This is a genomic window from Bradyrhizobium sp. SZCCHNRI2009 (assembly GCF_032485115.1).
GTDB lineage: Bacteria > Pseudomonadota > Alphaproteobacteria > Rhizobiales > Xanthobacteraceae > Bradyrhizobium.
The window spans coordinates 57,672-115,342 of sequence record NZ_JAUEUH010000003.1 but is presented as its reverse complement, the minus strand read 5'-3'; the positions used below and the strand labels follow the sequence as shown (position 1 = coordinate 115,342).

Annotated in this window: 41 protein-coding genes and 1 pseudogene (2 of these 42 cut by a window edge); 19 read left to right on the top strand and 23 right to left on the bottom strand. The window is 65.6% G+C overall.

From position 1 onward, the window contains the following. Positions 1–47 (bottom strand): annotated as a pseudogene (locus QX041_RS12435) (methyl-accepting chemotaxis protein); its annotated part reaches 127 nt to the left of the window's first position; the annotation flags it as partial. Positions 48–159: 112 nt separating this feature from the next. Between QX041_RS12435 and QX041_RS12430 the strand changes: the two are divergent. Together QX041_RS12430 and QX041_RS12425 are read left to right on the top strand one after the other, a co-directional pair. After that, positions 160–573, top strand: coding sequence for a DUF1801 domain-containing protein (locus QX041_RS12430; protein ID WP_315751436.1), 414 nt, complete (start codon positions 160–162; stop codon positions 571–573). A gap of 547 nt (positions 574–1,120) precedes the next feature. Next, complete coding sequence (locus tag QX041_RS12425) at positions 1,121–2,137, top strand: hypothetical protein (protein ID WP_315751438.1); 1,017 nt, start codon at positions 1,121–1,123, stop codon at positions 2,135–2,137. Between the two features lie 1,247 nt (positions 2,138–3,384). On the opposite strand, the gene QX041_RS12420 is transcribed toward QX041_RS12425, so the two are convergent. Next, on the bottom strand, positions 3,385–4,947 hold the full coding sequence (locus QX041_RS12420) for an AMP-binding protein (protein ID WP_316165530.1): 1,563 nt from the start codon (positions 4,945–4,947) through the stop codon (positions 3,385–3,387). A gap of 154 nt (positions 4,948–5,101) precedes the next feature. Between QX041_RS12420 and QX041_RS12415 the strand changes: the two genes are divergently transcribed. The 4 genes from QX041_RS12415 (at position 5,102) to QX041_RS12400 (ending at position 7,918) form a co-directional block, all read left to right on the top strand. Beyond that, positions 5,102–5,731: a hypothetical protein gene (locus QX041_RS12415; protein ID WP_316165529.1), complete on the top strand. Its 630-nt coding sequence runs from the start codon at positions 5,102–5,104 to the stop codon at positions 5,729–5,731. Between the two features lie 57 nt (positions 5,732–5,788). Continuing rightward, entirely contained in the window at positions 5,789–6,760 is a 972-nt protein-coding gene (locus QX041_RS12410; protein WP_316165528.1) for a nitronate monooxygenase, read from the top strand. 82 nt (positions 6,761–6,842) lie between these two features. After that, a complete protein-coding gene (locus tag QX041_RS12405; protein ID WP_316165527.1) occupies positions 6,843–7,109 on the top strand; it encodes a hypothetical protein in 267 nt (88 codons plus the stop codon). A gap of 182 nt (positions 7,110–7,291) precedes the next feature. Next, positions 7,292–7,918 carry a hypothetical protein gene (locus QX041_RS12400; protein ID WP_315716458.1) on the top strand — a complete coding sequence of 209 codons (627 nt, stop codon included), beginning with the start codon at positions 7,292–7,294 and terminating at the stop codon, positions 7,916–7,918. A 94-nt stretch (positions 7,919–8,012) separates the two neighbouring features. On the opposite strand, the gene QX041_RS12395 is transcribed toward QX041_RS12400, so the two are convergent. Beyond that, positions 8,013–8,492: a hypothetical protein gene (locus QX041_RS12395; protein ID WP_316165805.1), complete on the bottom strand. Its 480-nt coding sequence runs from the start codon at positions 8,490–8,492 to the stop codon at positions 8,013–8,015. A 126-nt stretch (positions 8,493–8,618) separates the two neighbouring features. Then, positions 8,619–9,470, bottom strand: a complete 852-nt coding sequence (locus QX041_RS12390) for an NAD-dependent epimerase/dehydratase family protein (protein ID WP_316165526.1) — start codon at positions 9,468–9,470, stop codon at positions 8,619–8,621. 189 nt (positions 9,471–9,659) lie between these two features. Between QX041_RS12390 and QX041_RS12385 the strand changes: the two genes are divergently transcribed. The 5 genes from QX041_RS12385 to QX041_RS12365 all read left to right on the top strand — a co-directional run bounded on the left by QX041_RS12385 (position 9,660) and on the right by QX041_RS12365 (position 14,876). Beyond that, the gene (locus QX041_RS12385) at positions 9,660–11,699 is read left to right on the top strand and encodes an NAD(+) synthase (RefSeq protein ID WP_315716272.1); all 2,040 of its coding nucleotides are present in this window, start codon (positions 9,660–9,662) and stop codon (positions 11,697–11,699) included. A 94-nt stretch (positions 11,700–11,793) separates the two neighbouring features. After that, positions 11,794–12,483 carry a substrate-binding domain-containing protein gene (locus tag QX041_RS12380; protein WP_316165525.1) on the top strand — a complete coding sequence of 230 codons (690 nt, stop codon included), beginning with the start codon at positions 11,794–11,796 and terminating at the stop codon, positions 12,481–12,483. 100 nt (positions 12,484–12,583) lie between these two features. After that, positions 12,584–13,816: an MFS transporter gene (locus QX041_RS12375; protein WP_316165524.1), complete on the top strand. Its 1,233-nt coding sequence runs from the start codon at positions 12,584–12,586 to the stop codon at positions 13,814–13,816. A gap of 126 nt (positions 13,817–13,942) precedes the next feature. Further along, positions 13,943–14,164 (top strand): hypothetical protein, encoded by a 222-nt coding sequence (locus QX041_RS12370; RefSeq protein ID WP_315716269.1) that lies wholly within the window; start codon positions 13,943–13,945, stop codon positions 14,162–14,164. A gap of 85 nt (positions 14,165–14,249) precedes the next feature. Continuing rightward, positions 14,250–14,876: a hypothetical protein gene (locus QX041_RS12365; RefSeq protein ID WP_316165522.1), complete on the top strand. Its 627-nt coding sequence runs from the start codon at positions 14,250–14,252 to the stop codon at positions 14,874–14,876. A gap of 114 nt (positions 14,877–14,990) precedes the next feature. Here QX041_RS12365 and QX041_RS12360 read toward each other — a convergent pair whose 3' ends face one another. Next, positions 14,991–15,233, bottom strand: a complete 243-nt coding sequence (locus tag QX041_RS12360) for a hypothetical protein (protein ID WP_315716267.1) — start codon at positions 15,231–15,233, stop codon at positions 14,991–14,993. A 1,273-nt stretch (positions 15,234–16,506) separates the two neighbouring features. On the opposite strand from QX041_RS12360, the gene QX041_RS12355 reads away from it, so the two are divergent. From QX041_RS12355 to QX041_RS12330, 6 genes are all read left to right on the top strand, one after another. Continuing rightward, the gene (locus QX041_RS12355; RefSeq protein ID WP_316165521.1) at positions 16,507–19,023 is read left to right on the top strand and encodes a M64 family metallopeptidase; all 2,517 of its coding nucleotides are present in this window, start codon (positions 16,507–16,509) and stop codon (positions 19,021–19,023) included. After that, complete coding sequence (locus QX041_RS12350; protein ID WP_316165520.1) at positions 19,016–22,522, top strand: DUF6603 domain-containing protein; 3,507 nt, start codon at positions 19,016–19,018, stop codon at positions 22,520–22,522. Before QX041_RS12355 ends, QX041_RS12350 begins: the two co-directional genes overlap by 8 nt. Before the next feature lie 51 nt (positions 22,523–22,573). After that, positions 22,574–25,870, top strand: coding sequence for a hypothetical protein (locus tag QX041_RS12345; RefSeq protein WP_316165519.1), 3,297 nt, complete (start codon positions 22,574–22,576; stop codon positions 25,868–25,870). Positions 25,871–25,907: 37 nt separating this feature from the next. Further along, the gene (locus tag QX041_RS12340) at positions 25,908–31,577 is read left to right on the top strand and encodes a hypothetical protein (protein WP_316165518.1); all 5,670 of its coding nucleotides are present in this window, start codon (positions 25,908–25,910) and stop codon (positions 31,575–31,577) included. After that, positions 31,570–33,453, top strand: coding sequence for a hypothetical protein (locus tag QX041_RS12335; protein WP_316165517.1), 1,884 nt, complete (start codon positions 31,570–31,572; stop codon positions 33,451–33,453). The genes QX041_RS12340 and QX041_RS12335 overlap by 8 nt, the downstream gene beginning before the upstream one ends. A gap of 866 nt (positions 33,454–34,319) precedes the next feature. Next, positions 34,320–37,424 (top strand): DEAD/DEAH box helicase, encoded by a 3,105-nt coding sequence (locus QX041_RS12330; RefSeq protein ID WP_316165515.1) that lies wholly within the window; start codon positions 34,320–34,322, stop codon positions 37,422–37,424. Between the two features lie 296 nt (positions 37,425–37,720). On the opposite strand, the gene QX041_RS12325 is transcribed toward QX041_RS12330, so the two are convergent. From QX041_RS12325 to QX041_RS12240, 18 genes are all read right to left on the bottom strand, one after another. Continuing rightward, on the bottom strand, positions 37,721–38,218 hold the full coding sequence (locus tag QX041_RS12325) for a 2Fe-2S iron-sulfur cluster binding domain-containing protein (protein ID WP_316165514.1): 498 nt from the start codon (positions 38,216–38,218) through the stop codon (positions 37,721–37,723). A gap of 21 nt (positions 38,219–38,239) precedes the next feature. Then, positions 38,240–38,770 (bottom strand): luciferase family protein, encoded by a 531-nt coding sequence (locus QX041_RS12320; RefSeq protein ID WP_316165513.1) that lies wholly within the window; start codon positions 38,768–38,770, stop codon positions 38,240–38,242. Positions 38,771–38,777: 7 nt separating this feature from the next. Then, entirely contained in the window at positions 38,778–39,767 is a 990-nt protein-coding gene (locus QX041_RS12315) for a 2Fe-2S iron-sulfur cluster binding domain-containing protein (RefSeq protein WP_316165511.1), read from the bottom strand. Between the two features lie 57 nt (positions 39,768–39,824). Beyond that, a complete protein-coding gene (locus tag QX041_RS12310; RefSeq protein WP_316165510.1) occupies positions 39,825–40,850 on the bottom strand; it encodes a toluene hydroxylase in 1,026 nt (341 codons plus the stop codon). Between the two features lie 21 nt (positions 40,851–40,871). Then, entirely contained in the window at positions 40,872–41,171 is a 300-nt protein-coding gene (locus QX041_RS12305) for an MmoB/DmpM family protein (protein ID WP_315716254.1), read from the bottom strand. A 9-nt stretch (positions 41,172–41,180) separates the two neighbouring features. Beyond that, positions 41,181–41,561: a Rieske 2Fe-2S domain-containing protein gene (locus QX041_RS12300; protein WP_316165509.1), complete on the bottom strand. Its 381-nt coding sequence runs from the start codon at positions 41,559–41,561 to the stop codon at positions 41,181–41,183. Continuing rightward, positions 41,554–41,799 (bottom strand): toluene-4-monooxygenase system B family protein, encoded by a 246-nt coding sequence (locus QX041_RS12295; protein WP_315716251.1) that lies wholly within the window; start codon positions 41,797–41,799, stop codon positions 41,554–41,556. The genes QX041_RS12300 and QX041_RS12295 overlap by 8 nt, the downstream gene beginning before the upstream one ends. 90 nt (positions 41,800–41,889) lie before the next feature. Beyond that, a complete protein-coding gene (locus QX041_RS12290) occupies positions 41,890–43,374 on the bottom strand; it encodes an aromatic/alkene/methane monooxygenase hydroxylase/oxygenase subunit alpha (protein WP_316165508.1) in 1,485 nt (494 codons plus the stop codon). A gap of 457 nt (positions 43,375–43,831) precedes the next feature. Continuing rightward, the gene (locus QX041_RS12285) at positions 43,832–44,155 is read right to left on the bottom strand and encodes a 2Fe-2S iron-sulfur cluster-binding protein (protein ID WP_316165506.1); all 324 of its coding nucleotides are present in this window, start codon (positions 44,153–44,155) and stop codon (positions 43,832–43,834) included. Positions 44,156–44,171: 16 nt separating this feature from the next. Further along, entirely contained in the window at positions 44,172–44,933 is a 762-nt protein-coding gene (locus QX041_RS12280; protein ID WP_315826582.1) for an SDR family NAD(P)-dependent oxidoreductase, read from the bottom strand. After that, entirely contained in the window at positions 44,930–45,544 is a 615-nt protein-coding gene (locus tag QX041_RS12275; protein WP_315826583.1) for an HD domain-containing protein, read from the bottom strand. The genes QX041_RS12280 and QX041_RS12275 overlap by 4 nt, the downstream gene beginning before the upstream one ends. Then, positions 45,544–46,989, bottom strand: a complete 1,446-nt coding sequence (locus tag QX041_RS12270; protein ID WP_316165504.1) for an aldehyde dehydrogenase family protein — start codon at positions 46,987–46,989, stop codon at positions 45,544–45,546. Before QX041_RS12270 ends, QX041_RS12275 begins: the two co-directional genes overlap by 1 nt. A 16-nt stretch (positions 46,990–47,005) precedes the next feature. After that, positions 47,006–47,608, bottom strand: a complete 603-nt coding sequence (locus QX041_RS12265; protein WP_316165503.1) for an HD domain-containing protein — start codon at positions 47,606–47,608, stop codon at positions 47,006–47,008. 54 nt (positions 47,609–47,662) lie between these two features. Beyond that, the gene (locus tag QX041_RS12260) at positions 47,663–49,471 is read right to left on the bottom strand and encodes a PEP-utilizing enzyme (protein WP_316165501.1); all 1,809 of its coding nucleotides are present in this window, start codon (positions 49,469–49,471) and stop codon (positions 47,663–47,665) included. Positions 49,472–49,514: 43 nt separating this feature from the next. Continuing rightward, positions 49,515–50,594, bottom strand: a complete 1,080-nt coding sequence (locus QX041_RS12255) for a PEP/pyruvate-binding domain-containing protein (protein ID WP_316165499.1) — start codon at positions 50,592–50,594, stop codon at positions 49,515–49,517. An 82-nt stretch (positions 50,595–50,676) separates the two neighbouring features. After that, entirely contained in the window at positions 50,677–51,933 is a 1,257-nt protein-coding gene (locus QX041_RS12250; RefSeq protein ID WP_316165498.1) for a cytochrome P450, read from the bottom strand. Positions 51,934–52,130: 197 nt separating this feature from the next. Further along, positions 52,131–53,630 carry a bacterial transcriptional activator domain-containing protein gene (locus QX041_RS12245; protein WP_316165496.1) on the bottom strand — a complete coding sequence of 500 codons (1,500 nt, stop codon included), beginning with the start codon at positions 53,628–53,630 and terminating at the stop codon, positions 52,131–52,133. A gap of 300 nt (positions 53,631–53,930) precedes the next feature. Beyond that, positions 53,931–55,634 (bottom strand): hypothetical protein, encoded by a 1,704-nt coding sequence (locus QX041_RS12240; RefSeq protein ID WP_316165495.1) that lies wholly within the window; start codon positions 55,632–55,634, stop codon positions 53,931–53,933. A 119-nt stretch (positions 55,635–55,753) separates the two neighbouring features. Between QX041_RS12240 and QX041_RS12235 the strand changes: the two genes are divergently transcribed. Next, positions 55,754–56,980, top strand: a complete 1,227-nt coding sequence (locus QX041_RS12235) for a phosphatase PAP2 family protein (protein ID WP_316165493.1) — start codon at positions 55,754–55,756, stop codon at positions 56,978–56,980. A gap of 17 nt (positions 56,981–56,997) precedes the next feature. Continuing rightward, a protein-coding gene (locus QX041_RS12230) for a S8 family serine peptidase (RefSeq protein WP_316165492.1) crosses the window boundary here: on the top strand, positions 56,998–57,671 show its 5' end (the start). 1,444 nt of this gene lie beyond the right edge of the window; only the first 674 of its 2,118 coding nucleotides appear in the window; it begins with the start codon at positions 56,998–57,000; the stop codon falls past the right edge of the window.

The window sequence follows — 57,671 nt, the reverse complement described above, 5'->3', positions numbered from 1 at the left end:
ACCTCGGTGATGTTGGACGACACCTCGTTGGTGCACTGTGCCGCTTGGCCGTGGAGTTATCAATATTGCTATAAACTTGAGCAGGCCAAGATGGTCGTATAACTACGACGCGGACTACACGCAGGTGAAACGACAAGCAGGTGGATGGGAATAAGCGTCATGGCGAAACCAACGAAGGCTACGAGCGTCGGCGAGGGGAACCAGTCTCCGTCGGAGCTGATCGACGCCCGGATCAAGGAGCTCGGGGATTGGCGCGGCGTCACGCTCAGCTACGTCCGCGATCTCATCAAACGGGCCGATCCCGATATCGTCGAAGAGTGGAAGTGGCGTGGCGTTCCCGTATGGTCGCATGCCGGCATCGTCTGCACCGGCGAGACCTACAAGGCCGCGGTGAAGCTGACCTTCGCCAAGGGTGCATCGCTGCCGGACCCTTCCGGCCTGTTCAACGCCAGCCTCGACGGCAATACCCGCCGGGCGATCGACCTCCATGAGGGCGACGAGATCGATGAGACTGCGTTCATGGCGCTGATCCGCGCCGCGGTGGCGCTGAACATGACGAAGGGGAAGCGGTAGGGCTGGTGCATCGCTCCGCGCAGTCAGTATCAACGATCCAGGTCGCTGCTCACTCACCACGTCGTCGCGAGCGCAGCGAAGCAATCCAGGGCCAAGTCGAATCATCTGTCTGGAAGGCCTGGATCGCCTCGTCGTTTCGGGGGCTCGCGCCGGCGGTGTGCCGGTCGCCGACAACCTTTCGCAAGGATGACCCGTGTGCATCGAGGTGGGAGGAGGCGGCGGCCATGGTTGCGCTCTGCCGAGAAACACGCTAGTTCGGCGCATCCCAACTTCAACGCAGGAGGCGACGATGTTCAGACTCACGCGCTTCCCGGGCTCGCTGCGCGATCATTGACGCGGCCGACCGGGATGATTGTCCCGGCCATGATTTGACCCTTTCGCATCTCATCGAAAAGCCCGCGGCCCTCGTGGCCTGCGCTTGAACCGTCGTGTCATGACATCAAATCTCTTGCTGACTCCCAGCCGGGAGCCGGAGCGTTCCGACCTGCGCGAACGCCGGCTGCGGCGCTATTCGTCTCGTCTGCAATCCCGCGTGCGCGCATGCGCGATGCGACATCCTCATCTCGCCGACCTCGCGTTGAGCTTTCCGGCGCTGCTGTTCGCGCTGGCAGTGCCGCGCCCGGATGTCGATCCGGAGCGGGCGATCGCGTGCGTGATCGCGGGGCGTCCGCTGGCCGAGGCGGCGGCCGCGGCCGGTCTGCCGCTCTGGCTGCGCAAGCTGCCACCGGAGGCGTTCGTCCGTCCGATCCCACCATTGCCAGACGGCGAGCTGTTCCGGCGGCAGATCGGCAACCATTTGCCGCGCTCGCCGAAGCTGATGCCGACCTGGCTGCAGCTCGTGGCGGAGATGGCGGCGCTGGCGCATGAGCCGGCCGCGGTGTGGATCGCCCGTGAGTATCTGCGGGCGCCGCTGGTGCTGAAGCGCGACCGCATGCATCTGCTCGGTCTGTGGATCTGGTTCTCGGGGCAGCCCGCCGGCTTCGGCCGCGAGCTCGTCGAAAGGCCGTGGACGCCAGCCATGAAGCTCGATGCCGCAATGACGGCTGCCCTCGCTTGGCGAGGGAAAGTCTCGCTGCATCTCAATCTCGGTCAACGGCCAATCCGCGACATGTGGCTCCATCCCGGTCGCGTCGGGGACTATGAGTTTCGGCCGCTGGATGACATCCCGGATCTGGTCGACGAAGCGATGACTATGCGCAATTGTGTCCGCACCTATGGCTCCGACATCGCCCACAATCGCTCTCGGCTGTGGAGCGTCCGGCACCTGGGCGAACGCGTCGCGACGCTGGAGGTCGCCGTCCGTTTTCCTGATCCGTTGTTGGGCATCGTCCAGCTCAAGGGACGGGGGAATGCTGACGTCGCCCGCGAGCTCTGGTGGATCGCGCGGCGCTGGCTGCACCTGCACGATCTGTCGCAGATCGAGACCGGTCGAATGAAATGGCGCCAGGCCCCTGTGGATCTCACCACATGGCGAATGCTGTGGCGGCCGTATTGGCTCGCCAAGCGCCGCATCCCGGACTGGTTGCCGCTCGCACCGTCGCGCGCTGCGTTCGCGGCGTTGTGAGATGGTTGTCGTGTCTGGACGCTCGTCCGACAAAATCAATGTCGTCCCGGCGAACGCCGGGACCCATAACCCAGGGCCATATTCGAGGCACGCGCATTGATGCATCCGGGCTCGCCACGTCCTGGGGTCTCGGTCCTGGGTCGCGCGAACGCGACGATGCCTGCACATCGTCCGGCTTCGCTTGTTCGGCACGACAGCGGGTCGGAGTGCAGACCGGCTTTTCGTTGGGCCCTCTGTCGCGCGTCGCCTGGGATTCGTTGTGCCGCAGCGAGGTTGATTTGGCCGACGAGCAGGCTTGCTTCCCCATCGATACTTTCCGGCGCAGGTCGGGCGTCCGCAGCGGCGCGCGCAAAGACGAAATTCGCTCGCGCGATCAAGCTGATTTGGGCTGTCCAGATGCGGAGCGAAAAATATTCGACTTTGCATTTTCAGAAATCCATGGTCTCTTCTCCGCATCCCGCTTCACTGACGAGGGGCGCTTCGCGAACGTCACGATGCGTTGGGGTGGGATGCGGTGGCCGCGATGGGGCGCAGCATGCTTTGGGCATGCCGACGTACGCCACGTCGCGGACGGTGAAGTCGCAGGGTCCTGGCCTCCCGACGCTGAGGTCCGCGCAACGCGTGAAACGCGTTGTCGCCACGGTGGCAAACAAGCCGGTCACCGAGGAGACTGCGTATAAATCGTAAAGCCATCGCGCAGGGAAGGCCGGGTCTATCCGGCCGAACCTGTGGTTCTGCCGCGTGCTTTTTTGCTGCACGCGGACCGCAGGCCTCGGTCGAGGCCTGGCCTTCCCTGCACCCTCCGTGAGTTGGAGGGGAACGACACCAGCAAGACTCGGACGCAGATGCGCCGCGAGGCAGCAATGTCATGTCTGCAATGGGGGCAGCGCATTCAGTGTTGTTTGGATACAGCGGATCGCGTGGCGAGTATCGCGCCACACAAAGGCTGTCGTCCCGGCGAACGCCGGGACCCATGATCATAAGACGATGGTCGAGGCACGCGGGTCGCTACGTCAGCGCTTACGACGCTGCCCTGTGGTTATGGATCCCGGGTCGCGCTTCGCTTGCCCGGGACGACAGCGGAGCGCGGCGGCTACGGGCGAGAGCTTCCATCGGCATTGCAAAGCCGCGAGTCTGGATTGCCGTCGTTGCGAGCGGAGCGAAGCAATCCAGGGCCTCATCCGCGGCCCTGGATTGCTTCGGCGCAAGAGCAATGACGGTGGCGATCGAGGGAGCTGATGATGCCGCTACCCCACCATCCGCCCGCGGCCCTCCCAGAACCGTGCGCGCAGCACCTTCTTGTCGACCTTGCCGACGCCGGTCATCGGCAGCTCCTTGACGAACGAGATGCTCTTGGGCGCATGGGCCGAGCCCTTGCGCGCCTTCACGAGCTCGATCAGCTCGGCAGCGTCGATCTGCGCGCCGGCGCGGGGCACCACGATCGCGGTGACAGCCTCGCCCCATTTGTCGTCGGGCACGCCGACCACCGCGCACATCGCCACGTCGGCATGTTGCGTCAGCACGTCCTCGATCTCGCGCGGGAAGATGTTGAAGCCGCCGGAGACGATCATGTCCTTCTTGCGGTCGAGGATGTACATGTAGCCGCGCTCGTCGCGGCGGGCGATGTCGCCGGTGTGCAGCCAGCCGTTCTTCAAGGTCTCGACGGTGATGTCCGGCCGCTGCCAATATTCCGCCATCACATGCGGCGCGCGCACGCAGATTTCGCCGGCCTCGCCCAGCGCGACCTCCTGATCATGGTCATCGAGGATCTTGACCTCGCAGGCCGCGATCGGGAAGCCGCAGGACAGGAACAGCTCCGGCTGCTTCGGATCATGATCGGCCTTCCGCAGCACCGAGACGGGATAGCATTCGGTCTGGCCATAGAGCTGCGAGAACACCGGGCCGATGCGCTCGATGCCTTCGACCAGCCGTGTCGGCGACATCGCCGAGGCGCCGTACAGCACGAGCTCGAGCGAGGAGAGATCTGTCTTAGCTAACGCGGGATGATCGAGCAGCACGTAGATCATCGTCGGCACGAACAGCGTGAAGTTGATGTGCTCGCGCGCGATGGTCGCGAGCACGGCCTCCGGATCGAAGCTCTTCAGCATGTGCACGGTGCCGCCGCGCATCAGGGTCGGCAGCACCTTGGTGCCGGCGACATGGCTGATCGGGGCGACCGTCAGATAGCGGGCGCGCTCCGGGATCTCGAAATCGGCGAGGATCGCGGTGGCGAAGCCGCCATATTCCCGGTGATGGCGCAGCGCGCCCTTCGACTTTCCGGTGGTGCCGCCGGTGTAGTTCAAGGTCGCGATGTCCTCGGGCGTGGCGAAGTTGCGCGCGCTGGCGTGGCCTGACTGCTCGATCGCGGCGAGGAGATCGACGCCATAGCCGGCTGCGCCCAGCGTGAACACGTGGCGCAGGCCGCCCGAGCGCGCGGCCAGTTCGCCGCCGCGGTCGTGGAACGCGGCGGCATCGATCACCAGCACCTGCGATTCGGAATCGGCGAGCTGGAACAGCTGATCGTCGAGCGAGCCCAGCGGATGCAGCCAGGTGATGGCGAGCCGCGACAGCTGCGCCGCCGTGCCGGCGCACCAGGCATCGGCGCGGTTCGCGCTGAGGAACGCGACGCGTGTTCCCGGCGGCAGGCCGAGCCGCATGAACACGTTCTGCATGCGGCCGATCAGGTCGATCGCGCCCTGATAGGTCAGCGATCCGTCCGGCCAGCTGAAGGCGGTGCGCGACGGATGACGCGACAGCGTGAGCAGGGTCTGTTCGCAGACGACCGGAAACGAATGAAGCTGTAGGCTCATGGACGATCCTCCCGAGATGCCGCGATCGTTATGGCGTCGCGGGGCTTGTTGCCGACGCTATCAGAAAGCCCATCGCGCTCAAGGCGCGCTTGTCGTCCTCGGAACATCGCTGCGCGCGCCGCGTTGCCCGGCCGAACAATAGCGGAGCAAGGCCATGCGCACCTCGACAGCTTTTTTTGCGGGAGCCGGAACGGTCGCCATCGCCGTCGCGGCCGGTCTCGGCGGCGGGCTCATGATCGCGGAGGGCATGCATCCGAGTTCGCAGGCGTTCGAGCAGGCCAAGCTCGCGCGTTCCGTGCCGGAGACGCCGTCGCCAAGTCCGACGACCACCTCGTATCTTGCGGCAACGCAGGCGGCCGCGACCACGCCGATCAAGGTGGCGCCCGCAGCAGCGGAGACGGGGCCGGCGACGCCGGTATCGCCCAATCCCTCGCCCCCGCCGCAGGCTGCTGTGCCGGACGCGACGGCTGTGCCCGCCGCCTCTTCGGCGCCGGCCAGCACGCAGGCCGGTACCGCCGAGGACGTTCAGGAGAAGGGACAGGACAAGGCCGCAGCGAAGGCCGAGGACGCGGATCTCAAGGCGCGCGGGGCGGAGCGCAAGCGCGTCGCGGAGCAGCGCCGCACCGAGCGGCACCGGCAATATGTCGAGCGCCGGCGCCAGCGCCGCGAGCAGGATCTGCGCGCGGTCGAGCAGGCCGCGCGTGAGGATACGACGCCGCGCGCCTATGCGGCGCAGCCGGTCGGCATGGAGGGGCCGCGCTTCAGCTTCTTCGGCGACGATTGATCGCACGCGGCGGCGCCGTTATCCCTGAGCCCAACAAGGATCAGGGAGGGACGCGCCGTGCAGGACACTCGATGGGACGGGCTGCGGGCGCGGCTGCGCCTGCCGCTGATCGCAGCGCCGATGTTCCTGGTGTCGGGAATCGAGCTGGTGAGCACGGCCTGCACCAACGGCGTGATCGGCGCGTTCCCGACGGTCAATTGTCGAACCCCCGACGAGCTCGACGCCTGGCTGCTCCAGATTGCCGATCGGCTTGCGCGCAGCAGCGATGCGAGCGGCGCTGCGGCTGCGCCGGTCTGCCCGAATCTGATCGTGCATCAATCAAACGCGCGGCTGCAGGACGATCTCGCGGTGCTGTTGCGGCGCCGCCCGGAGATCGTGATTACCTCGGTCGGCTCGCCGGCAAAGGTTGTTGCGCCCTTGCATGATGCGGGTGCGCTGGTGTTCGCTGACGTCGCCTCGATCCGTCATGCAGAGCGCGCGGTCGAGGCCGGCGCAGATGGCCTGGTGCTGCTCACGGCCGGGGCGGGCGGCCAGACCGGCTGGCTCAATCCATTCGCCTTCGTGCGCGCGGTCAGGGCGTTCTTCGCCGGGCCGATCGTGCTCGCCGGCGGCATCAGCGACGGCGTGGCGTTGCGGGCGGCCGAGGTGCTCGGCTGCGATCTCGCCTACATGGGCACGAAGTTCATCGCCACGCGCGAAAGCCTGGCCGATGACCGGTACAAGTCGATGCTGGTCGACAGCTCGGCCGACGACGTGCTGCTCACCTCGGCCTTCACCGGCCTGCCGACCAGCATGCTCCGGCCGTCGATCGTCGCGGCCGGGCTCGATCCCGAAGCCTTGCCGGCGCGCGGCGCGATCGAGATCGGCAGTGACATCGACATCGCTGCGCGCGAGGCGCGGCCGAAACGCTGGCGCGACATCTGGAGCGGCGGGCACGCGACCTCGGGGGTCACCGACATCCCGTCGGTCGCCGTGCTGGTGGCGCGTACGGCTGATGAGTACGGCGGCGCGGGCGGTCTCCGGCCATGAGAAAACGTGATGTGTGTCCTTAAGGCACCATTAACCATCGGGTCCCACAATCCGCGGAGCTTGAACTTGGCGGAATCGTGCGATGGGCATCGGGCTACGGCAGGACAAAGAGCGGGTGACGCTCGAGGAGATCCGGATCCGCGTCGGGCATGCTCTGCAGCGGCATCCGCTATGCCGCAACGTCCAGTTCGACATCATGAGCGTTCCCCGCACCGCCCGCGGCGGGAACTGGACCATCAGCTTGCATTCGGTGGAACCGGCCGCGCTTTGGGAAGCCTCCGACATCGTTGCCGACGTCCAGGCCGCGTACGATCTGCTGATGCCGGCCGAGCTGTCTTCGGCGGCGTGAAAAAAAATGTCCGTCATGTTCACAGGGCAGAATGGTGGCCTCTGTGTTTCTGTGGCATCGTAAAGCCTTAATTAACTCCCACTTTTCGGTAAAGTGCGGCTTTCCGCCGGGATACGGAGAATTGCGTGACGAAGTCGATCGCTTTTGTCGCTTTGCTGGGCGTGCTGATTGCAGGCGCGGCCGTGACGAGCGTCCTGATGCAGGACAGCGTGCCTTCGGCCGGTGCGATGATGCCGCCGGTGGTGGCGAAGAGCCCGCTCTCCAATCGTGAAGCCAAGGGCGACCGCCTGGCGATGGTCACACTTGCGACCCCCGAGGTGCAGCAGCCGAGTGCCCCGTCGAAGGCGACGCTGCGTCAGGCCTATGCCTATGCGCCGTCCGAGCCGGAGATGGCAAAGGCGTCGGCTGCCGCGGTCGTCGCTGCCGAGCCGATGGTGCCGAAGTCCAAGATTCTCGCCAGGAGCGAGCCGGCCCCGGCGCCGCTGAAGCCGGAGGTGCAAAAGGCCTATTCGTTGCTGTCGGACGGCCAGATCGCAGGCATCAAGGAACGGCTGCGGCTCTCGTCGAGCCAGGAATATTATTGGCCGGCGGTCGAGACGGCGCTGCGCGCCGTCGCCCGCAAGATCCACGCCGGACGCCAGGGCGCGGCGAAGCCGGGCGCGGTGGCGCTCGATCCGGATTCGGATGAGGTGCAACAGCTGAAGTCGGCCGCGATGCCGCTGCTGTGGCAGTTGCGCGAGGATCAGAAGGACGAAGTGCGGCGGCTTGCGCGCACCATCGGCCTCGACAAGGTCGCAGCCGCGATCTGATCGGGGCGATCCTCCCGGCGTGAACATCAAGCTGGAGTGAACATCAAGGAAGGCCGCGCATTGCGCGGCCTTCTTGCTTTCGAGAGGCGCTTTTTCACCTCGCCGGGGGATTGGCCTCCGGATGCCCGCCGCTCTCGGGGCCGGCTCCCGTCGACGACGACGCGGGCGCGGTACGCAGGTCCGGGCCGGGCCGTGCCGGCTGGGTCATGGTCGGGGCTTCCGGCGGGGTGATCGCGGCGCCGGCGCCGACCGTGGTGCCGCGGTCGGTGTTGGTCGGCGCTGACGGCACTGGCGTCGGCTTGTCGCCGCCGGCGAAGCGCGTCGCGCCGCCGCTCTGATAGCCGGCAACCAGCAGGCCGGCGACCACCAGCGCGAGCACGAACAGGCCGCCGAGCTCGGGCAGGGCACCTGACGGGACCACGCCGCGGCCTCGGCCGTCTCCCTCGAGCGCCACCGCCGCGATCTCTCGGTTGTGCCGCGAGCGCAGGAAGGCCAGGAACGCGCCGGCGGCGATGATGATCGCGGCCGCGAGCGTGAAGAACATCAGCCAGCCGATGGGTTGATCGCCTTGCATGTCGAACATCCTTTGATCCGTGAGGGCTGCGCGACGTGCAGCCGCGTCAAATCCGCATGACAATCTCTGTTCGTTGCAATCGTCAGTGGCGTGAAAGGTTTCCCGCCCGGCGGCGGAAATCTCGCGTCAGCGCCCTTCGCCGGCGGCCCATAGCGCCTCGAGCCCGGCGCGATAGGTCGGGTAGGCGAAGCCGACGCCGAGCTCCTGCCTGGCGCGGATATTCCGGATGCGCCGGTTGCTGGCATAGAAGCTGCGCGCCATCGGCGACAGCTCGGCGCGGTCGAACGGAAGTTCCGGCGGCGGGGCGATGCCCATCAACGCAGCGGCATAGGCGATGACGTCCTGCGGCGGCGCAGGCTCGTCGTCGACGATGTTCCAGGCGCCGCCTGACCCGCGCTGGATCGCGCCCATGATCGCGCTGGCCGCGTCATCGACATGGATACGGTTGAACACCTGTCCCGGCTTGACGATGCGCCGCGCCCGCCCGGCCCGCAGCTCGACCAGCGCGTTGCGGCCCGGCCCGTAGATGCCGCCGAGCCGGAGCACCGCGAGCCGGTCACCGATCCGCGCGCGCCAGTCCTGCTCGACGCGGACCCGGGCCTGCACCCGGTCGTGCTCGGGTGCCAGCGGCGTGTCCTCATCGATCCAGCCGCCCTGATGGTCGCCATAGACGCCGACGGTCGAGAGATAGACCACGTGCCGCGCGCGCCCCGCCGTGATGGCGTCGCCGAATGCGGCCAGCACTGGGTCGTCGCCTCCTCCAGGCGGCACCGAGATCAGCACGACGTCGGCCTGCGCCGCCTTCGCCAGCGTCGCGGCCGCGGGGGCCGTGCCGTCGAACAGGTCGATGTCATCATGCGCCAGTCGCGCGCGCTTGTCGGCGCTGCGGACCGTGCCGCCGATGCGGGCGAACGCGCCACGGTGCAGCTCGACGAAGCGCTGGGCGGTGTAGCCGAAGCCGATGACGAAGAGGTTCATGGATGCCGTTCACCTGGACTTGCGCGAAGGAGCGAGCCTTCGAGTTACCCGGCACCGGGTGGCCCGCGCAATTCAAATGACGCGCGCGGAGTCACCCTGCGGACTGGGCGGTGCTGACCTGCCGCGCTTGTTATGGCTCCCGTCATGGTCCATGTCGTATGATCAGGCGACAGGAGATGGACTGCCACGATGAATTTCCATTCGATCTACCGCCACGGCTTTGCCCGCGTCGCTGCCTGCGTCACCGCCTCGAGCGTCGCCAACCCGACCGCCAATGCGGCGGCGATCCTGGCCGCGGCGCGCGCCTGCCATGACCAGGGCGCGGCGGTCGCGGTGTTTCCGGAGCTCTGTCTGTCCGGCTACGCGATCGAGGACCTCGTCAAGCAGGACCCGCTGCTCGACGCCGTCCAGCGCGGGCTGCTCACCCTCGTCGAAGCCTCGCACGACCTGATGCCCGTCCTGATCGTCGGTGCGCCGCTGCGCTTTGCGCACCGTGTCTACAATTGCGCCGTCGTGATCCACCGCGGCGAGGTGCTCGGCGTCATTCCCAAGAGCTACCTGCCGACCTATCGCGAATTCTACGAAGGCCGCCACTTCGCCTCCGGCGCCGGCATCCGCGGCGAGATGATCGAGGTCGCCGAGACCATGGCGCCGTTCGGCACCGACCTTCTGTTCGCCGCCGCGGATGTCGCCGGCCTCGTCATCGGCGTCGAGATCTGCGAGGACATGTGGATCCCGGTGACGCCGGCGTCCGAGCTCGCGCTCGCCGGCGCCACCGTGCTCGCCAATCTCTCGGGCAGCCCGATCACGGTCGGCCGCGCCGAGTCCCGCTCACTGTTGTGCCGCTCGACCTCGGCGCGCTGCCTCGCGGCCTATGTCTATGCGGCGGCGGGCGTCGGCGAATCCACCACGGATCTCGCCTGGGACGGCCAGACCTCGATCTTCGAGAATGGCGTGCTGCTCGCCGAGAGCGAGCGCTTCCGCCAGACCGGACAGACCATCTTCGCCGACGTCGATCTCGATCTGCTGCGCCAGGAGCGGGCGCTGATGGGCACGTTCGACGACAATGCGCGCGCGCAAGGCGCCGGCATGCACTGGCGCCGCATTGGCTTCGAGCTGCAGCCGGCCGAGGGCGACATCGGCTTCATGCGCAGCATCGAGCGCTTTCCGTTCGTGCCGAGCGATGCCGCGCGGCTCGATCAGGACTGCTACGAGGCCTACAACATCCAGGTCGCCGGCCTGACGCAGCGGCTGCGCGCAACCGGCACCAAGCGCATCGTGATCGGCGTCTCCGGCGGGCTCGATTCCACGCATGCGCTGATCGTCGCGGCGAAGGCGATCGACCTGCTCGGCCTTCCCCGCACCAACATCCTGGCCTACACGATGCCCGGCTTCGCCACGGGCGCGCAGAGCAAGTCCTACGCGCATGCGCTGATGTCGTCGCTTCAAGTCAGCGCCGCCGAACTCGACATCCGCCCCGCGGCGACGCAGATGCTGAAGGACATCGGCCATCCCTTCGGCCGCGGCGAACAGGTCTACGACGTCACCTTCGAGAACGTGCAGGCCGGGCTGCGCACCGACTATCTGTTCCGCCTCGCCAACGACCGCGGCGGCCTCGTGCTCGGCACCGGCGATCTCTCCGAGCTGGCGCTGGGCTGGTGCACCTATGGCGTCGGCGATCAGATGGCGCACTACAACGTCAATGCCGGCGTGCCGAAGACCCTGATCCAGCATCTCATCCGCTGGGTCATCGCCTCGCATCAGTTCTCGGCCGATGTCGACCGCACGCTCGAGGCGGTGCTGTCGGCCGAGATCTCGCCGGAGCTGGTCCCGGTGAAGGAGGGCGAGACGCCGCAGAGCACCCAGGCCACGATCGGCCCCTATGAGCTGCAGGACTTCAATTTGTTCTACACGCTGCGCTACGGCATGCGCCCGTCGAAGATCGCCTTCATGGCGCATCACGCCTGGAAGAATGTCGGCGACGGCGCCTGGCCGCCGCATTTCCCTGCCGACAAGCGCCACGCCTATACGCTTCCCGAGATCAGGAAGTGGCTGGAGGTGTTCCTCAAGCGCTTCTTCGCCTTCAGCCAGTTCAAGCGCTCGGCGATGCCGAACGGCCCGAAGGTGGTGGCCGGCGGCGCCCTGTCGCCGCGCGGCGACTGGCGCGCCCCGTCCGACGGCAACGCCACCGCGTGGCTGGAGGACCTGGAGCGCAACGTGCCGAAGTGACGACCATCTTGCTCCGCCGCCGCGCTTGCCATATCCGAGACGTGCGCGTCCGCCTTTGCGGCGCCGTCATCGACATCGTTGAACGGAGCAAATCATGAGCGTGACCGCCGCCGGCATTTCCTCGATGGCGACGAGGCAGATCCTCGCTGAGCTCGCCGCCGCCTATGAGGAGGCGACCGGCGAGGTGATCACGATCGAATCCGTCGGCGGCGTCGATGCCGCCAAGCGCATCCGCGCCGGCGAAGCGTTCGACTTCGCCGTGCTCGCCTCCGATGCGCTGCAGAAGCTTGAAAGCGACGGTCATCTCGTTCCCGGCAGCATCATCGAAATCGCGGAATCGCCGATGGCGATGGCGGTGCGCGCCGGCAGCCCCAAGCCCGATCCGCTCGACGAGGCCGCCGTGCGCAGGGCGATGGAGAACGCCAGGGCGATCGGCATCTCCACCGGCCCGAGCGGCACGTATGTGCAGAAGCTCGCCCGCGACTGGGGCCTGGAGAGCGAGGGCACTTCGCGCCTGGTCCAGGCCAAGCCCGGCATTCCCGTCGCCAGGCTGCTCGCCGACGGCGAGGTCGAGGTCGGCTTCCAGCAGCTCAGCGAAATGCTCGGCGCGCCCGGCATCGACATCGTCGGCCTGCTGCCGGACGCGCTGCAGCCGGGCACGGTGTTCGCTGCCGCCTTGTGCAAGGCCGGCGCGCACGCCGAGGCCGCGCGCGCCTTCATCGAATATCTGGTCTCGGAGGAGACCGCCGAAACCAAGCGCCAGCACGGCATGACGCCGGTGTGAGGCGCCGGCCCCACAGCCCGCGAAAAAATCCGATCGCCGCGTGTCGTCTCGGCCTTGTCCCGATCGTCTTCCAACCGAACAATCGGGACGGAGACGGCGGATGAGCACATCGTACTATCGCTGGGTGATCGTGGCGGCCGGGGGCGTGCTCGGCTGCGTCGCCGTCGGCGGCCTGTTCTCGCTGCCCGTGTTCCTCAAGCCGATGGCCGCCGAGACCGGGTGGTCGGTCGCGGGGATCTCCACCGCGATGACGATCGGCTTCCTGGCGATGGCCGTCACCAGCATGGGCTGGGGCACGCTGTCCGACCGCATCGGCCCGCGTCCCGTGCTGCTGATCGGATCGATCCTGCTCGCCGTCAGCCTGCTGCTGGCAAGCCTGACATCCTCGCTGTTGGCGTTCCAACTGCTGTTCGGCCTGATCGCAGGCATCGCGACGGCGGCGATCTTCCCGCCGGTCATGGCGACCGTCACCGGCTGGTTCGACACCCATCGCAGCCTCGCGGTGTCGCTGGTCTCGGCCGGCATGGGCGTGGCGCCGATGACGATGTCGCCGCTCGCGGCCTGGCTCGTCTCCAGCTACGACTGGCGGACCGCGATGCAGTGCATCGCCGCGATCGTGGCCGCCATCATGATTCCCACGTCGCTGCTCGTGGGCCGTCCGCCATCGTCCGCGCCCGGCGACGCCGTCGCGTCGGGTCCCGCCGCCGGGCCGGCCGAGATGACGCGATCGGCGGCGCTGCGCTCGCCGCAGTTCCTGATCCTGCTCGCCACCAACTTCTTCTGCTGCGCCACGCATTCCGGCCCCATCATCCACACCGTGAGCTACGCCGTCACCTGCGGCATCCCGCTGATGGCGGCGGTGACGATCTACAGCATCGAGGGGCTCGCCGGGCTCGGCGGCCGCATCGCCTTCGGCCTGCTCGGCGACCGCTTCGGCGCCAAGCGCGTGCTCGTTCTCGGCCTGCTCGCGCAGGCGTTCGGCGCGCTCGCCTACGTGGTCGTGCGCGACCTCGCCGCGTTCTATGCGGTTGCGGCCACCTTCGGCTTCCTCTATGCTGGCACCATGCCGCTCTACGCCGCGATCGCGCGTGACAATTTTCCGCAAGGCATCATGGGCACGGTGATCGGCGGCACGGCGATGGCCGGCAGCCTCGGCATGGCGACCGGCCCGCTGGCCGGCGGCCTGATCTACGACAGCTTTGCGAGCTACACTTGGCTCTATGTCGGCTCGTGGGTGATGGGCCTCGGCGCTGTCATGATGATGATGACCTTCCGGCCGTTTCCCAAGCCTGTGTCGCAGCCTGGCGCCGTGCCCATGCAAGCGCCGGCCTGACGCTGCTGCATCGCACCTTCACGCGCGCCGTCGGAATCGAACAACAACGCTTGATCCCCCGGCAGGAACTGTGATGTCGCAGCCGGGTTGGGCGGCGTGGAGTTCAACCGGATGGAGATCGGATCCATGAAGAAGACCCAGCTTGCCATTGCCACCCTCGTCGCCGCCACCCTCGCCGCCGTCCCGCTCGCCGCGCAAGCGAAGCACCACAAGAAGCACAACGCCGCGACGTCGACCACCTCGTCGCAGACCACCGGCAGCAACATGAAGTCCGGCCGCGATTCCACCTCGTCGAGCCAGGGCAATGTCGGCCCGGGCACGAACCAGGCGGGAAGCATGGGGAAGTAACAAGCCGGGCACTTTCGTTCAGCGACGGGAAAGCAGCGCTGGCCTTCCCGTCGCCGCTGGACAGCATTCTTTTCCAGACGGCGTGTTGCAGACCTTGCTGCCATCGTTGGCGCTTGATGCTAAACGAACGTTCAGTGACGTCAGTGATCGCCGTGTTGCGAATTCGTGCGGTGGAGGTGCATCGTCGATGTTGGCGAGGGGGCGAGATTATTATCTCGGGCTGAGACGCCGCTATGAGCCGAACGTCGCCAAGCTTGTCATCGTCGCGGAATCGCCGCCGGCCTCAGGAAAATACTTCTATGACTCGGCCGGCTCGATCAGCGAGCCGTTGTTCACGGCCCTCATGCGCCAGATGGGAGCCACCCCTGCGACGAAAGAAGAGGGGCTGCGACAATTTCAGCGCAAGGGATGGGTGCTGGTCGATGCGACCTACCAGCAAGTGGACAAGCTGCCGAAAGACGCGAGTCAGGATAGGAATGCGTTGATCGAAGACGATTACCCGCTGCTCGTCGCGGACCTATCCAGCCTTGTGTCGGATCGCGGCGTTCCCCTGATCTTGATCAAGGCAAACGTCTGCCGGATTCTGGAGCCTCGACTGACAAAGGACGGCTTCAACGTGATCAACGCCGGCCGCCCGGTCTATTTTCCGAGCACGGGACAGCAGAAAAGGTTCGAGCAGCAGTTCGCCGACGTCCTGAGGTCGGCTGACTGAGGTTTGACGGTCAAGGGCGAGGCACTGGTCGGCGATGTGCCGTCAGTCTCGGTCAGCATCCCCCATCTTGCGTGGGTCCAGCAGGTGACGGCAACGTGCGATGCACGCTGCCGATCATTTCGACGCCTCCTTGATCTTGTGCTCCAGATGCCCGGTGCCGTGATCCCTACGCAGTTGGCTCAGCGAGGTCTCGTTGAGCTGAAGCAGCACGTCGCTGAGTTTGGTCGAATCCGGATAACCGGCCGCGAACGACTTTCCGTAGATCTTGCGCAACGTGCCGACCAGCGTGTTGCCATGCTTCCTGCTGATCTCGCCATCCTTGTCGCGGTGGCGGCCGTCGAGGCCCGGTTCCTTCATGCGTCTCTCCCCTGATGCGGCTGGTGCCGTAATGCGACTTGCGCGCTTAGGAAGGGGAGCCTGCGCTCAATCGATGAGATTGGCAATGCTGCGGCGTGATACGCGGGGTTCACGCGCGGTGCACCAAGAGAATCTGCGAATGAGTTGCTTGTCATACCGGGCTCCGTCCTTCCTGCGCGGCCGCAACCGCCTCGACTCGGCGAAGGCTCGGGCATGCACGTCGTTCAATCATGTTGGTCGAAGTGAATGGCCGGGACGGAGCCAGGCTATGACGGTGGAAAGATATCTGGGCGGAAACCCGGGTTCTTGGATGCGATCGCCGGGCCGCTCGACGCTGGCCAAAAATCCCTCGTTCTTTTTATCGGAAATCATGCTTTACTCCGTTCATCCCGCCTCATGCAGAGGGCGTACGCATCGTCACGATACGTGGAGGTGGGCTGCGATGGACGTGGATGCTGCGCCAGACGAGCGCTTGCGTCGCGGACGGCGAAGTCGTGTGGTCCCGGCCTCCCGATGCTGAGGTCAGGCCTGCTGTTGATGCGCAAGCGTCACGCGGGCGATGGGGGCAAGAAAGCCCGGTCCCCAAGGAGAGCACGAAGGACACCGTTAAAACTGATCGCGCAGGGAGGGCCGGGTCGTCCGGCTGGACCTGTGGTACCTGCCGCCTGCATTTTTTTCGCAGGCGGGCCACGGGCCTCAGTCGAGGTCCGGCTCTCCCTGCGCCTCTCGTGTTTCGAGACGCGCGCGACCAACGCATTCCTCGGACTCATCGAGCCGCGAGACCGCGCGCGCACGCCTGAACCGACCGCAAGTGGCTGTTTGACATCTGAGTGACGTGACGATGCCTGTCGGCGCCCGTGACAACGCCGAGCAGCGTCGGGCCGAACCCATGGATAGGAGACGCGGTCAGTCGCAGTGCGTCTCAAGAGGCGTGACGCGGTCAGAAACCGGGTCACGCATCGGTCTCGTACCCCGCGGGGACAGCGACGAACCCAGCGCCTTCCAATCGCTTCTCATCGGAAACCACGGAGCGTTCGTGTTCATCTGTGAACGATGACAACGAGATGCTCTACGCCGCCGGCATATGCAGCAGAATTGGCCCCAGTGATGGAGAGCTCCACTCGGCAAACGACGATTGCAGAAGGATATCGAAACAGTATCACGTTGAGGTTGTATTGAGAAGGCTTGGGTGTACAATCTCGTGATGCCAGATTTCCGATGGGAACGACGGGCTTCCCAATAGTTCTGCTGGCTGAGAGAGGGTTGTGCCGGCATGCCTCTCATCGTCTATCCGCATTGCGACATGCACGTCGCGCTGAAGAAGCCCGCGACCAAGGTGCTGCCGTTCCGCGTGTTCGACCAGGATCTGCCGAACGGCTCGACGACCTACACGCTGACCGACGTCACCGCGGACTGCAATTTTCGAATCCTGGCGCCGTACAACCCGGTCGGGTCCCGGCTGACCAGCTTCGTGACGATCGATCCTGCGGCGCGCACCATCACCGGCGACGACGTCGGCACCAACCTCGTGGTGATCGAATACGGCCCCGGCTACATCGTCGCGCGTATCCAGGTGCACGACGATGTGCTCGGCTGGTGGTTCGGCAACTCCTCGATCACCACGGCGCTGCATCCGACGGTCGCCCACAGCCAGCCGACGCTGTGCGCGCTGTTCAGCGACGATCCGACCGGGACCGATCTCGTCGGCGACATCACCGGGCACGGCTTCGTCACGCTCAACTCGGCAAGTCCCGGCACCTTCGTGGTGGCAAATACGAACAATGAGGGACGGTTGAGGGGCGTGAGCGAGGGGGCAGCCCAGCTCGACGGCAGCTTCCTCGGTGTCAACCAGAGCCTGCCGGTGAAGGTGGTCGACTACGCCAAGATCCGCGACAACATCTCAACGGTGCGCGCCGGCGACCTCGCCAATGCCGCCGAGATGCACAACATCCTGTTCCTCGCCGAAGGCTTTCGCGCGTCCGAGAAGGACAAGTTCGACAAGATCGTGCAGGAAGCGGCGGACGGTCTGTTCTCGCAGAAGCGCCACGAGCCCTACGGCACGCTCGCCGGCAGTTTCAACGTATTCAAGGCGTTCCAGGCGTCGGAAGAGCAGGCGGTGACCTGCGGCTGGCGCGTCAACGACGAGGAGACCTCGGAGCTTAGCAGGGGCGGACCGATTCCGTGGAATTACAGCGTTTCGGACGACAAGAGCATCTACGAGGTCGACGAGCTCGTGGCCCGCGTCGGCCTGCCGCTCCGCAACGAGACTGCGACGCCGGCGCAATTGAAGGCGCGCTGGGCGGGCCAGTCGCTGCCCAACTACGATGCGGCGAAGGTCAACGACACCCTGATCGAAGCGTGGAGGAAGCAGAAATCGCTCGGCATCCTGGAGGCACGTGACACTTTCTACGGCCTGATGCTCGGCTCCCGCTGGGGCGACCGGTCGGCGAAGTCCGGGGCCGCTTTGACGATGCCGGCGGCGGATGCGGCGGGCGATGCCAACCTCGCGCCACTGATCGCCCGCGCCTATCAGTTCTTCAAGCCGGCCAGCGCGACCCGGCACCTTGCCCCGGATCCGCGCCGGCATCCGCCGGAGCTCGCTCGGAACGGCCGCGCGAACGTTGCTGCGCCGATCATGGCCTACCTGTCCGGACTGCGGCTCGGGTCGTCGCCGCATACCGCGCTCGGCGCCGAGTGGATACCGGACGGCACCTTCAAGCGCAGCCGCGGCCTGATCGCCATGATCACCAACGAGGACATGATCGGCGGCACCAATTTCAACCAGTCGACCGTGACCGCCAATTCGTTGCAGAGCCTGAAGACGCTCGACTTCGAATATCCTGCGACCAACACGGCGACGAAGAAGGTGATGCGGCGCAAGCCTGCCAGCGACATCGACGCCGACCTCACCGATATCATCGACACGGTCGCGCACGAATTCGGCCATTCCTTCAATCTCGGCGACGAATACGAGACGAGCGCCGAAGACAATGCGACCGCTTCGAGCGAGCAGGACAACATCGTCGCGCTCGCCGACATCTTTCAGGATCCGAGCTACGCCGCCAATCACTCCCGTCTGGTCGATCCGTCCAAGGTGAAATGGTTCGAACTTCTCAGGGTCCAGCTTTCGGCCAGGCTGACCCAGGCTTCGACCCAGCAGGGTGGCTCGATCGAGGTCAGGATCGACCCGCGCCAGATCCCGCGCTGGGTGCAGGCGAAGGCGGCCGGCCGCCAGGCGTTTCTCCGCCGCATCCAGATCACGGCGATCGGCCGGCAACTGCCGCTCACGTTCACCGATTCCGATTATCTCGTCAGACTCGACATCGGCGACATCGACCAGAACCTCGGCTCGATCCGGCTCGGCGGGCTGGAATTGCCGCCGGCGCCGTTTCCCGTGTTTCCGAAAGGCTCGCTGCTGTTCGTGCCGCGCCGCGACGATGCGGACGCGCTGGTCTATGTGGTGGAAAAGAAGGTGCGCGACTTCATCGCAGGCAACCATCTGCCGCTCAACAAGGATCCCGACTTCGCTCATGTGAACGACGAGGGCGACGACCCGAAGGACATCCCGAATTTCAAGCCGCCATGCAAGGCGCAGCGGCTGGTCGGCCTGTACGAAGGCGCATACAACTTCACCGGGCTGGTCTATCGTCCGGCTGGCGACTGCAAGATGCGGAACAACAGCGGCACCTTTTGCCATGTCTGCAAATGGCTGATCACCAACCGCGTCGATCCCGCGCTGCACGACGTCGTCGACCGCGAATTCTATCCGGAGGCCAAGAAAAATGGCTGAACCGGGTGCCCTCGAAACGATCGTCGCCGAGATCGGCAAGCTGCTGCTGCCGCTGCGGGCGGCGGTGGAGTCGCCGGCCGCGTTCCAGGGCCTGCTGCTCAAGCTGGGCTGGGATTCCGACGTGATTCCGAAGCCGATCGCCGATCTCGCGGTCGACTTGCAGCTGCTGTTCGATCGGCTCCAGGCGCTGGTCGGCGGCGGGCTGTCGCTCGACGGCGAAGTGGCGTCCGACGGCGAGGCGACGGTCGTGTCCGGCTCGCTCGAAGACGCCTTCAAGACCATCGAGGCGATCGCCGGCGTCGTGCAGGCGATCGACGACCTCGTCTCGGCGCCCGGCGGTGCATTTTCGGCGACGCTGAACGCCGATAATTTCAAGGGCGAGTTTCCGGGGCAGCTCGTCGGCTATCTCTTCATCACCTATCTGCGCAACCATCATCCGGGCATCGGTTTCGCGCTGCAGGCGCTCGGCGTCATCCGCACCCGCTATACCGCGCCCGCCGGCAACCGCCCGGACTACATCGACTACAGGTTCAGCTTCCCGGACCTGCCGAAGATCGTCTCCGACCCGGTGACACTGTTCGAGAACGCCTTCGGCTGGGGCACCGACAGCTTCGACTTCTCCAGCTTCGCGCGGCAGATCGACAGCCTCGCGGCCGGGCTCGGGCTCGACGTCCGGATGGTGGAGGTGCCGGATCGGGTCGCGCGCGCGCTCGAAGGCGGCCCTCCGATCGGGCGTGCCGCCGTGCGCAAGCGGCTCCGCTTGGTGTTCTTCGAGCGGGCGCGCGACGCGGGACGGCTATCGGCCGAGCTCGGACTGTTCCCGCTGCCAAAGTCCGGGAGCAAGAAGCCGGGCTTCGCGCTGCTGCCGTCGTTCAGCGGGCTGCTGTCGGTGCGGATGCAGCTCGGGCCGACGATCGCGGTGACGATCTCGAGCGACCTCGATCTCACCGGCGGTGTCGGCCTGATGGTGCGGCCGGGCAGCGGCATCGACATGGTGATCGGCTTCGCAGGCAGCGGCGCGCCGACGTCGGCCAAGGGCACCGCGCGCGTCGAAGTGGAATACTCCGCCATCTCCGGCAGCCCGACCATCGTTCTTGGCACCGGCGAGGGCACGCGGCTCGAATACCAATCGGTGAGCGGTGCCGGCGGTTTCACACTGGTGGCGGGCAAGGACGTCGAGGTGTTCGCCGAGGCGGACCTCAAGGGCCTCGCTTTCGTCCTCGACGCGTCCGGCTCGGACGGCTTCATCTCGACCATCCTGTCGGGCATCTCGACGCGGTTCGAGTTCGATCTCGGCCTCGGCGTCGCCTATCCGCGCGGCGTGTATTTCCGCGGCACCTCGCATCTCGAGATCCAGATCCCAGCGCATATCGACCTCGGTCCGATCCAGGTGCAGGGACTGACGCTCGCGGTGACACCGTCGGCTGACGGCCTCCCGATCGATATCGGCGCGACGCTGAAGGCGGCGCTCGGTCCGCTGGTCGCGGTGGTGGAAAACATCGGGCTGCGGACCGATCTCGCTTTTCCGGGGAGCGGCGGCAACCTCGGCCCGATCGATCTATCCTTCGGCTTCAAGCCACCGAACGGCGTCGGGCTGTCGATCGATGCCGGGGCGGTGAAGGGCGGCGGCTATCTCTTCATCGATCCGGACCGCGGCGAATATGCCGGCGCGCTGGAACTGAAGATCCTCGACTTCCTCTCGGTGACGGCAATCGGCGTCATCACCACCAAGATGCCGGACGGGTCAAAGGGCTTTTCCTTCATCGCCATCATCGCGGTCGAGTTCAATCCCGGATTGCAGCTCGGTTTCGGCTTCACCCTGCTGGGAGTCGGCGGACTGGTCGGGCTCAACCGCTCGATGGACCTCGACGCGCTAGTCAACGGCGTGCGCGCCGGCTCGCTGGACTCGGTGCTGTTCCCGCACGACGTCGTCGCCAACGCGCACCGGATCATCTCCGACCTCCGTACATTCTTCCCGCCAGAGCAGGGGACCTTCCTCATCGGCCCGATGGCGAAGTTGGGCTGGGGAACGCCGACGCTGATCAGCCTGTCGCTCGGGATCATCATCGAGATTCCCGGCAACATAGCCATCATCGGCAAGCTGACGGTGGCGATCCCGGACGAGCGGCTGCCGCTCATCATCATCCAGGTCGCCTTCATGGGCGCCATCGAATTCGACAAGAAGCGCGGCTGGTTCTTCGCCATCCTGTACGAATCCCGCGTGATCTTCATGCCGCTCGACGGCGGCATGGGCGTGCTCGCGTCGTTCGGCGGCGACGCCACTTTCATCGTCTCCGTCGGCGGCTTCCACCCGGCCTACAATCCACCGGCGCTGCCGTTCCCGCCGATCCCCCGGATCGCGATCAACATTCTCAACACGCCGGTGGCCCGCATCCGGGTCGACGCCTATTTCGCGGTGACGTCGAACACCGTGCAGTTCGGCGCACATGCGGAGCTGTATTTCGGCGTCTCGATCGCCAACATCGAGGGCCATCTCGCCTTCGACGCGCTGTTCCAGTTCTCGCCGTTCTATTTCATCATCACGATCTCTGCCTCGCTGTCGGTGAAGCTGTTCGGCGCGGGGCTGTTCAGTATCCGCTTCCGCGGCTCGCTCGAAGGCACATCGCCCTGGCACGTCGAGGGCACCGGGAGCATCTCGCTGCTGTTCTGGGACGTCGACGTCGACTTCTCCCACACCTGGGGCGACAAGGAGGACACCAGCCTGCCGCCGGTCTCCGTGCTGCCCCTGCTGGTGGCGGAATACTCGAAGGCGGAGAATTGGACTGCCGCGCTGCAGAACAGCAGCAGGCTGTTGGTGACGCTCAAGACCGTGGACGCGGGCTCCGATCTTGTCCTGCATCCGGTCGGTTCGCTCAAGATCACCCAGCGTGCGATCCCGCTCGGCATCACCCTCGACAAGATCGGCGCGCAGCGCCCGGACGACGCCAATTACTTCTCGGTCGCGACCGCGACGTCGGGCATCGAGAAGCGCGCCACCATCCGGGAGTCGTTCGCGATCGCCCAGTTCAAGGACCTCAAGGACGGCGAGAAGCTCAGCGCTTCCGACTACGAGGCCGAGGAGGCGGGGCTGGAGCTGTCGGTCACTGGCAACCAGGCAAAGACCAGCTATGTCACCAAGCGCATTGCCCGCTACGAAGAGATCATCGTCGACAACAATTTCAAGCGGGCACGCCGGCGCTTCGTCACGCTCATCTCCGGGCTGTTCACGCACTTCCTGGCCAACAACGCCGTGGCGCGGTCCGAGATCTCGGCGAAGTCGCGCGATCTGAAGCACGTATTCGACGACAAGATCGCGGTCGATCAGGCGTCCTATGTGGTGGTGAGCCTGGCCGACAATTCGCCGATCGCCGGCGCGCCTGCGTCGTTCCAATCGCGCGCCAGCGCCGGCGAATTCATGGCGGCGGAGACGCGGCGCAATCCGAACTTCGCAAGCGAGGTCCATATCGTGCGCCCGCACGAGATGAAGCGCGCAGCGTAGCGGAGGCACGATGATGGCGGGCGATCCGGCGAGGCGGCGGGGAGGAGCGGGATGAGCGACACGATCGGCACCTATTCCTTCCTGCCCTGGCTGCGGCTCGGCGTGGCGAACAGCATCACGGCGGCCGACAACGACAACTCGGTGGCGCTGCGCGCGACGATCAGGGTCGACTTGTCGCTGGCCGGGCGGCCGGTCCAGGGCGACACGGATCTGACGGCGACGATTTCGCGCGATGTCGCGCTCTATGGTCCCGGGGACGTCGTCGGCATCGATCCGATGGCGGTGGTGAAGGTGGAGCCGCGTGACTGGATCACCAATTTCGAGCCGAACTACCTGCCCTTCGTTGAGTTCTACGACGAGGATTTTCCGTGGCGCTACACGCCAGCGGCGCCGGACGAGTCGCGCCACCGGCTGCGCCCGTGGCTCGCACTCCTGGTGCTCGAGGTGGAGGAGTTCAAGGAAGTCGCGGTGTCGTCGGCGCGGCCGCTGCCGGCGATCGAGGTGACGGGCGATCCGGCCTCGGTATTTCCGCCCGCCGACCAGCTTTGGGCCTGGGCGCACGTCCACGTCAACCGCGACCTGATCCAGCAGGACGGCGTGGTGGAATCGACCAATGCGGACCAGGCGAGGGCGCGACTGGAGAGCCTGCTGGCCAGCAATCCGGACTACGCCTATTCGCGCGTCCTGTCGCCACGTCAGTTGAAGCCGAATACGTCCTACCATGCGTTCGTGGTGCCGACCTTCGAGAGCGGCCGTCTCGCCGGCCTCGGAATCGCGCCGGCGGCGAATCCCGCACTCTACGCCACCCTGTCGGCCTGGGCGGACTATACCGACCGGCCGTTCCCGACGCTGCATCCGGTGTACAAGCGGTGGTACTTCAAGACTGGGACGGTGGGCGATTTCGAGTACCTCGTCCGCCTGTTGAAGCCGCGTCCGCCGGACTCGCGGCTCGGCCGCCGCGACATGGACACGCAGACGCCCGGCTCCGGGATGCCGCCCATCGCGGTCGCCGGGCTCCACGGGGTGCTGCGGCTCGGCGGCGCGCTCAAGGTGCCGGACGAGGCGCTGACCGGTGCGCAGGAGGCGGAAGCTGCGGCCTACGAGGGCTGGGACGAACCCTACGCGCACGAATTCGAGAAGGCGCTGGCGGGCTTCATCAACCTGACCGACGACTATGCCCGCGAAGGCGCGCCCGACCCGGTGATCACGCCGCCGCTGTACGGCCGCTGGCACGCGCTCACCGAACGGCTGCTTGAGGAGGCGGACGGCAGCGACGCGCCGCAGCCGCGCAACTGGGTGCACGAGCTCAATCTGGACCCGCGGTTTCGCGTTCCCGCCGCGTTCGGCACGGCGGTCGTGCAGAAGAATCAGGAGGCCTATATGGACGCCGCCTGGGACCAGGTCGGCGACATCCTTGCGGCGAACCGGCGGATCAGGCTGGCGCAATTCGCCAAGGCCGCAGCCGCGATCTGGCATGCGCGCCATCTCGGGCCGCTGAAGGATCTCAGTGCGGAACGCGGGCTGACAATGATGGCGCCGGTGCAGCGCCGGGTGATCGCCGACGGCTTCACGCTGCGCCATCGGCTCAAGGAAAGCACGGTGCCCCGCGCGGCGCTGTCCGCGCCGTTCCGGCGCGCGGTCCGGCCGCGCGACCAGCTCGCGGCGACGCTCGGCTTCGACTCGCCGAAAGGCGCCGAAGAGCTGCTGGAGAAGATCAATCGCGGCGAGGTCAGCGCGGCGCCGCCGCGGGTCACCCCGGACGCCTTGCCGGCGGTGGAGGATGTCGCCGCGCAGCTTCAGCCGAAGTCGCTGCCCGCGGAGCTGACCAACTGGCTCACCAAGCACCGCTGGGCGAAGTGGGTCCTACTGGTCGTTCTGCTGCTGCTCGCCGTGCTGCTGCTGGCCGTCGCCATCCCGCTCGCGATCGTGGTCGCGGCAGCGGCGCTGGCGCTGTTCCGATGGCTGGTGCGGCTGGAGAAGCAGGCCGGCATCGCGACCGGCGTGTTGCCGCAAGGGGCTTCGCCCGAGATCATCGACGCGCTGCCGGGCTTTCCGTCGTTCACCATCCGCGATCCCGATCCCGCCGCGCCTGAGCCCGTCGGCGGCGCTTCGTCCGCCGACAGCCCGGAGGCGGCGCGCTTCAAACTGGCCCTCAAGGATCTCAACCGGCTGCTCACGGTCAGCGCCGATCTCGGCAAGCCGCCGTTGCGCAAGCCGATCGACATCGCCGCGCTCGGAGCGTCGACTTTCGCTGCGATTGATCCCGACAAGACGGTGCCCGCCTTCACCTTCTCCTCGATCACCATTCCGCCGCGAGTGCTGGCCATCAACGGGATCGCGACGCTGCTGCAGCCGGAAGTGTTCAAGCCTGTGATGGCATATCCGGAAATCGACCTGCCGATGTACAAGCCGCTTCTCGGTCTGTCCGACGAGCACTTCCTGCCGAACATCGACAAGATTCCGCAGAACACGATCACGCTGCTCGAGACCAATCAGCGTTTCATCGAGGCCTACATGGTCGGCCTCAACCATGAATTCGCCCGCGAGCTGCTGTGGCGCGAATATCCCACCGACCAGCGCGGCAGCTGCTTCCGCCAGTTCTGGGACCCGAGCGGCGTGATCGACCGGGAGGGCCTGTCGAAGGACGAACTGCGCGAAAAGCTCCGCGATATTCCGCCGCTCCACACCTGGTCGCTGTTCTCCAAGCTCGGCGATCACGACCATCGCGAGAAGCCGGGCGAGAACGAGGAGGAAGTCGTCCTCGTCATCCGCGGCGAGCTGCTGAAGAAATATCCCACCGCGGTGATCTACGCCCAGAAGGCGCGCTGGCAGCGCGACGACGGCGGCGCGATCAATCCCCGCGTCGAGCGGGTGCTGGAGACCGACGGTCCGGTGGAAGACCGCCTGCGCACGCCGCTCTACGAAGCCAAGGTCGATCCCGACATCACCTTCATTGGCTTCGACCTGACATCGAAGGAGGCAAAGGGAGGCACCGGCCGCGGCAATTCGACGGCACCGGGCTGGTTCTTCGTCATCAAGGAGCGGCCCGGCGAGCCGCGCTTCGGCCTCGATATTTCTCGCGACGGGCCGCTCAACGTTTGGAACGACCTCGCCTGGCCTGATGTGCTGTCCGACGCCGACAAGGGCTTTCTTCAGATCAGGCCGGGCGGGCCGACCCTCACCCTGGACGATCCGTTGGCGCCGGAGCTGCAGGAGAAGAAACAACAGTACGACGAGGACAAGGCGCTACGCTGGCATCCGGACAGCAACTCCGCGGAGCTCGCCTACATCCTCTACCAGGTTCCCGTGCTGGTCGCGGTGCACGGCAGCGAGATGCTGCCGAACTGATCGCGCAGCGGACACGACAGGGGGCGGCGGAGGCGAAATGTCCGAGTTCGATGATATCCGCAAGGAGCTGGAAGCGTCGCGCGCCGCGGCCGATGCGACGTCGCGCGAGATCGGCCGGCTTCGCCACACCCGCGCGCGGCTGATCCGCGACCGCGCACGGGCCGAGCGCGTCAGCAAGGGCGCCGACGATCCGGCGCTGGCGGCGATCGACAAGGAGATCAAGGCGGCGGCCTCCGAGATCGAGCGGCTGGGCGGTGCGCTGAAGGCGGCGAAGGACGAAGTGGTCCGCAATAGCGGGCTGTTCGCGAACTTCACCGACCCACGCCGCAACATCGGCCTGCTGTCCGATCAGACGCCGATCCTGCTGATGCCGCTGCGGATCGAAACGCGCTTCAAGCAGGCGGCGGAATTCGGCGGCGACCGCGACGAGCTGTGGGTCCGGGTTTATCCGGACGACATCGCCGTCGACAGCTTCGAGGAGGCGTTGTCGGAAGACGAGGTGAAGCGCGCCCAGGCCTATTGGGCCGACGTCTGGCGGGCGAACCACGACCCCGCCGGGGAGCGGGCCGCCTGGCGAACGCTCGTGAGCGGACAGGGCTCGGGGCGGTCCTACTACGTGACCCAGACTCATCGTCCGCTCAACGAGGCGGCGCGACCGGCCAGGGTGGAAGGCGTGCCGACCGTGATCCTGACGGTGGTGACCAGCGCGCCGCTGGCCGATTCCGAACGAGGTGCGGTCAGCACGTTCTGGACGGCGCTGTGGCGCGCCGGCACGGATGTGGCCGCGCAGACGGACGCGATCGCCGCGCTCGATAACGCGCTCGGGGCCGAGCGCGCCGCGGCGGTCCGTGAGGCGTACCGGCCGCGGAATCTCGCCGACGCGCCGCCCGAGGGCGCGGACCGCGCGACCACCACGGTCATCGCCGCGTATCTGGAGTTTCCCGCCGCGGACGCCACGCCGATGCGCGAGACCGGTTGGTCGCAGCCGGCGACCGCGCGGACCTTGCCTGATCGCCTCGTCCTGCTCGGCTACAACGGCGGAACGCTCGAACTCGAGCAACTCGGAAAACCGATTCCGTCGCCGCTGCCGGTCACGCCGTCGCCGACCGGAACGGACGACGCGTCGGTCTCGCACGACGGCGACGACATCACGTTCGGTCCGGAGCTCGAATGGGTGCGCAACTTCGACCGCGCCGTCGAGATCGGCATGGGATTCCGGGTGCCGCTAACGCCGCCCGCCTTCCGCCGTGGCTTCGATCAGTTGATGGTGCTCGGTGTGCGGCTCGGGGCCGATGCAGACGCCGGCCGGGTCGCGCTGGAGCAGTTGTTCGCCCATCATCATCAGTCGAAGGCGGGGTTCTCGATCCTGCCGCAGGGCCAGCCGACCAACAACGTCGAGGGCGAGGGCGCCGCCTACAGCTGGCGCGAGGAGTCCGACGTCAGCTTCGATCACTACTTCGGCACTCCGCCCCTGGACCCCGACGGATGGTTCGAGCGGACAGACGGACGCTGCCTCGCCGCGACGCTCGGTCTCGATCCGGCCGCGCTGGCGGCGATCCCCTTCTACCATCGCCACGACGTCAACGACGCCCGCGCCATGAACACGGCACTGTGGCCGGCCACGCTCGGTTACTTCATGGAGAGCATGCTCCATCCGGTCTTCGACGATTCGACGGTGGAGCGGACCCGCGACTTCTTCGTCCGGCACGTGTCGGCACGCGGGCCGATGCCCACGATCCGCGTCGGTCGTCAGCCCTACGGCATCCTGCCGGCGACGCCGCGCTCGCGCATCCAGTGGATCTTCGCGGGGTCGAACGTCGCAGTCGGGGCCGCGCACGCGCCGGACGATCCGGAATTGCGGTTCCTGACGCGGTTGTATCAGTTGCTGCGCAAGGTCGAGGCCGATCTCGAGCCGCTGATGTCGCGGGTGTCCTACATCGGCAAGCCGGGCGGCGACCGTCATCAGATACTGCTCGATGTCCTCGGCCTGCACGCCGGATCGGTGGAATTCCAGCAACGCTTCGCCGAAAGCTTCAAGGAACTGTACAACCGCCTCGCGATGCAGGGGGCGGGCGGCGCCTTGGTCGCGCTCCTGCTCGCCGCGGGCTATGTCGGAAGCGGGCTCGATCTGCTGAAGCAGCTCGGCTACACGCCGCCCGAGGGGATCGAAGTGCCGGACATCCTCGAGAAACTCTTTCTCAAGGCGCCCAACCAGCTCAAGGGCCCGCTGATCGACGACCGTCCATTGTCGGAGACCGAGCAGATCCGCGCCTACACCGCCGGCGGCGACAACTACATCGGCTGGCTGATCAAGGCTGCGGCGACCTCCCACGACGCGCTGCGGCTGCAGCAGGGCTTCACCCAGCGCCCGAACGCGCTGCTGTATCTCATGCTGCATCACGCGCTCGACCTGAGCTTCGTCGAGACCAGCATCCGCCTGTTCTTCAATGCCGGGCTGATCGGCGAGACCGAGTTGAAGGCGGCGCGGCGCGAGCCGAAGTTCTTTCAGGTCGAGGAGGCGAGCCTCGCCGTGCCGGCTGCGGCCGGCGGCAGCCGCTGGCGCTACCTCCACCGCAGCGACGCCGCGGTCACCGGAACGGGACTGAGGACGGTCGGCGAGTTCATCCCGACGGTGCTGACCTCGATGGTCGCCACCGCGTATCTCAAGCGCCAGCTCGATGCGCTCGAATGGCTGAAGAGGTCCCCGACGGCGGTTCTTGAACGGGTGTTCGTCGAGCATCTCGACCTCTGCACCTACCGGTTCGACGCCTGGTACGGCGGCATCATGAGCCGCCAACTGGAACGGATGCGCTATCCGCACGGTGCCGGCCGGGGGACCGCTCAGCCGGGCGCACCGGCCGGCGAGGCGAAGACCGGAATCTATCTCGGCGCCTATGGCTGGCTCGAGAACGTCAAGCCGGAGTTCAAGAAGCTGACGGCGGTCGAACTGCCGGCAAACCTCGCGGCGATCTTCGCCGATCCGGATGCGCCGCCGCTGATGCGCGACCGCAGCAACCAGGGCTACATCCACGCGCCGTCGCTGAACCAAGCGGTGACCGCCGCGGTGCTGCGCAACGGCTATCTGTCCAACGCCACGCCCGACAATCCCGGCAGCCTCGCCGTCAATCTCAGCTCGGAACGAGTCCGCATCGCGCTGTCGATCATCGAGGGAATGAAGGGCGAGCAGAGCCTCGGCGCGCTGCTCGGCTACCAGTTCGAGCGCGGCCTGCACGACCGCCACGACGTCGAAGTGGACGGGTTCATCTACGACCTCCGCAAGGTGTTCCCGCTGGTCGGCGACCGGCTGACTCCGACGCGTACCGGCCGGCTCGACGCGTTCGGTCGGCGACTGCGGATCAACCGGGTGGAGGCGCGCAACGTCATCGACGGCCTTGCTTTGGTCGAGCACATCAAGACCAGCGGCGTGAGCAGCTACCCGTTCGGCCACGATGCCGACCTGCCGGCGGCGAGCCCGCAGCAGGCCGCGGCGATCACCGCCGAGGCCGCGCGGATTGCCGACATCGCCGACGCGGTCGCCGACCTCGCGATGGCAGAGAGCGTGCATCAGGTGGTGCAGGGCAATTACGACCGCGCCGGCGCCGTGCTCGACACCTACTCCAAGGGAAAATTCCCGGCGACCCCCGACGTGGTGCGCACGCCGCGGTCGGGGGTGACGCTGACCCATCGGGTGACGCTGCATCTCAAGGCCGGGCTCGACCCGAACGACGGCGCGCTGACATCGCCGCGGGCGAAGGCGGAGCCCGCGCTCAACGCCTGGCTCGCGGGCATTCTGCCGCCGCCGGCAGCGGTCGCCTGCTCGGTGACGGTCACCGACCCGCTCGATCTCTCCTCCGTCACCTACAACGTGACGCAGGCCGATCTCGGCCTGCTGCCGATCGACCTGCTGTATCTGCTCGATCCGGACAACGATCCAGCCGCCAAGGCGCTCGACGATCTGATCGAAGCGCATGTGATCGCCGTCCATGCACCGCGCCCGGACGCAATGCTGACGATCGCCTACCGCGAGAGGATTGCGGCGATCGCCGGGCATGTGCCGCTGTTCGAACTGTCGGCGTTGGTGCGGCATCTCAGAAGCCTGCTACTGCGTTCACGTCCGCTCAAGGCGAGCGACATGGCGATGGCCGGCGAGGCGAACGAGGCGGTCGATCTCGACGCGGCGCTCGCGCGCGAGCGGGCAACGCTGCCGCGCGATCTGCTCGCCGCGCGGCTTGCGGATCTCGACGCCTTCCGTACGGCGCTGCAGGCCCGCCTCGACGCCAAGCAGGAGGCCCAGATCGCCACGGAGATCGAGCAGACGATCACCGGCTTCGTATCGGTGATGCAGGGTCTCGGTCCATTCGCGGCGTTGCAGACCGGTACCGGTGCCGTCTACGCCGACCGGCGGTGGATCTTCTCCCAGTTGCACGCCGTACTCGCCGGCTACATCGCTCGATGGACCAGGCAACTCGCCGAGTTCGACGCACGCATACTCGCCTACGACGCTGATTCCGGCGCGCCGGACGCGGCGAAGTTCCTGGCGCTGCGGGTGGCCGAAAAGCTGATCGCGACCACGGCGACCGACCCTCTGCCGGCGCAGCCGGACGATTTCCGCGACGATCTCATGAGCGGCAAGCGCGCCGCCTTCGTTGGACAGCGCGCCGTTCTGATCACGCTCTACGACAATGCGTCCGATCTCGCCGCCTTGCATGACGGCATCGAGGCGTCGAAGGCTGCGAACGCCGCGTTCGACGCGGCGGCGATCGACATCGCGGCACAGCGCACGGCGATCGTCGCACTCGCAGAGGACATGGCGAAGCGCACCGCCGCGCTCGCGCTCGAACTGACGACGCGTCTGCCGGCGATCCAGGCCCGGCTCGATCAATACGATGCCGCGGCGGAGGCGAAGAACAAGATCGAGGCGTTGACCGCGGCGGCGAAGCTGCTGTTCGGCGAAGATTTCAAGATCGTTCCGGATTTCGGTCTGCCAGCGGCGCAGGCCGGTGAATGGAGCAACGCCTGGGGCCCGGGCGCGCAGGCGGACGAGACCATTCTCGGGTTCCTCAAGACGACGATCGGACGCCGCTTTCCGCTCGACGACTGGTTCACGGGTGTCGCGCGGGTGCGGTCGAAGCTGCACGATCTGGAAGCTTCGCAGCATCTCGCCGACGCGTTCACGGGGGCGGGCGTCGCGCTGCAGGCGCTGCAATTTCCGCATCGCCCCGAGTTGCCGTGGCTCGGACTCGAATTCCCGGAGACCGATGCCGACGGAAAGCCGTTCGTGATCGACGAAGACAAGCTGCTCTATACCGCGCATTTCGCCGAAAGCTTCGATCCGGCGTGGCGGCAACTCGGGCTGTTGCTCGACGAGTGGACCGAAGTGATCCCGCGCCCGACCGAGGATACCGGTCTGGCGTTCCACTTCGACCGGCCAAACGCCGAACCGCCGCAGACTCTGCTGCTGGCGCTGCCGCCGAAATTTGTCGGCTCGTGGCAGTGGCAGGATCTCGTCGACACGGTACGCGAGACGATGGACCTCGCCAAGAAGCGCGCGATCGAGCCCGACCACGTCGACACGACCGCCTATGCCCGCTTCCTGCCGGCGCTGGTGTCCGCCGTGGCCTTCCATCCGATCACGGCCTCGCTCAACTTCGCTTTCAACAACAACCTCGCCGCGGTGCTCGCCGAGACGGAGACGGGCAATGGCTGACTATGTCGCGGTTCAGAACGTCTCCGCCGTGTTCTCCGGCAAGGTGAAGCTGCCCACCATCACGTTGTGGAACAGGCTCGAGGGCCGTCCACGCACGCACGATTTCGACCGCGCGCTCAAGGCCGAGGTCCGTGATCCGCTGTGGCTGCTGACGAAGCAGTGGCAGATGGGCGAGTTTCAGGGCGACGACGCCGGCTCGCCCGTCGTCGCCAAGGTGCACATCGAGACCACCGAACTGACGAAATACCGCGCGGCCGGCAATCCGCCGGAAGCGTTTGCGGACCACGTACCGCTCGAAGCCAAGGTCGAGCGGCGGCCGATCCCGTTCCGTCTCGCCGGCCAGAAGATCGCGTTCGATCTCCGCATCGCCCTGGGCCGGCGCTGGCTGAAGCTCGTCGCCGGCATCGAGCCGGGGCTTGCCCAGCAATTCATCGCCGCGCTGCCGGTCGCCATGCCAGATCCGGCGCTCAAGGCCGATGCGCCGGTCGCCGCCCATCGCGAAGCCTGGCAGACGATGGCGGCGCTGGCCGGCCGGTCGATGGACGGCTACGACCTCGTCGAGCATCTGACGGCCGCGCCCGGCAATCACGCGCACGACCTCGTCGTGCTCGGCAATCCGGCCAGCGCCGCTGCGATCGAGACGGCGGAGGCGGAATTCCTTGGGTGGTACCGGGAGGCGTTCTACCAGCCCGCCGCGGGTGCCGCCGATGCCTGGCTGCCCGATCGCCTCGAATACGCCTTTGCAGCGTCGGCGCCCAAGGCGGGCGGCGAGAAGCTCGTGGTCGCCGACGAATACTTCCAGGGGCATCTCGACTGGTACAACTTCGACGTCGACGCCTCCGGCGCAGGACTCGGTGACCTTGCGGACGCGCCGCCGCCGGCCGCCGTCGAGACGACCTTTACGGCGTCGTTCATCCCGGCGCCGATCCAGTTCGACGGGATGCCGAACACACGCTGGTGGACCTTTGAGGAGGGACGAACGAATTTCGGCGACATCGATCCGGAGACGACGGACGTCAACAAGCTGCTGCTGATCGAATTCGGCCTCGTCTACGCCAACGATTGGTTCCTGATGCCGTTCACCGTGCCGGCCGGGGCGATCACCCGGGTCGCCGGCATGAGCGTGACCAACGTCTTCGGCGAGCGGATCTGGGTTGAAGCCGCGGGCAAGGGCACGGACGCCGATTGGCAACGCTGGTCGATGTTTACGCTGGCGACGAAGGGGAGCGACGACATTCCCGCCGATCTCAGCCTGTTCATCGTGCCCAGCGTGCCGAAGATCCAGGAGAGCGAGCCGCTGGAGTCGGTGGAACTGTTCCGCGACGAGATGGCCAACATGGTGTGGGGCGTCGAGTCGCGGGTGATGCTGGCTTCGGGCGACAGCAAGAGCGGGCGCAGCGCCGCGCTCGACACCCGCCGCTATTTCCGTCGCTTGGTCGAGGAGAGCCTGCCGCCGGGCCCACCACCTGCGCCGCCGATCGAGAACGACGCCGCGATCCGCTATCGGCTGATGAGCGAGATGCCGGAGAACTGGATCCCATTCATCCCGGTGCACATCGACAACGACAGCCGCGAGATCCAGCTGCGTCGCGCCGCAATGTTGCGGGTCATCGACCGTGACCCGGATCCGCCGGTGCGCGTCGAACCTCGCACCGATCTGCTGCGCCATGGTCTCGACCTCCCGCAGCAGCAGGGCTACAATCTCCATGAGGAGGAGGTGCCGCGCGCGGGCATTCGTGTCACCCAGAGCTTCCAGCGCACGCGCTGGTACAACGGCCGCACTTTCGTTTGGCTCGGCATCCGCAAGGAGACCGATCGCGGCGAGCGGTCGAGCAAGCTCGCCTTCGACGCGATCCTTCCGAAGCGGAAGGCATGAAACGTCACCGTCGATATGGCGTGGCGCGGCCGTCGGCGGTGGAGGGTTGAACGGGCGCGCGTCATTCCCAAGTCGGCAATTTCTCACGCGACGGCAGACGCCCAGCGCCACAAGATTACGTAGCGGCCAGCAAGTGTGAATATCCGAAGACCCGTTCTCAACCTCAGCGCTTCCTTCATGACATAGGAGCAACGGAGAGCGAGCACGAGGAACGCCGTTCAAGATTGAGCGCGGAGAAGTTCGCCTTGATTGTGCCGAATCGAGGGTTACTGCGTTATTGTACGTTGCGGCTTCAGCAGCTTCGGCAGAAGCCCTTAGCCATAAGGGCAGAGATCACGCGGGATCGCTTATAGCATGGGCAACCGCAGGCTCTGCTCAAACCTGGTGATGGGTAGTCCCACCGCAGGCCGTCTCAGCCGGGCTCGTGAATTCTGTGCAGCCCAGTCACCAAGGCGGTAATCACGCTTATCACGGCGCTCGTACCATGGTCATTCAAGAACGAATCTCTGCGTCATAGTTGTCATGGCACCCCAGTCTGCCACGTGGAGCGCGACGATGGTGCTGCTTGGTGACACCGTCGCACTTAAGGGGAGAACGGTGATCGACACTCCGAAGTTTGGATCCCTTGAAGCCGTCGAATCCGCTAAAGCTCGACAAAGATTCGCAGGCTTGCCTCGCATTCGTCAATTCAGCACGAGAATTCAGTGACCACTGCTCTTCGTACGCCCCGTGGCTCAACGCCGCGCAAGAACAGATCAGCAAAGCGCTCCGCGTCACCAAAGGCCGCCCCGCGGAAGAAGACATCTGTTGCGGCAACAACGAAGGCTCCGATCCGGACTGGCATTTCCTCCTCGTCGCCGCTGGGCATGTTGGCGCTGTATCTTACGGCGCAATGGCGCGCTTCGGGCCGGGGCGGACTTGTGTTTCTCGCCGAAAATGAGAGCCGAGCCGAGCTGTTGGGTTCGATCATCCCAGTTATCGAGCCGGCCTGTGATGTGCTCGTCTATCCCCGTTTGAACACGCTTCCGTTCGATCAGCTTGAGCCTTCGCGTGATATCGCGGGCCGGCGGAGCTCCGTCTTGAGACGCCTTGCCAGGGCAAAGAAGCCGATCCTGCTGATCGCGACGGCGGAGGCCATAATGGAGCTCCTGCCGTTGCCTGCGAACTGGTCTCGTATCGGATTTCTCCTTCGGACCGGGGCCGTCTTTTCCGAGGAAGACCTTGAGGCCCGTCTGAAAGCTCTCGGGTACGACCTGGACGACAGTCCGGATTATCCCGGTGGAGTTTTGTTTCACGGCAACACCTTCGAGATCTTCCCGGCCGGCGCGTTCGGACCTTTTAGGATAGAGCATTCCGGAGGGAGAATCCGGCGTATTGCAGCGATCAATCCGATAGACCAGGAGGTGATTTCCGAAACGAAGGAGCTCCTGATTGACCCGATGTCCGAGCGGCTGGCGTTCACGGGCCGGGCCCGAAGAAGGTCCAGCCTATTGGACTATTGTGCACGCGCCAAATGGATCGCCGACAGCACCGTGCCCAGGCACGCCGACACCTGGTTGAGCACGATCGAGGATGCGGCCGCCCGCAGTGAGCGTGACCGTGCCTATCTCAGCCGACGCGAATGGGAGCTGGCGGCCAAGAAGATCACCGTGTTGCCGCCAACCACTCCGTATCGTGCGACGCCAGAGTTCTACAAGGCAGCCTCTCCGCGGAAGGCGCTCCGTGCATTTATCGAGGAAGCGCAGCGCGGAAGCGCGCGTGTGCTTTTCGTCGCTGCGGTCGAAGCGGATTTGCATGTGATGGCCCGGATGAGCGCTATCAAGGCCGAATGCGTGCCCGATTGGACGCACGCGACCGCAAGGGGCAGGCAGCAGGCCGCATTGTTGGCAGGCTTCGATGCGGGCTTTGTCGTTCCTGGAAAGAAGCCGCTGGTGGTCATCACTGCTGCCGACGTGCTCGGCAGCAGGGCACACCAACCGCAACCGATGAACTGGGCATGGACGCCCGGCTTCGATTCGGGAGATCTCCCCGAACTCGGATCCGTGGTCGTTCATCTGCAACGTGGACTCGCACGCCTTGGCGGCCTGAGATCCATGGGCACGGGAGATCTTTCGGCGCGCGAAATGGTCAGGTTGGTATTTGCCGGAAACGACGCCGTTCTCGTCCCTCTCGCAGAATTGGCGCTGATCTGGCCCTACGCCGCTGAGCTCGGAGACACCTCGCTGGACAAGGCCGACGGCAGCTCGTGGCGGCCGCGGCGAGCTGCTGCCGAGACGGAGATTCACGTGGTCGCAAAGGAGCTGGCCAAGCAGATGAGTCAGCGCCGGCGGCGCCCGGCTCCGAAGCTCGTGCCGCGCCCTGCTGTCTATGAGAAGTTCGTCGCGCGGTTTCCCTATTTCACCACCTCCGATCAGGCGAAGGCCATCCGCGACGTTCTGGATGATCTTGCATCGGGGCACCCGATGGACCGGATCGTCTGTGGAGACGTCGGCTTTGGCAAAACCGAGGTGGCGCTGCGCGCAGCGGCAGCCGCCGTGCTGGCCGGAAAGCAGGTCGCTATCGTCGTGCCGACGACAGTGCTGGCACGACAGCATGTCGAAACCTTCCGCAAGCGCTTTGCGCCTCTTGGCATCGATGTTGGAAACCTGTCGCGGGTTGCCTCGACCGCCGAAGCGCGAGAGGTAAAGGAGCGCCTCAAGAGCGGAGAACTCAGGGTCGTCGTCGGGACCCTCGCGCTCGCATCCAAGGAAGTGAGATTTGCCGAACTTGGCCTGATCATCATTGACGAGGAGCAGCATTTCGGCGCTGCCGAGAAAGCTATGCTGTCGGGCCTCAATAAGAACGGCCACCGGCTCTGGATGAGTGCGACACCGATCCCCCGCACACTTGCGGCCGGCTTGACGGGCTTGAGGGATCTCAGCGTGATCGCAACCCCGCCGGTCCATCGTGTTCCGGTTGCCACCAAGGTGGCACCGCTTTCGGACATAGCTATCGCCGCTGCGCTGGTTCGTGAGCACAGACGTAACGGTCAGAGTTTTGTCGTTTGTCCGCGGATCCAGGATCTCGATCCCATGCTCGCCAGGATCCATGCGCTGGCGCCGGAACTACGTATCATTGCTATTCACGGCAAGATGCCGACGGACGAGATTGACGAGAGATTGATGGGGTTCGTCGAAGGCCGTGCCGATGTACTACTTGCGACCAACATCGTGGAAAGTGGCCTCGATATCCCACGTGCGAACACCATCGTTGTGTGCTGGCCCGAAAAATTCGGCCTGGCACAATTACATCAGCTGAGGGGGCGAGTAGGACGGGGCGGCATCCGGGCGTTTGCACATTTCCTGACGGAAGGCGGCTCCGAACGCTCGGAAAAGCGGCTTTCCGTTCTCGAGGAATTGAGCCGTCCGGGCGCTGGCTTCGCGATCAGCGCTCGCGACCTCGATCTTCGCGGCGGCGGCGACCTGCGCTCCGATCGACAATCCGGCCACATGCAGGTGTTCGGACCGACGCTCTATGGCCACCTTCTCACGCTTGCCCTGGAGGGAGACCGCGATGGAATGTCCGCGCTGTGGATCCCTGAGTTGAATCTTCCCATCCCTGAGCTGCTTCCCTCGAGCTATGTGCAATCGGAGGCGGTCAGGCTGGAGATCTACGCTCGAGCCGCCCGGTGCCGGAGTGATGACGAGCTGGAGGAGCTCGAGGATGAAACGCACCGCCGATTCGGCAAGCTGCCCTCCGAGGCCAGCAATTTCTTTGCTGTCGCCAAGCTCAGGATAAGTTGCAGGCAACGGGGGATCATGCGTCTCGATGTCGGCCCGGATGCGATTGCTGCAACCATGCTCGCAGGGAGGATCGGTAAATTACGCTCGCGGTCACTGCAGCGCGAGGGCGATCGCGTCGTCTATCCCGGGCGCAGCGATGAACCTGCTTTACGACGGGTCGAACAGTTCTTGGATCTGCTGGACGAATGACGAGGGATGCGCCACTCAACTTGAAGCGGTCTTGTGTGACCTCCTCGGGCCCCGAAATGAAAGCGATGGCGCTTGACCCTTGGCAAGGACGATTGAGAGAACCCGTGTTGCGCTGACGCAGAGACGATCGTTCGAGCTGTTCTGAAGCGGCTCGCGGGATGCCGTGGATCGATCGAATTCAAAGCTGCGCTGGCGGCCGACCCAGCCCGGACCCAACAAACGAATGCGTCAGTGATAGAACCAGCTTCACCTTCTGCGGCTTTGATGGTCACCAACTCATACTGTGCAAAACGAGGCTATTTCGGTTTTGATCCAATCAGCCCCATCTGAGCGGATGTCGGCGGCTCATCTGTTCGAGTCCCTGTTGCTGAACGGGTGCACGCGTCGGCTCGCGCCTTAGCGCGTCCGCGGCGAAACCGGAGACGCGCGCCGGGCGGATAGGCTCGCGCCAACTGATTGTGCTCGATCCGGTGTTGCATCATGTCCCGTCGGGTCTGGCGCTCGTCGAGCATCAGGACCAGATCCGAGCAGGGCTTGGTCGAACACAGCAGCAGAAAGCCGGCTTCAGCGTCCTGAGGGTAGACCGTCAGCGCATCGGAGCGGTCCACGTTGCCCGATACCAAGCGCGCGGCGCATGCGAGGCACCAGCCCTGCTCGCAGATGTAGGGCGTCTCGATGCCGGCGTCGATCATGCTGTACAGCAGATATTCGTCGGATATGGCGTCGAATGTGAACGTCCCCTCCGGACGTTCCAGCCGTATGCGAAACCGCCTGATGTCGCCCTCATTGGTCATGGCCGAGAGCTCCCTCATCGCTCACCACCGGCTGTCGGGCAATGCGACGTCGCCGATGCGGCCGCTCCCGTAGCAGTGCGCGGCCGCGATGATCCGCGCCGCAACCGCCAGCTCGCTTTGATTGCGCGGCGCGTAGACCACGAGGCTCTGCGGCGGCACGGCGCCCGCCATGTAGCGTGCGAACGGATGCACCGTGCCCCAGCCCTTGGCCGCCACCTTCTGCGCCCATTCCGGCCGCAAGGTCAGGTGCAGCGACCCGTCGGGGCGAACGATGAGCCACACCGGCGCGAACACGAAGGCCTCCGGCTGGCCCATGGCATGGATGTCATCGAGCGCGAAGGCGCGACCTGCGGCGTTCATCGGCGCCGGCACCTCTTCGACGCCAGCCAGCGCGCAGGCGCAGGACACGAGCTGTGCGGCGTATCCGGCGGGCGAGGTGTCACCGAGCTGGTGGCAGGGCCATGTTGGTGCGAGCCGCGGCGCGCTGCCGGGACGTGTGGCGAGACGGCGCAGTCCAGGCGCCATCGCCCAGACGGGTGCAGCACTACGCAAGCTTGCTCTAGCCGAAGCTGTCATAATGAACCTGCGTGATCGGAACATCGACGGCGCGCAGCAGCGATCTGACCGCGTTCACCATGACCGGCGGGCCGGCGACGTAGAACTCGGCCGCCGCGGGATCCAGGACTGCGCCCTGGATGACATCGGTGACGAAGCCGGCCGCATGCGGCCAGCCGGACGGCGTGTGCTCGACCACGGGCAGGTAGCGCGCCCGGGGAGTTTGCGTGATCGCCGCCGCCAGCATGTCATCAGCGGCGAGATCCGCCGGCGTGCGGGCGCCGTAGATGACCTCCACGGGCGATCCGAAATCGAGGTGCGCAGCCGCGGCCTCGCGCAGCATCGCCAGGATCGGCGCGATGCCGGTGCCCCCTGCCACGAACACCTTGCGGCCCGGCTGTCGACGCAGCGTGCAGACGCCGAACGGCGCCTCGATGGTGATGCGCGTCCCCGGAGCCAACGCCGCGAGCGCGTTGCTGCCTGTGCCGCCATCGTAGCGCTTCGCAATGAACTGCAGGATGGTGCTGCCCGGCAGGTTGCACATCGAGTAGCAGCGCCGCAGCCCGTTGCCGAGATGCAGTATCGCATACTGCCCCGGCCGGAAGTCGATCGGCTCGGCCGTCTCGAAGCTGAATTGGCGGATCTCCGGCGCGAGATCGTCGATGCCGCGCAGGATCGCCTGTTGCTCGACGCATCGCGGCGTCGGCGCGGACCAGTCGCCGGGACCGCGGGCGATCGTGACGTCCGAGATCGCGCGGGACTGACAGGCCAGGATGCGGTTGCGTCGTGCGTCGCGCGGATTGACCGCCGGCGCGCCGGGAAAGATCAGATCGACCTGCCCATCGATGAGCGTCACCTTGCAGGCACCGCAACTGCCCCAGCCGCATTCGTAAGGCAGCGCGATGCCCCCGCGTCGCGCTGCCTGAAGGATGGTGTCATGGCCGGCCGCGTCGATCGCGACACCGTCGGGCTCGATGCGGAGTTGCCGGGTCATCCACGCCATCCTTTCGGCTTGGGCGGTCGGCGCAGCACGCCGACCGCGTCTGCCAGACTACAAGCCGCAATCCGCGATCAGCCTCGCCTGGGCCGTCATGGTCCGCTCCAGGATCGCCCGTGCATCGTCGGCGCCGGGCGCGGTCGAAAGTGCCTCGCTGAGGCCGCGCGCGGCGCGTTCGCCGAGCGGCATCCACTTCGCGACCCACTCCCGCAGCAGAACCGCGTGCTCCGGGACCTTGCCGGTGGCGTAGCGCACCAGGGTCTTGGTGGTCTCGACCGCATAGGCTTCGTCGTAGTTGCGGAAGTCGTCGTGCAGCAGCGCCAGCAGGTCGTCGTCGTTCGTGCGCGCCAGATCGGCGATCTCGCGATTGAAGACGTGGTCGAAGATCGGCCGCAGCACCAGATTGCGGGACACGAACGCTTCGCCCCAATCGTAGGCGATCAGCTGCTTCTCGATCAGCTCGCGCAGACCCTGCCATTGCGGCGCCCGCGTCCAGACGGTACGCGCAATACCGCTGTCGGCGAGCTCCGGGCGTCCGGTGTCGAGCGCGAGCGCCTTGGCCAGATAGGCCTGGCGCTGCACCCGCCGCATCTCGTTGCCCATCTGGAAGTAGAGGGTGTTGGTCACGAACGCCGACGGCGCCATCTGCGCGACATAGGCCGCGCTCATCTGCATCGCGTGTCCCGGGAAACGCACCGGCAGATAGGCCTGGCCGAGGAAGTCGAGCCACGGCGCAGACAGTTTGCGATAGCTGTCCTGGCGCTCGAACTCGTCGATCAGGTTGTCGCAATAGACCTCGCGATCCTTCTGGTCAGTGACATAGCGGCGATAGGTGTAGGTGAGGGGATCGCGATAGCCCTCCCAATCGTCCAGCGTGAGCCTCGAGCCTTCGCGATTCCTGAGATAGAACTGGTTGATCGACCAGTTCTCGGACAGCTCGAACGGTGCCGGCGCGCGGCGGAAGTGGCTGTGGAACTTGTAGGTGACGGCCTCGTATTCCGACGGCAGCCGGCGCTCGGTCCACAGGCTCCAGGTCTTCTTCTGCTTGCGCGCAGCCGGCTTCGCGGTCATCGCGGTCATGACGTATCCTCCCGGAATTTGTTATGTGTGGATGGTCCAGACCCATTCGTCGTCCATCGACTCGAGCCGTCCGCCGAACGACACCAGGCTCGGCTCGATCTCGGCGAGCCGGAATGGCCGCCCCAGCGCCGCCTGCATGCTTTTCTGCGTCAGGCGGAAATTCCGGTCGGCCTGGACGCGGACATAGCCGCCGCGGTCCTCGATGACGATCTCGACGTCCGGATTGTCCTGCTCGCTCGCCGCGATCACGGCGTCGATGATGTCCTCGTCGACGCCCCTGATGACGGGGCCGACCAGTTTCGGTGCTGCTGTCGTGGTCATGGGCCTGTCCTATGCGTCCTGCTCGGTCTTGTGGCGGAGGCGGCGCAGCCGTCCGTCGTTGGGCACGCCGACCCAAATGGCTTCGCCGTCCTTCTTCACCGCGTAGCGGAAGAGGCGGCAGTCGCGCGGGTTGAGGCCGCGGCCGTCATCCATGCTGAACTCCCACTCATGGGCCGAGCAGGTGATGGTGCCGGCTTCGAAATCGACCTTGCCGTCCGCCAGCAGGATCTCCTGGTGCGGGCACATGCCCTGGAAGCAACGCAACTCGCCGCCAGGAAGGTGCATCACGATCACTTCCTCGCCGTCGACCTCGACGCCGATGAAATCACCTTCCCAAAGGTCGTCCAAGGTCGCGACCTGCCTCCACGTCACGTCGGCATCGTCAGACATAGGCCACCTCGATCCAATCCATCGGCTGGATTCCGGACTGCGCCACCGTCATCGCGGACGGCAGCTCGCGACCGTTGTAGTAGACGCATTTCGAGGCGTTCTTCTCGGCGACGCGCAGTCCGACCGCGTGCTGGGCGACCTTGTCGGCCACGATGCTCATGCTATCGCCGTCGTCGACGGGGATCAGCAGGACGACGAAGTCGCCGCGGAAGTTGGCTTGGAGCGGGAACAGGGCCACGCTTACCTCCCAGATTTGTTGTTATATCTGTGGTCGTGTCGGGTGGGGGCGTCGCTCGTAAGCGGCGCCTGTCAATTCATGCTGGGCGGATCATTCGGCCGCGAGGCGAGACGCGCCATTCCAGGCGTAGCTCTGCGCGTCATTGCCGGCGACATCGGGCGTGATGCCCATATATTGCAGCGCGCCTTCCAGGGTCGGCGGCTGGATGTGTCCGGCCAGGAAGCGGTCGACGATCGAGAGGTGGGTGTCGTAGCGCTCGGGCTGGCTCTTCCACACCCATTCGCAGACTTCGCAGCAGAAGTTCAGCTTGCGACCGTTGTGCGTGGTGATCCGCGGCGCCTGGCCGATGCTCGGGCTGCAGATCGGAATGTGGCAGCAGTTGCAGACGACCGGCAGCGTCGCCGGATAGGTCTTTTCGATCTGGCCGGTGCGGACATTGTCGCCGATCACGTCCCACAGCTTGCCGAACCGGTCGTTCCAGCCGGGATATTTCTGCTCGAGCCAGTCGCGCTCGGCCGCGGACACGCCCGCATCGGGATTCCACCACACCGTCGGCCGCCAGAACCAGACGCCCATGTGATAGGCGTGATGGACCCAGTCGAGCTCGGGCAGGAAGTGCTTTTCCCAATACCACGGCACGTTCATGCCGAGGTCCTTGAACTGGTCCATGAACTGCCGGCAGATCCAGTCCTGCATGAACTCCTTGAACGACATCGTCCGGCTTTCCAGCGGCGTGTAGTAGTCCATGGAGATGCCGGTCAGCAGCGCGAACAGCTTCCACGACCGCCAGAACATCTGGTCGACCATCTTCTGCGCCTCGGCCGTCTTGCCGTTGTTGATCATGATCTTCAAGGTCGGCTCGCCCTGCTGCGAATGCCGCGCCTCGTCGGTCTGGATCGAGGAGATCAGCGCACCGAACTCGATGTCGCCGACATGCAGCGCATCCGAGGCCATGCCGAGGAACTGCAGGTTGGTGAAGCCGGTCTCGAAGGTGAAGGTCAGCTGGATCGCCGTCGACACCGCATCATTGGCGGTGAACATGTCGTCGAACAGGCTGCGCGCCGCGATCACGCCCCACTCATTGGTGTGCATCGCCTTGTGGGCCCAGTCGAATTGCGGATCCTTCGCCAGCAGACAATAGGGGAAGTAGATCTGCGCCTGGCCGTGGCGGCATTCGTCGAGGGTGCCGAAGGTCGCCATGTTGCGCCAGGCAGCGGCGCGGCCGAACCGCGCCATGCGCGCCTCGCCGATCGAGGCGAAATATTCCGGAACCGGAATGGCGCCGTAATGCGCCTTGATCGCCGACTTCCAGCCGGCATCGAGATTGTCATACAGATTGGAGCGCGCGATCGTCGAGCGGATCGAGTAGATGCCGTCGTCCTTGCCGGCTTGGTTGTGGACGTACTCGCGATAGGTCAGCTTGTACGGCTCGTCCCAGCCCCACCATTGCTCGCCATGGATGCCGAAGCTCTTCGACAGCTCCTCGGGAAAGACCTCGTCCTCGCTGACATAGGAGAAGGCCCAGTTCATGTCGCGGGCTGTGTCGTAATAGTCCCGCCGCTGCAGCTTCGGCATGCGTTGCTCCTCCCGAGCGATGTGATCGTTGTTCTTGGTTGCGCTCCGCGCCGCCGCCCTTGGATGAGCGAACTTTGCGCGGCTCGTGTCGATGACGGACGATCCTCAGTAGTAGAGGCCGAGAGACCGTCGCTCGATGCATTGATGGCCAGTCTAGGGGGCGTTCTTTGGTTTTTCTTTGGTCATCATCGCATGCGAATTGATGGCCCGTATGTTGGCTCATGCATCGCATGCGGATGCATTCCTGCCGCTGCGTCAGCATGCAGATGATAGGTTGCAGCGTAGGGCGAAAATCGGCGATGTCGCGCGTCAATGCGTCGGCTCGACGATGCGAGGCCGGTTCAAGCGACGCGAGCGACGGTCATGACGGGGCGCATGAACGCGCCGCATTTCGGCGGACCGGAGTCGGCGACGGATCGATGCAGGGGAGGCGAAGCCAGGGGACGCCCGCCGCAGATCAGCGGCTGCGGCCGACGACCTGCAGCACCAGACCGTCGAGCGCGTCGGTGAGCGAGATCTGGCACGCGAGGCGGCTCTCCGGGCGCACGTCGGCGGCCTCGAATTCGAGCAGGTCGACCTCGATGTCGCCGGCGGGGCCGACGCGCTCCAGCCATGCCTTGTCGACGTGGCAATGGCACGTGGCGCAGATGCAGGACCCGCCGCATTCGCCGATGATGCCATCGACACCATTGCGCTTCGCCGCCTGCATGGCGCTCTCGCCGGGCTCGGCCTCGACAAGGCGCACGGTGCCGTCCGTCTCGATGAAGGTGATTCTGGGCATGGGTCGTTGCGTGTCCCTAGATGAACTGCCGGCCGCCGTCGATGATCAGGGTCTGACCGGTGATGAAGGCCGCGGCCGCCGACGCGAAGAACAGCGCGCCGCCGACCATGTCGTCGACGTCGGCCGCGCGCTTCAGGGCTCCGCGGGACACGCCATATTCGGCGGCGTTCTCCATCAGGCCGAGGCTGGCCTCGGTGAGCGTGAAGCCGGGCGCGATGACGTTGACCGTGATCTTGTCGTCGCCGAGCTCGCGCGCCAGCGCACGCGTCATCGCAATGACGGCGCCTTTCGACGAGACGTAGTGCAGCCACATCGGCGAGCCGCTCATGACGGTGGCCGACGAGACGTTGACGATCGCGCCACCGCCGGCGCGTCGCAGCAGTGGCGCGGCCGCCTTGCTCATCATCCACACGCCCTTGATGTTGACGCGCATCACCCGGTCCCACTCGGCCTCCGGGATTGCCTCGAAGCCGCGGCGTTCGAGCCCGGCATAGATCGCGGCATTGTTGACCAGCACGTCGAGGCCGCTCATGCGCGCCAGCGCGAATTGCGCCAGCGCCGCGGTGGACGTCTCGTTCGCGACGTCGACCTCCGCCGCGTGCGCCTTGCCGCCGCGGTCGCGGATCAGCCGCGCGGTGTCGTCGGCGCCGCCGAGACGGATGTCGGCGGCGACGACCTCGGCACCGGCCGCAGCAAAGGCGAGCGCGAATCCGCGGCCCAGCCCGCCGGCCGCGCCGGTGACGATGACGCGCTTGCCTTGCAGTTGGATCGGACTCATGTGGCAACCTCGATGTGCAGCAGATCCGCCATGAACGCAGACGCCGTGCCCTCGGCGATCAGCGCCCGGGCCATGGTGGTGCCGGCCTCGGTCAGCATCGACGGCAGCACGAAGCTTTCCAGCATCGCGAGCGTCTCCTTCGGCGGCGTATCGAACCAGCCGCCGATCGTCGCGACCCCATGGCCGGTGAAGCGCCATAGCTTGTCGGCGTCCTTCATCAGCGCATCCTCATGCGAGATCGCCGTCTTTCGGGTGTCGTGGCCGTCGATGATCGCCAGGATGGTCTCGACTCTTAGCCCGGGGATCGCCAGCCGTGCGAACGCCTCGGCTGCGATCTTCACGCCTTCGATCTCGTGGGCACGTTGCAGCTCGGGATATCTGGGATTGGGGCCGACGGCGGCGGCGAGCTGCTCGGGCGGGAACTTCTTCCAGCCGACGTCGTGCATGAGGATCGCCGGCAGCACCACGGCGGCGTCCGCGTCGGGATGGATCCGCAGCAGCGCCTGGCCGAGACGATAGGAGATCAGCGTATGCTCGTCGTTGGAGCGGACGTCCAGCCACGGCCGCGCCGCGAGCCAGATCGGCAGATCCTGTTCGCGCAGAAAATGCATCAGCGCAGCTCCGCGTCGTAGGTGAGATAGATGGTCTTGTATTCGAGATAGTCCTCGATGCCGTAGCGGCCCTTCTCGCGGCCGATTCCGCTCTGCTTCATGCCGCCGAACGGCGCGCGCTGGTTCGAGCGCTGGATGTCGTTGACCCACACGGAGCCCGCTTCGAGGCGCTCGGCCAGGGTCAGTCCTGTCGCCAGGTTGCGCGAGAACACGAAGGCGGCCAGTCCATAGACCGTCGCATTCGCGAGCCGCAATGCCTCGCTACGTTTGTCGAACGGGGCGACACCAAGCACGGGGCCGAACGTTTCCTCGGTCATGACGAGCGCGGAGGGGGGCGCATCGGCGATCACGGTCGGCGGCAGGAACCAGCCCTTGTCGTAGAGTCCGCCCGTCAACCGGACACCGCCGGTCAGCACGGTTGCGCCGTTGGCACGGGCATCGGCGATCTGCCGCTCGCTGTTGCGGTAGATCTTCTCGTTGATGAGCGGTCCCAGCGCGCAATCCGAGGTCAGGCCGTTGCCGACGTCGAGCTGCGCGACCTTGTCGGCGAGCGCAGCGAGAAAGGCCGCGTAGATGGGGCGCTCGACATAGACGCGATTGACGCGGTAGCAGAACTGGCCGGAATTGGCGAAGGCGTGACGGGCGATCGCAGCCGCGGCGGCGCCGATATCGGCGTCGGCGCAGACGATGGCCGGGCACTGGCCGCCGAGCTCGAGCGTGATCCGCTTCATCGTTCCCGCGGCTGCGGCGGCAATCGCCTTTCCGGCCCGGGTGCCGCCGGTGAACGCAATCTTGCGTGGCGTCGGATGCGCGATCATCTGCATGCCGAGGTCGGGGCCGCGGCCGGTGACGACATTGAAGCAGCCCTGGGCAAAGCCGGCAGCATGGAAGATCTCGGCGAGCCGCAAGGTCGACAGCGGCGTGTCCTCGGCGGGCTTGGCGACGACGGTGCAACCGGCCATCAGCGCGGCGCCGAGCTTGAAGCAGAGCAGCGTCACGGGATAGTTGAAGGGCGTGATCGCGACGACGACGCCGATCGGCTCGCGGGTGATGACGATCTTTTCGCCGGCCACACCCGTCAGCGGCATCTCGGCGTGCAGGCGCAGGCCTTCCTCGGCATAGACGTCGAGCAGTTCGGCCGAGCGCTGAATTTCGCTGACGGATCCCGCCAGCGGACGGCCGAGCTCCCTGGTCAGCAGGCGACCGAGCTCACCGGCACTCTCGCGCATCAGCCGCGCCGCGTTCCTCTGCAGGCGGGCGCGCTCTGCCACGGGCGTTGTTTTCCACGATTGGAATGCGATGTCGGCCGCGTTGATGGCGGCATCGACATCCGCGCGCCCGGCCTCCGGAACGCTGTCGACCGTCTCGCCCGTTGCCGGATCGACGACGTCGAAGGTCGCGCCGCTTTGGGCTGCAACCCAGCGGCCGTCGATGAACATGTCCATGTCCGCGGCCCCAGGTTCAGATCAGGTCGAGCATCAGCGCGGCACGGGTCTCGCCCAACGCCTCCTCGGCCATCAGTCGTCCGGCTTCGGTCTCGAGCACCGCGAGTTGCGTCGTCAGGCGCGACGCATATTGGCGCGGCGTCATCTTGAACCAGTCGCAGGCCACCGCGACGCCCGTGGTGGTGTAGCGCCACAGCTTGTCGGCGTCGCGCACGATCCGGTCGTTCAGCGAGCGCGGGTAGGGGCGAGTGTCGTGGCCGTCGATGATCTCGCCGACCGCGACGATGATGTCCTCCGGCCAATCGGCCTGTTCGAGGACGTCGCGCGACATGCGGACGCCTTCGCTTTCGTGGAGAAAGCGCACATCGGACTGCATCATGTTGGGACCGAATCCCTTCTCGATGATGTCCTTCATGTCGATCGTGTACCAGCCGATGTCGTGCAGGATGATTGCGAGCGAAACGATGTCCTCGTCTGCGTCCGGATATTGAGCGAGCAGCTTGCGCGCATAGGCATAGGACAGGGGAATGTGGACGTCGTTCTTGCGCGCGCGCATGTACGGCTCGCTGATGCGCCAGACTTCGTCATAGCGGTTGCCGACATCGGACCTATCGAGCATTGCAATGTTCCATATGCGGAGAGAGGCCGGCGCCGCCGGCCTCTCTCGATTGGGTCAGGACAGGATGGTCACTTCGCCGGTCGAGCCGTTGACGCGCAGCATCTGTCCGTTCTTGATCGAGGAGCTGGCGCGTCCCGTGCCGGTGACCGCGGGCAGCCCGTATTCGCGGCACACGATCGCGGCGTGGGACATCATGCCGCCGATGTCGGTGACGATCGCGTTGATCTTGCCGAAGATCGGCGCCCAGCTCGGCGCGGTGACCGGCGCGACCAGGATTTCGCCCTGCTGGATCTGGCCGAGCTCATCGGCGGAGCGCACCACGCGGGCGCGGCCCTCGACGAGGCCGGGGGAAGCGGCCATGCCGGACAGCTTGGTGGTGTTGGCGGCGCCATCGAGCCAGCGGCCGATGCTCTCCGTGGTGATGCCCCACAGCATGATCGTGAACGGCTCGGTGATGACATCGGGCGGATTGTTGAGCGCGGGCTGCGGCGGCGTCGTCGCGAGCGCAGCCAGGATCGTTTTCCGCCGCTCGATCTCGGGCGGCCAATAGGTCGGACCGATCGCCGGTGCGCCGACGGCCCAGCCATTGCCGTAGTCGAACAGCGCGTCGCGGACTTCCTGACGGTTCAGATAGAACAGGTCGTCGGCGTCCTTCCAGAAGCCGGCATCGCGGAAGATGGCGCCGAGTTCACGCATCTTGCGCCAGAATACGCTCATCGACCAATGCTCGATGTAGAAATTGTGGTTCTCGACATAGGGGAACACGGTCCGGGCGAGCCCGAGCTTGCCCTCGAAGGCGGCGCGGGCGTCGGCATCGAGCATCTCGGCATATTCGGACGTGATGCGGTCGCGCTCTTTGGCAATGGCGTCCGTCGGCCGGTCGATCTCCTCCCCCCGCTGCACGCGGACGACGTAGTCCCTGATGTAGCCGAGCGGGATGTCGAGATGCTCGATCCAGTACTTGTCGGTCGAGTAGAAGCCGTTGCCGGAGGTGAAGTTGAACCAGGGATCCTGCGCCTCGTTCCAGGCCGTCAGCCATTCGGCGCCGTTCGGCGCACGGCCGACCGCAGCCAGCGCCTCGTCGACCGATCCGCTCTTCAGGGCATCGGCGACACCGAGCTTCACGGCGAGCTTGGCGAGCTTCTTCAACTCGTCGTCCGGACGGAACAGGTCGACTTCCACGCCCTGCACCATCTTGGCGATCGCCTGATCGGGAATGGTGGGGAATTGCCCCTTCATGAAGCTGAAGAAGTCGAGATAGGCCGCGTAGCCGAGATTCAGGAACTCGAAATGGTACTGCCAGGTCTTGTAGAGCAGCTGGATCGCCCGGTCGTAGGTCTCCATCAGCGCGTAGGTGTTGTCGAGGCCGACACCGGCCGTGATCCACTCCAGCGGCACGGCTTCGGGCAGCGGCTCGAAATTGAGCGCCTCGAGATCGGCGATGTTGGCGCGGACCTTCTTGTCCCAGTTCGCCAGCAGGCGGTCCCAGTTCTGGAAGTAGTAGCCGGCGCGCTCCATGAAATGCGGTACGCGACCAGCGATCAGCTCGGGCGCCACCGCCACCGGGCTCATGTAGCAATAGCCATTGTGGATGCGGTACTCGACGCCGTTCGCCGGCGGGATCAGATAGTGCCGCGTGTTGTACTGGCCGAGACACTTGACCGCGAACTCCACGGTGACGGCGTCGAACGGCTTGAACGGGCTCGGCCAGTGCTGCGAGTCGCAGAACCAGAACTTGCCGTCCTCCTTGTCGCGCAGGCTGTTCTGGAACTGGAGATAATAGGGATAGAGCTTCTCCCAGCCCTCGGCGCCGACCGGCGTCTTCAGGTCATAGGGACTTGGGAATTTCGCATGCGCCGTCATTGTCGTTTCCCCTCGGTTTCTCTGTTGCTTGTTGTCGTGATGCTCACCGCTTGGCCTGGACCGGGGCCAGCAGCGTTCCAAGTACACCCGCAATCCCGGTCTCGTAGATCGCGGTCGACTGCTTCTTCTTCTGGCTCCAGACGGTCTCCGGCCGGCTCTGCAGCGCCACGAGGTTCTCGTCTTCAGGGAGATCGGCGTCGATCGCCCATTCGACGTCCTGCGGACAGCCCATGCTGCGCTCGAGCGACTTGGCGAGCCTGGCGACGGCGAGCACCTGGGCATTGGTCAGGGAGGGCAGGGTGCGGCGCTCCGGCGCGATTACGCGCTCGACGGTCCGGCGCTCGGCGCCATCGGCGACGAGTTCGAAATCCTTCTCGGCGATGCGGTGCTTGATGACCTGCAGAAGCACCTTCTCGACGACGAAATTGTCGGGCGTGATTTCGCCGGAGACCACCGGCTCACCGAGCCCGAAGGCGGAATCGATCACGATCTTGGTGCGGTCGCCGTTGATCGGATCCAGCGTCATCGCCACGCCCGCGGCGGCGGCGTTGACCATCTTCTGGACGCCGACCGACATCAGCACGTCGATCTGGCCGAGCCCGTTCTCGGCACGGTAGGAGATCGCGCGCGCGTTGAAGAGGCTGGCCCAGCACGCCTTGACCTTCTCGACCACGGCGTCCTCGCCGACCACCCAGAGATAGGTATCCTGCTGGCCGGCGAAGCTGGCGTCGGGCAGATCCTCGGCGGTTGCCGACGAGCGCACCGCCACCGGCAACTGACCGTCGGGCGACATCCGGCGATACGCCTCGCGGATCGCCTGCTCGACCGCGCCCGGCATCGGCTGCGCCATGATTGCGTCGCGGATCTCGTGCGACAACTTCTCTTCGTCATCGACATCGTCGAGCACGATCCGCGACAGGCGCTCGCTGATCGTCGCCTCGAGTCCGTTGCTTCGAAGATGAAGGGCGTAGGCGTCGGTCGCGACCGCAAATCCCGCAGGAACGCGCACGCCCTGTGCGATCATGCGCGCCAGGCTCGCGCATTTGCCGCCGATGCGCGGGAAGTCGTCCTCGCGTGCGTCTTCGAACGGCACGATGAAGGATGCGGCTGCGTTGGCGCCCATGCGTCTGTTCCCCACCTTATGGCCCGGATCGGCTCCGGACTTGTTGTTGCTTGTGAAACGCGGTCCAATGACGATCGTCGTGTCAGGCCACGTCCCATTCGATCCGAAGCGCCGTCGGCACGCGGAACGAGATGTTGTGAACGAAGTCGATGGTCTGGTCGGCAGCGAGCCGGAGGCCAGGAAGCCTGCGGGTCAGCTCGCCGAGCGCGATCGCGAACTCGATGCGGGCCAGCTGCTGGCCGACGCAGGTGTGAATGCCGTAGCCGAAGGTCAGATGGCTTCTCGCGTCGGTGCGCCGGACGTCGAAACGGGTCGGCGCGGAGAACACCGCCTCGTCGCGATTGGCGGAGCCGATGAGCAGCAGGATATTGGAATCCTTCGGCACCGGCACGCCGCCGATCTGGGTGTCCTTCAGGGCGCGCCGGCGCCAGGCCACGATCGACGGGCTGAAGCGCAAGCACTCCTCGACCGCATTCGGAATGAGCTGCGGCTCGGCTATGATGGCTTCCCAGTTGTCGCGCCGCTGCAGCAGCTCGCGCATGCCGTTGGCCATCAAGGTCGTCGTGGTCTCGTGGCCGGCGAACAGTGCGCTGTAGAGCACGCCGGCGATCTCCTCGTCGCTGATCTCGGCGCCGTCCTTCTGCAGTCGGACCAGATCGCCGGGCAGATCGTCGGTCGGATCATCGTGGCGCTGACGCACCAGCGCGCGGCAGTAGGTCCAGTATTCGACCATGTTGCGCGCATGCACGATCTGCTCGTCGTCGCTGAGGTCGCCCCAGGTCAGCAGCGCGCGGCTCACCGCCCAGGACTTCACGCGCGGCACGTCCATATTGGGAATGCCGACCAGCTTGAACAGCACCAGCGCCGGCACATCATAGGCGAACTCGCGGAAGAAGTCGGCATGTCCGCGATCGGCGAAGGCATCGATCGCCTGGTTGACGATCGCCTTGATCTCCGGCTCGATCGCCCTGAACCGACGCGGCCCGAAGCAGCCCTGGACCAGCTTGCGGATGCGGGTGTGATCGGGCGGTACCCGCGCCGACAGGCCGGAATAGGCGGTGAAGCCGCCCTCGCGCATGATGCGCCTGCCTTCCTCGCACATCGGCCGGAGCGGTGCCTGGGCGTTCTCCGACGAGAACGTCCGCCAGTCGTCGAACACGGCCTTGATGTCGGCGTGGCGCGCGACGACGTAGTATTTCAGCTCGTCGGAGAAGAAGACCGGCGCCTCGGCGCGGGCCCATTCATAGAACGGGAACGGATCGCGCATCTCGAAGGGATCGAAGTCTTTGGCGGCGTCGCTATAGGGGCACCGCGCCAGCTGAGCTGCCGAACCTGGCATGTCGTCCTCCCATTCGCCGCCTTTGCCGGCGACGTTGTCATGGGCTCACTCTAAGCGGCGGCCTTTGGGTTTTCTTTAGCCCCTAACTCTATGGCAAATTGAGATAAATCGTCAATTCTGCTGGCGGCGGCACCCCCCATGGCGCATGGCTTGGCCGGCAAAGGTCGTGTGACCGAGCCGGTCGCGAACGAGCGGCCTCACGCGGTGAGCTTGCGGTGCAGCTCCTGAAGCGAGGCGCTCTTCGGCCGGTTGTCGAAATGCTTGAGCGAGTCGAGGTACAGCTTGAACTGGCGGTCGATCGCCTCGCGTCGGCCTTGCGCCTTGAACACCTGCATTGCCTCGGCATGCGCCATCTCGCACAAGGGGTCGATCGCCAGCGCCTTCTGGCAATGCGCGAGCGCGGCCGAGTGGTCGTTGCGTTCGAGATAGATCCGTGCCGCGTCGCGTTGCACCTTGAAGAACATGTCGCGCAGCCAATAGCGCTTGCTCCAGCACCAGTCGCGCTCGCCATCGTCGGCGTACTCGACCGGAATGTCCTCGAACAGGTCTCCGGTGTACAGACGGTCCGCCGCCTGCAGACAGATCAGCGCCTCGTCGCTGGCGCCGGCCTTGATGTGACCCTGGGACTGGCGGCAGAGCTGTTCGAAGGTCGAGATGTCGAGCCAGCTGCGCTCCGGGGGCACCAGCACGTAGCGCGATCCTTCGCGCCGGACATAGTTGCGCGTCTCGTCGCGTCCGTTGGGCTGGCCGAGCGCCAGCCGCAGATAGCGCACGGTGTGATAGAGGCGGTTGCGCGCAGCCTCAATGTCCTCGGCGTTGGGCCAGAGCAGATCCGCAAGCTCGTCGGTGGCTGCGCCATGGCCGCCCTTCTGCAGCAGATAGGCGAACAGGGTCTTAGTCTTGCGGGTCGCTCCGCCGGGCGGGTCCCAGTTCACCTGGCTGCCGTCGTTGCGATAGATCCGCAAGCGTCCGAAGCAGCGGATCTTCCAGCGGTCGCGGCTGTCGAGATGAACTGTACTGGGCTCTTCCGCCGATCGCCGCAACAGCCACATGGGGTCGGCGCCTTCGGCTGCGTGCAGCGCGGCCACCGATGTCCCGATCCGCAACTCCGGCGCGATCGCGCCGAGCCAGAAATCGACCTGCTCGCGCAATGCGCCGCGCGTCTGCAGCCGCGACGGCAGCCAATGCGGATTGTCCACGAGTCCGGCGCTGGTGAGGATCTGCGGATGGCCGCGCAGCGCGACGAGCAACTGCTCGTCGATCAGCACCCGGCGGTTATAGAGAGAGGCGATCGAGACCTCGGACTGCTGGGTGAGCGTTTCCGAAAGTGCGGGCCAACCCTCGAAATTGGCCGTCGCCGAGTTGGTCTCGAGGCCCCAGCTCATGTCGACGACGAGCAGGGCAGGACCTTGTTTGCGGGTTGGTGCCACCCACCTCTCGATTCGGCCTGCGACATCTCGAAACGAGATCGGCACCCGCAGCAGCGCCATCTCGACAAAGCTCTTGCCCTCGACGAATCCGGTCTTGTTGATGCGCTTTGCGAGCTTCTCGACCCGCGCGACCGCGTTGACGTCCGCCGCGATCACGAAGATCCGGCAGGGCTGTGCGACAGTCTGGTAAAGCTTGAAGAAGTCCGCAAAAAGAAGCTTTTGCTGCGTCGCGAATAGCGCGAGGTTGGCACAACTATTCTTGGTCATGGGTACTCACCCGCGGCAACCCCATTGCAGTCAGCCAGACTGGAGGTAGTCTAAGAGCGGCCGCCGGAAGGTTTCAAGGCCCTGTTTCGCAAGCATTCCTGCAAGCTGGCGAGATCCAGAAGCCGCGAAATGCGGCAGCGAAATGAATCGCTTTCAGCGACGATGCATGTTCGGGTTTGCGGGAACGGGATGCGGATTGAGCACGCCAGCGGAGCTGATTGCCTCAACGCGAGGCTCTTCTAGACCGTCAGGCACTCGTGGATCGCCGCTCCCTGACCTCTCGGATGAAGTGTGACGCCGCTAGAACTGTCGGGCTGGCAACGAGTTGATGATTGATGTTCGATGGAGGCCAGCCGCGGGGTAGGCTTTATCCCTCAGCTTGTCATATGAGAAGTCCGGCTCCGTTGTCTGCAGCTTGCGAACCATCTCGAAAGAAAGCTCACGGTGCCCATTATGGGCATAGAGAGCTGACAAATATCGCAAGGGGGGAGCAAAGGTCGGAGCAAGAGCATGGCTGGCTTCTGCAAGATGGACGGCCTTGTCGAGTTCTCCCGCCATGGTCCCCGCAATGCAGCTCAGGGCATCGAGCTGAAAACGGAAAGGCGCCGCACCAGCGATCGTACGGGCAAGCAATGTGTGCTGGAAGCCGTCCTCTGGTTTGCCGAGATAGCTCTTTGCGATTCCCAGGCAGGCCCAGGCGATCGGGTTGGCGTGGTTCAGTTGGATGGCTCGCTCGGCCAGCTCATAGGCGGCAACATACGAGCGCCGCATCATGGAATGGACATGCGCGCTCAGGCCAGCAACATAGGAGTTGTAGGGTTCGAGCTCCAGCGCCCGGTACATCAGATCGAAAGCCTCCGCCTCAAGCGTCTGGCGGCAGTTGAATTGGCGCTCGGCGAGCATGAAGGTGCGCAAATAGGCGCGCCACGCGAGATAGATACCGCGTGGCTCGGCCGCGAAAGCAGCGGCGAACAGCTTGTCGGCGGACTCGAAGTTGGCTCTGCCAAGTCGAAACAGGCGCAGGATGCCAGCATAGCATAGATGGGAGGCAGACCTCGGAGCGCCATCCTTGATATGAGCGAGTTGATCGACGGCGAAGTTGACCACCAGGTTGATGGTTCTCATCACATTGGTGTCGTTCAGGTCGAGCGTACCCTCGCCGTTGATCTGCAATGTCGACGACCATGCCAGCGTGTTGGCAGGGCGCTGCAACAGCGCGAGCCGAACGATCTTGCTCGTGTCAGATCCGAACACATCAGAACGCAGGGAGAGCGTGCCGGCCGAGGAGCCATCGTCACCAATCGGGCCATCGCCAGGCAAAGTGTCCGCCGGCCAGGCCGCCGACGCGCTCATGTCGCGCCGGTCTTGGATCGTGGCTACGCCCAGTTCCTTGATCGTCTTGGCGATGGAATCGACGAGGCTGTCCGTCACGACCGCAGTATCCGACGGGCCTGTCCGGCAGCCGGGGATCAGGACGATTCGGTTTCGCGAGGCCCGCTCATCGGCGGGCTGCAGGTGCGCTGCAAGATCGGTCGCGAGATTGGCAGCGTGGCGGAGGTCAGGCGACGGCGCGACGTGCATCTGGAATCGCGCACGCTCCTCGCGCAGCCAATCCTCGAACTCCTCCTCTGCAATGTCAAAACCTTCAAGAAGCTCACCTTGGGGAGGCGCCATCTCCTGCTGCGGTGACGCGGTAGCGTAACGGGCGATGTCGGTCTCAAATAGCTTTGGATCGAGCGAAATGACGAAGCTGTCGGCGCACAGCAGGGAGCGGCAGTCGGCCAGCGCCTTGCGGATTTCGGTCAGGCTTTGGCGAAGGCTGGCCGCGCCCTGCTCCTTGCCGCGGCTCCCCCAGAGCCTGTCCTGGATCCAGACCCGCGACCGCTTGTGCTCACGCGCCAGCGCCAACATCGCAATGAGGGCGCAAGCCTTGCGTCCTCTAGGCGTGCAATCCTCGCCAGAAGCCTTGACCACGCGAAACGGACCAAGAAGCTTGATCAGCAATTTTGGATCTGAGCTCACATTCGTCGCCCACAACCATGATGTAATCAGTCGTGAAAATACGGAAACCAATGATTGAGTAGTGAAGTCTCCAACACCCTTGCTGTCAACGTGAAAAATCCGTGAAACGCCGTCATTTCGAAGGCGGGCGGCTTGACCGCGCGTGCCGTCAAAACGACCATTCAGTGGTAACGGGCGGAGCAAGTCCGCCGGGCCAGGCAGGGAGGCGGCAGATGGCATGGCTAAGCGGTGAGAGCGGAGAAAGCGGCGAAAGTGGTGAGAGCGGCGAAAGCGGCGAAAGCGGCGAGGGCCGCCGTGTCCGCGCCTCATCGCGTGCACGCGCGCTGATTACCAGCCGGGAGGGCGTCGTCGGCTACTGGAACCAGCCGTCACACACGCCTGATCACTATACTGCCGGGCCAGAGGCGCTCGATCGCTGGTCGCGCGACGTGCGACTGCGCATCTTCGCTGGCGAGCTGTTGTCGGGCCTTGTCTATGACGAAGGCGAGACCTCGATCTCGCTTCAGTACCGTGGCCGCAGCGATGAGACGTTCACGCCGATCGTGCACATGATCCGTCCCAATGCCTCGGACTTCGCCGAACAAGCGGCTTGGGTGTTCAACTATGCCGCGCTGCGGATGGAACGCAGCAGCGAGATCCTGGCCGAGCTGCACGATTTCACCAGCTTCTTGGGCCTGGTCGGATACTGGAATCCGAGCCGCAGCCCGCACACCGCCGAGCTGCTGGCGCTGATCCTGCAGGTGACGACCACGATCGAAATGCGGGTCAAGCATGCGCTCACCTGCCGGCGTCCAATCGAATACTCACCGCAGATACAGCCGATGATCCAGACGCCGGGGCATGGGTCGCTGCCGAGCGGCCATGCCACGGAATCCTTTGCTGCGGCCTTCGTGATCAATGCCCTCATGCGCAAGGCGAGGACGGGGCGGGACGATGTCGATGCGACCGATCCAGTGTTCGTGCAGCTGATGCGCCACGCCGAGCGCATTGCCATCAACCGGACGGTAGCCGGCGTGCATTTTCCGGTCGACAGCGTGGCCGGTATGGTGCTGGGCTGGACCTTGGCGGAGCTGTTCATTGCGCGCTGCTCTGGCTGCGGCCAAGTCACGATGCGCAAGTTCGACGGGCGGGGGTTCAACGACGATTTCCGCTACGACGATGTGCTGGCGATGTCCTACAGGCGATCGGCCGCTGCGAACGTCGCCAGCGAGCAGGGTGGCGGCGGCGCGATCATCGAGGCCGGCACGCCATCGACCGTTCCAGCCTCGCCGATCTTGCAGCATCTCTGGACACAGGCGCTCGCCGAGTGCCGCCTGATCGTCGGCTGACACGAAAGGACAGGCGCATGAGAGACTGGCGAGGAGATCGGGCCGAACGAGCCAATCCCTATCTCGACTGGGAGTTGCGCAACAGGCCACTTGGCAAGAGGCTGGACTGGTGCAGCGTGCAGATCCAACTGCTGCCGGAGGCCAACGGCAGCTATGTGGCCCATCTCGGCCAGTTGGCCGCCATCGTGGCCGCCGGCCACGAGCCGGACGAGCCTGCTGACGCGCTGACCATCCGCATGTCGGCCGACGAATTCGATCTGCTGACGAAGCTGATCGACGACATCCGCATCGGTCGCGTCCCGCCGCCGGACGATCCGCGCGATGTGCAGTTCTTCATCTACCGGCCCGAAGACATCGCCAATCGCACTGCCGCCAACGGTCTCTTCACCGCGATCCATGTCGGCCCGCCGATTCCAGGCCTGCGCTTCGACTCTGTCATCGCCGCGCCGACCGATCTCGGCAAGCCGTTGACGGATTTGACGCGGCAGGTCGCTATCGGCGTCATCGATGACGGCATCGCCTTTGCCAACCGCCGTTTTCGCAGCAGGGGCGGCAGATCGCGCATCCGAGCGATCTGGCTGCAGGATGTCGAGCGCCGGACCAAGGATTTCGGCGTCGCCGCCGGGCAGCGGCTCACCGGCGAGGAGCTCGACGTGCTGTTTGCGGCGAACGCGAGCGAGGCCGACATCTA

What these genes read in the sequence shown, in the direction of transcription:
- QX041_RS12255 (WP_316165499.1), bottom strand. Translation starts at nt 50,594, where the DNA reads ATGGGCGCCAACGCAGCCGCATCCTTCATCGTGCCGTTCGAAGACGCA.
- QX041_RS12345 (WP_316165519.1), top strand. Translation starts at nt 22,574, where the DNA reads ATGAGCGACACGATCGGCACCTATTCCTTCCTGCCCTGGCTGCGGCTC.
- QX041_RS12325 (WP_316165514.1), bottom strand. Translation starts at nt 38,218, where the DNA reads ATGACCAATGAGGGCGACATCAGGCGGTTTCGCATACGGCTGGAACGT.
- QX041_RS12280 (WP_315826582.1), bottom strand. Translation starts at nt 44,933, where the DNA reads ATGAGTCCGATCCAACTGCAAGGCAAGCGCGTCATCGTCACCGGCGCG.
- QX041_RS12390 (WP_316165526.1), bottom strand. Translation starts at nt 9,470, where the DNA reads ATGAACCTCTTCGTCATCGGCTTCGGCTACACCGCCCAGCGCTTCGTC.
- QX041_RS12250 (WP_316165498.1), bottom strand. Translation starts at nt 51,933, where the DNA reads ATGCCAGGTTCGGCAGCTCAGCTGGCGCGGTGCCCCTATAGCGACGCC.
- QX041_RS12355 (WP_316165521.1), top strand. Translation starts at nt 16,507, where the DNA reads ATGCCTCTCATCGTCTATCCGCATTGCGACATGCACGTCGCGCTGAAG.
- QX041_RS12430 (WP_315751436.1), top strand. Translation starts at nt 160, where the DNA reads ATGGCGAAACCAACGAAGGCTACGAGCGTCGGCGAGGGGAACCAGTCT.
- QX041_RS12385 (WP_315716272.1), top strand. Translation starts at nt 9,660, where the DNA reads ATGAATTTCCATTCGATCTACCGCCACGGCTTTGCCCGCGTCGCTGCC.
- QX041_RS12275 (WP_315826583.1), bottom strand. Translation starts at nt 45,544, where the DNA reads ATGCATTTTCTGCGCGAACAGGATCTGCCGATCTGGCTCGCGGCGCGG.
- QX041_RS12310 (WP_316165510.1), bottom strand. Translation starts at nt 40,850, where the DNA reads ATGACCGCGATGACCGCGAAGCCGGCTGCGCGCAAGCAGAAGAAGACC.
- QX041_RS12375 (WP_316165524.1), top strand. Translation starts at nt 12,584, where the DNA reads ATGAGCACATCGTACTATCGCTGGGTGATCGTGGCGGCCGGGGGCGTG.
- QX041_RS12290 (WP_316165508.1), bottom strand. Translation starts at nt 43,374, where the DNA reads ATGCCGAAGCTGCAGCGGCGGGACTATTACGACACAGCCCGCGACATG.
- QX041_RS12360 (WP_315716267.1), bottom strand. Translation starts at nt 15,233, where the DNA reads ATGAAGGAACCGGGCCTCGACGGCCGCCACCGCGACAAGGATGGCGAG.
- QX041_RS12380 (WP_316165525.1), top strand. Translation starts at nt 11,794, where the DNA reads ATGAGCGTGACCGCCGCCGGCATTTCCTCGATGGCGACGAGGCAGATC.
- QX041_RS12305 (WP_315716254.1), bottom strand. Translation starts at nt 41,171, where the DNA reads ATGACCACGACAGCAGCACCGAAACTGGTCGGCCCCGTCATCAGGGGC.
- QX041_RS12245 (WP_316165496.1), bottom strand. Translation starts at nt 53,630, where the DNA reads ATGACCAAGAATAGTTGTGCCAACCTCGCGCTATTCGCGACGCAGCAA.
- QX041_RS12405 (WP_316165527.1), top strand. Translation starts at nt 6,843, where the DNA reads ATGGGCATCGGGCTACGGCAGGACAAAGAGCGGGTGACGCTCGAGGAG.
- QX041_RS12285 (WP_316165506.1), bottom strand. Translation starts at nt 44,155, where the DNA reads ATGCCCAGAATCACCTTCATCGAGACGGACGGCACCGTGCGCCTTGTC.
- QX041_RS12420 (WP_316165530.1), bottom strand. Translation starts at nt 4,947, where the DNA reads ATGAGCCTACAGCTTCATTCGTTTCCGGTCGTCTGCGAACAGACCCTG.
- QX041_RS12350 (WP_316165520.1), top strand. Translation starts at nt 19,016, where the DNA reads ATGGCTGAACCGGGTGCCCTCGAAACGATCGTCGCCGAGATCGGCAAG.
- QX041_RS12395 (WP_316165805.1), bottom strand. Translation starts at nt 8,492, where the DNA reads ATGCAAGGCGATCAACCCATCGGCTGGCTGATGTTCTTCACGCTCGCG.
- QX041_RS12300 (WP_316165509.1), bottom strand. Translation starts at nt 41,561, where the DNA reads ATGTCTGACGATGCCGACGTGACGTGGAGGCAGGTCGCGACCTTGGAC.
- QX041_RS12265 (WP_316165503.1), bottom strand. Translation starts at nt 47,608, where the DNA reads ATGCTCGATAGGTCCGATGTCGGCAACCGCTATGACGAAGTCTGGCGC.
- QX041_RS12270 (WP_316165504.1), bottom strand. Translation starts at nt 46,989, where the DNA reads ATGGACATGTTCATCGACGGCCGCTGGGTTGCAGCCCAAAGCGGCGCG.
- QX041_RS12315 (WP_316165511.1), bottom strand. Translation starts at nt 39,767, where the DNA reads ATGACCCGGCAACTCCGCATCGAGCCCGACGGTGTCGCGATCGACGCG.
- QX041_RS12260 (WP_316165501.1), bottom strand. Translation starts at nt 49,471, where the DNA reads ATGACGGCGCATGCGAAATTCCCAAGTCCCTATGACCTGAAGACGCCG.
- QX041_RS12335 (WP_316165517.1), top strand. Translation starts at nt 31,570, where the DNA reads ATGGCTGACTATGTCGCGGTTCAGAACGTCTCCGCCGTGTTCTCCGGC.
- QX041_RS12340 (WP_316165518.1), top strand. Translation starts at nt 25,908, where the DNA reads ATGTCCGAGTTCGATGATATCCGCAAGGAGCTGGAAGCGTCGCGCGCC.
- QX041_RS12415 (WP_316165529.1), top strand. Translation starts at nt 5,102, where the DNA reads ATGCGCACCTCGACAGCTTTTTTTGCGGGAGCCGGAACGGTCGCCATC.
- QX041_RS12370 (WP_315716269.1), top strand. Translation starts at nt 13,943, where the DNA reads ATGAAGAAGACCCAGCTTGCCATTGCCACCCTCGTCGCCGCCACCCTC.
- QX041_RS12330 (WP_316165515.1), top strand. Translation starts at nt 34,320, where the DNA reads ATGTTGGCGCTGTATCTTACGGCGCAATGGCGCGCTTCGGGCCGGGGC.
- QX041_RS12425 (WP_315751438.1), top strand. Translation starts at nt 1,121, where the DNA reads ATGCGACATCCTCATCTCGCCGACCTCGCGTTGAGCTTTCCGGCGCTG.